The 57,671-nt window shown below is 44.2% G+C and carries 45 protein-coding genes (1 of these 45 running past the window's edge); 19 read left to right on the forward strand and 26 right to left on the reverse strand.

The features are described from left to right. The 5 genes from dnaA to QS795_RS00025 all read left to right on the forward strand — a co-directional run bounded on the left by dnaA (nucleotide 1) and on the right by QS795_RS00025 (nucleotide 9,276). Nucleotides 1–1,392 carry a chromosomal replication initiator protein DnaA gene (gene dnaA / locus QS795_RS00005; RefSeq protein WP_181477752.1) on the forward strand — a complete coding sequence of 464 codons (1,392 nt, stop codon included), beginning with the start codon at nucleotides 1–3 and terminating at the stop codon, nucleotides 1,390–1,392. Between the two features lie 5 nt (nucleotides 1,393–1,397). Continuing rightward, entirely contained in the window at nucleotides 1,398–2,498 is a 1,101-nt protein-coding gene (dnaN, locus tag QS795_RS00010) for a DNA polymerase III subunit beta (RefSeq protein ID WP_132496996.1), read from the forward strand. 9 nt (nucleotides 2,499–2,507) lie between these two features. Beyond that, nucleotides 2,508–3,602, forward strand: coding sequence for a DNA replication/repair protein RecF (recF, locus tag QS795_RS00015; protein WP_036950667.1), 1,095 nt, complete (start codon nucleotides 2,508–2,510; stop codon nucleotides 3,600–3,602). 18 nt (nucleotides 3,603–3,620) lie between these two features. Then, the gene (gyrB, locus tag QS795_RS00020; RefSeq protein ID WP_286271762.1) at nucleotides 3,621–6,035 is read left to right on the forward strand and encodes a DNA topoisomerase (ATP-hydrolyzing) subunit B; all 2,415 of its coding nucleotides are present in this window, start codon (nucleotides 3,621–3,623) and stop codon (nucleotides 6,033–6,035) included. Nucleotides 6,036–6,288: 253 nt separating this feature from the next. Further along, on the forward strand, nucleotides 6,289–9,276 hold the full coding sequence (locus QS795_RS00025; protein WP_286271761.1) for an autotransporter domain-containing protein: 2,988 nt from the start codon (nucleotides 6,289–6,291) through the stop codon (nucleotides 9,274–9,276). Nucleotides 9,277–9,410: 134 nt separating this feature from the next. Here QS795_RS00025 and asd read toward each other — a convergent pair whose 3' ends face one another. After that, the gene (asd, locus tag QS795_RS00030; RefSeq protein ID WP_286271758.1) at nucleotides 9,411–10,517 is read right to left on the reverse strand and encodes an aspartate-semialdehyde dehydrogenase; all 1,107 of its coding nucleotides are present in this window, start codon (nucleotides 10,515–10,517) and stop codon (nucleotides 9,411–9,413) included. Nucleotides 10,518–10,842: 325 nt separating this feature from the next. On the opposite strand from asd, the gene QS795_RS00035 reads away from it, so the two are divergent. Both QS795_RS00035 and yidZ read left to right on the forward strand, forming a co-directional pair. Beyond that, nucleotides 10,843–12,027, forward strand: coding sequence for an MdtL family multidrug efflux MFS transporter (locus QS795_RS00035; RefSeq protein WP_286271757.1), 1,185 nt, complete (start codon nucleotides 10,843–10,845; stop codon nucleotides 12,025–12,027). After that, nucleotides 12,020–12,985, forward strand: a complete 966-nt coding sequence (yidZ, locus tag QS795_RS00040) for an HTH-type transcriptional regulator YidZ (RefSeq protein WP_418055358.1) — start codon at nucleotides 12,020–12,022, stop codon at nucleotides 12,983–12,985. The genes QS795_RS00035 and yidZ overlap by 8 nt, the downstream gene beginning before the upstream one ends. A 106-nt stretch (nucleotides 12,986–13,091) precedes the next feature. Here the strand turns inward: yidZ and ykgO are convergent, their stop codons facing one another. After that, nucleotides 13,092–13,217: a type B 50S ribosomal protein L36 gene (gene ykgO / locus QS795_RS00045; protein WP_006660624.1), complete on the reverse strand. Its 126-nt coding sequence runs from the start codon at nucleotides 13,215–13,217 to the stop codon at nucleotides 13,092–13,094. Nucleotides 13,218–13,412: 195 nt separating this feature from the next. Between ykgO and nagK the strand changes: the two genes are divergently transcribed. From nagK to QS795_RS00070, 5 genes are all read left to right on the forward strand, one after another. Next, complete coding sequence (gene nagK / locus QS795_RS00050; protein WP_154603207.1) at nucleotides 13,413–14,324, forward strand: N-acetylglucosamine kinase; 912 nt, start codon at nucleotides 13,413–13,415, stop codon at nucleotides 14,322–14,324. Nucleotides 14,325–14,719: 395 nt separating this feature from the next. Then, nucleotides 14,720–15,358, forward strand: a complete 639-nt coding sequence (locus QS795_RS00055; RefSeq protein WP_154637885.1) for an OB-fold-containig protein — start codon at nucleotides 14,720–14,722, stop codon at nucleotides 15,356–15,358. Between the two features lie 74 nt (nucleotides 15,359–15,432). Then, nucleotides 15,433–17,634 (forward strand): flotillin family protein, encoded by a 2,202-nt coding sequence (locus QS795_RS00060; protein ID WP_154603209.1) that lies wholly within the window; start codon nucleotides 15,433–15,435, stop codon nucleotides 17,632–17,634. Nucleotides 17,635–17,753: 119 nt separating this feature from the next. Further along, nucleotides 17,754–22,691 (forward strand): DNA repair ATPase, encoded by a 4,938-nt coding sequence (locus QS795_RS00065; protein ID WP_286271750.1) that lies wholly within the window; start codon nucleotides 17,754–17,756, stop codon nucleotides 22,689–22,691. Further along, entirely contained in the window at nucleotides 22,691–23,269 is a 579-nt protein-coding gene (locus QS795_RS00070; protein ID WP_181477757.1) for a rhomboid family intramembrane serine protease, read from the forward strand. Before QS795_RS00065 ends, QS795_RS00070 begins: the two co-directional genes overlap by 1 nt. Here the strand turns inward: QS795_RS00070 and QS795_RS00075 are convergent. Further along, a complete protein-coding gene (locus QS795_RS00075; protein WP_318626696.1) occupies nucleotides 23,261–23,932 on the reverse strand; it encodes a helix-turn-helix transcriptional regulator in 672 nt (223 codons plus the stop codon). The two genes, QS795_RS00070 and QS795_RS00075, sit on opposite strands and share 9 nt — an antisense overlap. Before the next feature lie 74 nt (nucleotides 23,933–24,006). On the opposite strand from QS795_RS00075, the gene QS795_RS00080 reads away from it, so the two are divergent. Continuing rightward, nucleotides 24,007–25,437 carry an MFS transporter gene (locus QS795_RS00080; RefSeq protein ID WP_286271747.1) on the forward strand — a complete coding sequence of 477 codons (1,431 nt, stop codon included), beginning with the start codon at nucleotides 24,007–24,009 and terminating at the stop codon, nucleotides 25,435–25,437. A gap of 30 nt (nucleotides 25,438–25,467) precedes the next feature. On the opposite strand, the gene QS795_RS00085 is transcribed toward QS795_RS00080, so the two are convergent. Further along, on the reverse strand, nucleotides 25,468–26,967 hold the full coding sequence (locus QS795_RS00085; protein WP_286271745.1) for an MFS transporter: 1,500 nt from the start codon (nucleotides 26,965–26,967) through the stop codon (nucleotides 25,468–25,470). Between the two features lie 93 nt (nucleotides 26,968–27,060). On the opposite strand from QS795_RS00085, the gene QS795_RS00090 reads away from it, so the two are divergent. Together QS795_RS00090 and QS795_RS00095 are read left to right on the forward strand one after the other, a co-directional pair. Next, nucleotides 27,061–27,600 carry a TetR/AcrR family transcriptional regulator gene (locus tag QS795_RS00090; protein ID WP_286271742.1) on the forward strand — a complete coding sequence of 180 codons (540 nt, stop codon included), beginning with the start codon at nucleotides 27,061–27,063 and terminating at the stop codon, nucleotides 27,598–27,600. Nucleotides 27,601–27,669: 69 nt separating this feature from the next. Next, nucleotides 27,670–28,572, forward strand: a complete 903-nt coding sequence (locus QS795_RS00095; protein WP_286271741.1) for a hypothetical protein — start codon at nucleotides 27,670–27,672, stop codon at nucleotides 28,570–28,572. 61 nt (nucleotides 28,573–28,633) lie between these two features. Here QS795_RS00095 and QS795_RS00100 read toward each other — a convergent pair whose 3' ends face one another. Beyond that, entirely contained in the window at nucleotides 28,634–29,710 is a 1,077-nt protein-coding gene (locus tag QS795_RS00100; RefSeq protein WP_286271740.1) for a nitrilase-related carbon-nitrogen hydrolase, read from the reverse strand. A 559-nt stretch (nucleotides 29,711–30,269) separates the two neighbouring features. Here QS795_RS00100 and QS795_RS00105 point away from each other — a divergent pair. Beyond that, nucleotides 30,270–31,562: an MFS transporter gene (locus tag QS795_RS00105; protein WP_286271739.1), complete on the forward strand. Its 1,293-nt coding sequence runs from the start codon at nucleotides 30,270–30,272 to the stop codon at nucleotides 31,560–31,562. 53 nt (nucleotides 31,563–31,615) lie between these two features. Here QS795_RS00105 and QS795_RS00110 read toward each other — a convergent pair whose 3' ends face one another. From QS795_RS00110 to QS795_RS00120, 3 genes are all read right to left on the reverse strand, one after another. Next, complete coding sequence (locus QS795_RS00110) at nucleotides 31,616–32,260, reverse strand: 3-keto-L-gulonate-6-phosphate decarboxylase UlaD (protein WP_154603227.1); 645 nt, start codon at nucleotides 32,258–32,260, stop codon at nucleotides 31,616–31,618. Between the two features lie 50 nt (nucleotides 32,261–32,310). After that, a complete protein-coding gene (locus tag QS795_RS00115; protein ID WP_154628068.1) occupies nucleotides 32,311–32,778 on the reverse strand; it encodes a PTS sugar transporter subunit IIA in 468 nt (155 codons plus the stop codon). Nucleotides 32,779–32,844: 66 nt separating this feature from the next. Beyond that, the gene (locus QS795_RS00120) at nucleotides 32,845–34,617 is read right to left on the reverse strand and encodes a PTS ascorbate-specific subunit IIBC (RefSeq protein WP_154603229.1); all 1,773 of its coding nucleotides are present in this window, start codon (nucleotides 34,615–34,617) and stop codon (nucleotides 32,845–32,847) included. Nucleotides 34,618–35,044: 427 nt separating this feature from the next. Here QS795_RS00120 and ulaR point away from each other — a divergent pair, with 427 nt between their 5' ends. Further along, nucleotides 35,045–35,800 carry an HTH-type transcriptional regulator UlaR gene (gene ulaR, locus QS795_RS00125; protein WP_286271736.1) on the forward strand — a complete coding sequence of 252 codons (756 nt, stop codon included), beginning with the start codon at nucleotides 35,045–35,047 and terminating at the stop codon, nucleotides 35,798–35,800. Nucleotides 35,801–35,915: 115 nt separating this feature from the next. After that, the gene (gene ulaG, locus QS795_RS00130; RefSeq protein WP_286271735.1) at nucleotides 35,916–36,983 is read left to right on the forward strand and encodes an L-ascorbate 6-phosphate lactonase; all 1,068 of its coding nucleotides are present in this window, start codon (nucleotides 35,916–35,918) and stop codon (nucleotides 36,981–36,983) included. Between the two features lie 107 nt (nucleotides 36,984–37,090). Here ulaG and QS795_RS00135 read toward each other — a convergent pair whose 3' ends face one another. The 16 genes from QS795_RS00135 to asnC all read right to left on the reverse strand — a co-directional run bounded on the left by QS795_RS00135 (nucleotide 37,091) and on the right by asnC (nucleotide 53,609). Continuing rightward, the gene (locus tag QS795_RS00135; RefSeq protein WP_286271733.1) at nucleotides 37,091–38,386 is read right to left on the reverse strand and encodes an SLC13 family permease; all 1,296 of its coding nucleotides are present in this window, start codon (nucleotides 38,384–38,386) and stop codon (nucleotides 37,091–37,093) included. A gap of 231 nt (nucleotides 38,387–38,617) precedes the next feature. Beyond that, nucleotides 38,618–40,450 (reverse strand): glutamine--fructose-6-phosphate transaminase (isomerizing), encoded by a 1,833-nt coding sequence (glmS, locus tag QS795_RS00140; RefSeq protein ID WP_286271732.1) that lies wholly within the window; start codon nucleotides 40,448–40,450, stop codon nucleotides 38,618–38,620. 256 nt (nucleotides 40,451–40,706) lie between these two features. Then, nucleotides 40,707–42,077 (reverse strand): bifunctional UDP-N-acetylglucosamine diphosphorylase/glucosamine-1-phosphate N-acetyltransferase GlmU, encoded by a 1,371-nt coding sequence (gene glmU / locus QS795_RS00145; protein WP_036950618.1) that lies wholly within the window; start codon nucleotides 42,075–42,077, stop codon nucleotides 40,707–40,709. Nucleotides 42,078–42,200: 123 nt separating this feature from the next. Then, entirely contained in the window at nucleotides 42,201–42,626 is a 426-nt protein-coding gene (locus QS795_RS00150; protein WP_006660646.1) for a F0F1 ATP synthase subunit epsilon, read from the reverse strand. A gap of 21 nt (nucleotides 42,627–42,647) precedes the next feature. Next, nucleotides 42,648–44,030 (reverse strand): F0F1 ATP synthase subunit beta, encoded by a 1,383-nt coding sequence (gene atpD / locus QS795_RS00155; protein WP_006660647.1) that lies wholly within the window; start codon nucleotides 44,028–44,030, stop codon nucleotides 42,648–42,650. A 34-nt stretch (nucleotides 44,031–44,064) separates the two neighbouring features. Next, the gene (gene atpG / locus QS795_RS00160; protein WP_006660648.1) at nucleotides 44,065–44,928 is read right to left on the reverse strand and encodes a F0F1 ATP synthase subunit gamma; all 864 of its coding nucleotides are present in this window, start codon (nucleotides 44,926–44,928) and stop codon (nucleotides 44,065–44,067) included. 55 nt (nucleotides 44,929–44,983) lie between these two features. Then, nucleotides 44,984–46,525 carry a F0F1 ATP synthase subunit alpha gene (atpA, locus tag QS795_RS00165; RefSeq protein ID WP_132496978.1) on the reverse strand — a complete coding sequence of 514 codons (1,542 nt, stop codon included), beginning with the start codon at nucleotides 46,523–46,525 and terminating at the stop codon, nucleotides 44,984–44,986. Between the two features lie 14 nt (nucleotides 46,526–46,539). Continuing rightward, nucleotides 46,540–47,073: a F0F1 ATP synthase subunit delta gene (atpH, locus tag QS795_RS00170; RefSeq protein ID WP_036950613.1), complete on the reverse strand. Its 534-nt coding sequence runs from the start codon at nucleotides 47,071–47,073 to the stop codon at nucleotides 46,540–46,542. A 12-nt stretch (nucleotides 47,074–47,085) separates the two neighbouring features. Next, nucleotides 47,086–47,556 (reverse strand): F0F1 ATP synthase subunit B, encoded by a 471-nt coding sequence (atpF, locus tag QS795_RS00175; protein ID WP_181477768.1) that lies wholly within the window; start codon nucleotides 47,554–47,556, stop codon nucleotides 47,086–47,088. Nucleotides 47,557–47,613: 57 nt separating this feature from the next. Continuing rightward, the gene (atpE, locus tag QS795_RS00180) at nucleotides 47,614–47,853 is read right to left on the reverse strand and encodes a F0F1 ATP synthase subunit C (protein ID WP_004246596.1); all 240 of its coding nucleotides are present in this window, start codon (nucleotides 47,851–47,853) and stop codon (nucleotides 47,614–47,616) included. A gap of 47 nt (nucleotides 47,854–47,900) precedes the next feature. Then, nucleotides 47,901–48,719, reverse strand: coding sequence for a F0F1 ATP synthase subunit A (gene atpB, locus QS795_RS00185; protein ID WP_006660652.1), 819 nt, complete (start codon nucleotides 48,717–48,719; stop codon nucleotides 47,901–47,903). Between the two features lie 33 nt (nucleotides 48,720–48,752). After that, nucleotides 48,753–49,127, reverse strand: coding sequence for a F0F1 ATP synthase subunit I (atpI, locus tag QS795_RS00190; protein ID WP_181477769.1), 375 nt, complete (start codon nucleotides 49,125–49,127; stop codon nucleotides 48,753–48,755). A 590-nt stretch (nucleotides 49,128–49,717) separates the two neighbouring features. After that, the gene (rsmG, locus tag QS795_RS00195; RefSeq protein ID WP_181477770.1) at nucleotides 49,718–50,341 is read right to left on the reverse strand and encodes a 16S rRNA (guanine(527)-N(7))-methyltransferase RsmG; all 624 of its coding nucleotides are present in this window, start codon (nucleotides 50,339–50,341) and stop codon (nucleotides 49,718–49,720) included. A 1-nt stretch (nucleotide 50,342) separates the two neighbouring features. Further along, nucleotides 50,343–52,232 carry a tRNA uridine-5-carboxymethylaminomethyl(34) synthesis enzyme MnmG gene (gene mnmG, locus QS795_RS00200; protein ID WP_154637901.1) on the reverse strand — a complete coding sequence of 630 codons (1,890 nt, stop codon included), beginning with the start codon at nucleotides 52,230–52,232 and terminating at the stop codon, nucleotides 50,343–50,345. Between the two features lie 376 nt (nucleotides 52,233–52,608). Continuing rightward, nucleotides 52,609–53,055, reverse strand: coding sequence for an FMN-binding protein MioC (gene mioC, locus QS795_RS00205; protein WP_154637902.1), 447 nt, complete (start codon nucleotides 53,053–53,055; stop codon nucleotides 52,609–52,611). 92 nt (nucleotides 53,056–53,147) lie between these two features. After that, nucleotides 53,148–53,609 (reverse strand): transcriptional regulator AsnC, encoded by a 462-nt coding sequence (gene asnC, locus QS795_RS00210; protein WP_036950600.1) that lies wholly within the window; start codon nucleotides 53,607–53,609, stop codon nucleotides 53,148–53,150. 161 nt (nucleotides 53,610–53,770) lie between these two features. On the opposite strand from asnC, the gene asnA reads away from it, so the two are divergent. Then, nucleotides 53,771–54,763 carry an aspartate--ammonia ligase gene (gene asnA, locus QS795_RS00215; protein ID WP_154603240.1) on the forward strand — a complete coding sequence of 331 codons (993 nt, stop codon included), beginning with the start codon at nucleotides 53,771–53,773 and terminating at the stop codon, nucleotides 54,761–54,763. Here asnA and viaA read toward each other — a convergent pair whose 3' ends face one another. After that, nucleotides 54,764–56,221 carry an ATPase RavA stimulator ViaA gene (viaA, locus tag QS795_RS00220; protein WP_181477773.1) on the reverse strand — a complete coding sequence of 486 codons (1,458 nt, stop codon included), beginning with the start codon at nucleotides 56,219–56,221 and terminating at the stop codon, nucleotides 54,764–54,766. It lies immediately after the preceding gene. Continuing rightward, nucleotides 56,218–57,671, reverse strand: partial view of an ATPase RavA gene (ravA, locus tag QS795_RS00225; RefSeq protein ID WP_154603242.1) — the 3' portion only. 70 nt of this gene lie beyond the right edge of the window; 1,454 of the gene's 1,524 nt are visible here — the last part of the coding sequence; its start codon lies off the right edge, out of view; its stop codon occupies nucleotides 56,218–56,220. Before ravA ends, viaA begins: the two co-directional genes overlap by 4 nt.

Here is a 57,671-nt window from a genome sequence, read left to right on the forward strand (position 1 = left end):
GTGTCACTTTCGCTTTGGCAGCAATGTCTTGCCCGATTGCAGGATGAACTACCTGCCACAGAATTCAGTATGTGGATACGCCCTCTTCAAGCTGAATTAAACGATAATACACTGGCCCTGTATGCCCCGAATCGTTTCGTCCTTGATTGGGTGAGAGATAAGTACATCAATAATATCAATGAATTATTGAATGACTTTTGCGGTTCTGATGCCCCTGCTCTACACTTTGAAGTAGGCAACAAACCGATGACCATCGCGCCGGTGAGCCCTCAAGTACGCACTAATAATGAAATGCCTGCGTTCGCCGCACCATCTGCACCAGTAAAACCAAGTTGGGATAACTCAACTAAAGTTCAACCAGACGTGTCATACCGTTCGAATGTGAACCCAAAACACACGTTTGATAACTTCGTTGAAGGTAAATCAAACCAACTGGCTCGTGCGGCAGCGAGGCAAGTTGCTGAAAACCCTGGCGGCGCATATAACCCACTGTTCCTTTATGGTGGAACGGGTTTAGGTAAAACACACTTATTACACGCCGTGGGTAATAGCATTATGCAGCACAAGGCCAACGCCCGCGTGGTCTATATGCATTCTGAACGATTTGTACAAGATATGGTCAAAGCATTGCAGAATAACGCCATTGAAGAATTCAAACGTTATTACCGTTCTGTTGATGCCTTACTGATTGATGATATTCAATTTTTTGCCAACAAAGAGCGTTCACAAGAAGAATTTTTCCATACATTCAACGCCCTGCTTGAAGGCAATCAACAAATTATTTTAACCTCCGACCGTTATCCAAAAGAGATCAACGGCGTGGAAGATAGATTAAAGTCCCGTTTCGGCTGGGGTTTGACCGTTGCGATTGAACCACCCGAGTTAGAAACCCGTGTGGCTATTTTGATGAAAAAAGCCGATGAGAACGAAATCCAACTGCCCGGTGAAGTGGCATTTTTCATCGCAAAACGCTTACGTTCTAATGTGCGTGAGTTAGAAGGTGCATTAAACCGCGTTATTGCTAACGCGAATTTTACCGGTCGCGCTATCACTATCGATTTTGTTCGAGAAGCGTTACGTGACCTATTAGCACTGCAAGAAAAGCTGGTAACTATTGATAATATTCAGAAAACTGTTGCTGAGTACTATAAAATCAAAGTCGCTGATTTACTTTCTAAACGTCGTTCTCGTTCTGTCGCTCGTCCGCGTCAGATGGCAATGGCACTGGCGAAAGAGCTGACAAACCATAGTTTACCTGAAATCGGGGATGCTTTTGGCGGTCGTGACCACACCACTGTGTTGCACGCTTGTCGTAAAATTGAACAATTACGAGAAGAAAGCCATGACATCAAAGAAGATTTTTCAAATCTAATCAGAACATTATCATCTTAATTGCTATGAAATTTATTATAGAACGCGAGCAGTTATTAAAACCGTTACAACAGGTTAGTGGCCCTTTAGGTGGACGTCCAACGTTGCCTATTTTAGGAAACCTTTTACTTCACGTAAAAGAAGGTGCCCTGCAACTGACGGGAACCGACCTAGAAATGGAGATGATGGCCAATGTTCCGCTCACTCGTGAGCATGAAATTGGTGCCACCACGGTGCCTGCGCGCAAGTTTTTTGATATTTGGCGTGGTTTACCGGAAGGTTCTGAAATCCAAGTCGAGCTTAATGATGACCGACTGCTTGTCCGCTCTGGGCGCAGCCGTTTCTCATTATCTACTTTACCTGCTGCTGACTTCCCGAACTTAGATGACTGGCAAAGCGAAGTCGAATTTTCTCTGCCTCAATCCATACTGAAACGTTTAATTGAAGCGACCCAGTTTTCAATGGCACACCAAGACGTTCGTTATTACCTGAACGGCATGCTGTTTGAAACTGAAGGGCAAATGCTGAGAACTGTCTCCACAGATGGTCACCGCCTTGCAGTTTGCTCAATGGATATTGGTCAAGAATTGCCATCACATTCTGTGATCGTACCTCGCAAAGGTGTCATGGAATTGATGCGCCTACTCGATGGCGGCGACGCATTATTGCAGCTACAAATTGGTAGCAACAATATTCGCGCCCATGTTGGCGACTTTATCTTTACCTCTAAACTCGTTGACGGTCGTTTCCCTGACTACCGCCGCGTTCTGCCAAAGAATCCAGATAAAACCTTAGAAGCTCGCTGTGATTTGCTCAAACAAGCTTTCTCACGCGCAGCAATTTTATCTAACGAAAAATTCCGTGGCGTACGCTTATTCTTCAGTGAAAACCAATTACGCATTACGGCGAATAACCCTGAGCAAGAAGAAGCGGAAGAAATTGTTGATGTTAATTACCAAGGTGGTGAGATGGAAATTGGCTTTAACGTCAGTTACATCCTCGACGTCTTGAACGCGCTGAAAAGCGAAAATGTCACACTGTTTTTAACGGATGCCGTTTCTAGCGTACAAATTGAAGACTCAGCAAGCCGCTCTGCGGTATATGTTGTTATGCCAATGCGTTTGTAATCAGTCCGTATGATCCTTTCGCGTTTATTGATCCGCGATTTTCGTAACATAGAAGACGCCGATCTCTCCCTTGCAACTGGGTTCAATTTTTTAATTGGGCCTAATGGGAGTGGCAAAACCAGTGTACTGGAAGCAATTTATACACTTGGACATGGACGGGCCTTTCGCAGCATTCAGGCGAACAGAGTTATCCGTCATGACCAAGAACAATTTATTTTACATGGTAAACTAGGACACTCAGACACCGAACGTAAAACATTGTCGCTGGGTTTGAGTAAAAACCGCGAAGGCGACAGTAAAGTCCGAATTGATGGTACCGACGGGCATAAAATTGCAGAACTCGCAAAGTTATTGCCAATGCAGCTCATTACCCCTGAAGGGTTTACCTTGCTGAACGGCGGTCCAAAATATCGACGTGCGTTTATCGATTGGGGATGCTTTCATAATGAAGCCCTCTTTTTCTCGACGTGGTCGGACTTAAAACGTTTGTTAAAGCAGCGAAATGCGGCTTTACGACAAGTGACTCGTTATGAGCAAATTCGCCATTGGGATCAGCAACTCGCTCCAATTTCCGAACAAATTAGCCAGTGGCGCGGCGAGTATATTGCAGGTATCGCAGAAAATATTGAGCAAACCTGCAAACAATTTTTACCCGAATTTTCACTTTCAGTCTCTTTCCAACGTGGTTGGGACAAAGAAATTGATTATTCAGAACAGTTAGAGCGGCAGTTTGAGCGCGATAGAGCGCTAACCTACACCGCATCGGGGCCACATAAAGCTGACCTGCGAATTCGAGCCAACGGCATTCCCGTTGAAGATATGCTCTCTCGCGGCCAACTGAAATTATTAATGTGTGCACTCAGGTTAGCGCAGGGTGAATATTTCACCCAACAGAGCGGGCAACAATGCCTGTATCTACTGGATGATTTTGCTTCAGAACTTGATTCTGGTCGCCGGCAATTATTAGCGGCTCGACTCAAAGCTACGCAAGCACAAGTGTTTGTAAGTGCTATTACACCGGCGCAAGTCAATGATATGATTGATGCCAACAGTAAGATGTTTAGTGTAGAGCAAGGCAAAATAGAAGTTCAACCTCAGGAATAGAAAGAGCAGGAAACGTTGATGTCGAATACATATGACTCCTCAAGTATCAAGGTATTAAAAGGACTGGATGCGGTGCGTAAGCGCCCGGGCATGTATATCGGTGATACCGACGATGGAACAGGTCTTCATCACATGGTCTTCGAGGTTGTGGATAACGCTATCGATGAAGCCTTAGCAGGTTTCTGTGACGATATCGTCATCACTATCCATGCCGATAACTCCGTCTCTGTCCAAGATGATGGACGTGGTATCCCTACTGGCATCCACGAAGAAGAAGGTGTCTCCGCTGCAGAAGTTATCATGACCGTTCTGCACGCTGGCGGTAAATTTGACGACAACTCCTATAAAGTTTCCGGTGGTTTGCACGGTGTAGGTGTTTCGGTTGTTAACGCCTTATCTGAAAAACTTGAATTAGTGATCCGCCGTGACGGTAAAGTCCACGAACAAGTGTACAAACACGGTGAACCACAAGGTCCTCTGACTGTCGTTGGTGAAACTGACCAGACAGGGACTCGCGTACGTTTCTGGCCAAGCATGGATACCTTCAAAGGTGTCACTGAATTCGAATACGACATTCTGGCAAAACGCTTACGTGAACTTTCATTCTTAAACTCAGGGGTTTCCATCCGTTTAATTGATAAACGTGATGGCAAAGAAGACCATTTCCACTACGAAGGTGGGATCAAGGCCTTCGTTGAGTACCTGAGCCGCAACAAAACCCCAATTCACCCATCCGTATTCTATTTCTCCACTGAGAAAGACGGTATTGGTGTGGAAATATCCATGCAGTGGAACGATGGTTTCCAAGAGAATGTTTACTGCTTTACCAACAACATTCCTCAGCGCGATGGCGGTACCCACTTAGCGGGCTTCCGTGCTGCGATGACCCGTACCCTAAACAACTACATGGAAAAAGAAGGCTACCAGAAGAAAAGCAAAGTCAACGCAACAGGTGACGATGCGCGTGAAGGCTTAATTGCCGTTATTTCTGTGAAAGTGCCAGATCCAAAATTCTCTTCTCAGACCAAAGAAAAACTCGTTTCTTCAGAAGTGAAAACCGCTGTAGAAACCATGATGAACGAGAAGCTGGTTGAGTATTTATTAGAAAATCCAAACGACGCTAAAATCGTTGTGGGCAAAATCATTGATGCTGCGCGTGCCCGTGAAGCTGCACGTAAAGCACGTGAAATGACCCGCCGTAAAGGGGCATTAGATTTAGCAGGCTTGCCGGGTAAACTGGCGGACTGCCAAGAACGTGACCCTGCATTATCTGAATTATACTTAGTGGAAGGGGACTCTGCGGGCGGCTCTGCAAAACAAGGTCGTAACCGTAAGAACCAAGCAATTTTGCCACTGAAAGGTAAAATCCTGAACGTGGAAAAAGCGCGTTTCGATAAAATGCTCTCTTCTCAAGAAGTTGCGACACTGATCACCGCATTAGGCTGTGGTATTGGTCGTGATGAATATAACCCAGACAAACTGCGTTATCACAGCATCATCATCATGACGGATGCCGACGTCGATGGTTCGCACATTCGTACGTTACTGTTGACCTTCTTCTACCGTCAAATGCCAGAAATTGTTGAACGTGGTCATATCTTTATTGCTCAGCCGCCACTGTATAAAGTGAAACGCGGTAAACAAGAGCAATACATTAAGGACGACGAAGCGATGGATGACTATTTGATCTCTATCGCGCTGGATGGCGCTGAGCTGCACTTAAGTGCAGAAGCCCCAGCCATGAAAGGTGAACAACTGGAAAAACTGGTTGTTGAATACAATGCAGCGCACCGTATTATCCGCCGTCTTGAGCGCCTGTACCCACAAGCGCTGCTGAACAGCTTAGTGTATCAATCCACACTGACTGAAGAAGCACTGAAAGATAGTGCGCAAGTTGAAGAGTGGGCGAAAACCTTAGTGGCGCGTTTAGAAGAGAACGAGCAAGCGGGTAGCTCTTACAGCTATATCATTCACGAAAACCGCGAGCGTCAGCTATTCGAACCAACCATTCGTATCCGTACCCATGGTGTTGATAGCGACTACAACCTCGATTTCGACTTCGTTCATGGTAGCGAATACCGCCGTATCACCGAATTAGGTGACATCATCGGTGGATTAATCGAAGAAGGTGCTTATATTCAACGCGGTGAACGTCGCCAGAATATCGACAACTTCGAGCAAGCATTAGATTGGTTAAGCCGTGAATCTCGTCGTGGTTTATCCGTGCAGCGTTATAAAGGCCTTGGTGAAATGAACCCAGAACAACTTTGGGAAACCACCATGAACCCTGAAACTCGCCGTATGATGCGTGTGACGGTCAAAGATGCCATTGCAACTGACCAGCTGTTCACTACCCTGATGGGGGATGCGGTTGAGCCTCGCCGTGCCTTTATCGAAGAGAACGCCTTAAAAGCCGCGAACATCGATATTTAATCGATTTTCCAGCCAAGTCATTGAATAACCCTATACTCCGGTATAGGGTTATTTTTTTATTTAATTTTAATCTTAAGTATCTATTTATTATTAATTCCAATTTAAATTTAATTAAATAACTAAATGAATTTAATTAATAGAATGAAGAATAAAAATAAAGTTTGTCTCATTTTATTTTCTATTTATAGAAAATAAAAAATAGCGCATTAAGATGAAATAGATTTTATCCTCTCTAAAAATCTATAGGTCTATAATGAATAAAATAACTCCCGCGGTATCGCTCGGTCTATTTGCTCTATTTAACACCCAAATTACCTTTGCAAACTCAGATTATATTGATGCCAGTGAACTCATCATTAATCAGCGAAATCAGCGACTTGACGAACTAAGGAATCAGGTAATACCACCATACCCAGCCCCGCAATCTCAAGCAGCGCAATGGGATAAAAACGTTAGCCAGCAGGCAACTCAATTAACAGGAAAACGTAAAAAGAACGCAGAAAAAGACAAAAAAAGTACGCCAGAATATCTTTTTAATATTTACCGAGAATACGTATTTAATCAAAAAGGATTTAATTATAATGATTTTAAAGAAATTAAAGCCTATAAACGTTTAGATAATTTATTCCATTTAGCCACCTTTGCAAATGACCCAATTCAAAATCGAACTCGCTCAATGGATTTTATTCTCAAAGACTATTATTTACGTGGTCGCCCAAATCAAGTACTCGATGATAAAGGTGAATATCTCCCAAACTATGTCGATATTACAGGCTCCTCTTACCCAAGCGGACACACTTGGAATGGATTCAAACAAGCCGCTATCTTTGCCACGATTTATCCAGAAAAAGGCGCTCAATTCTTTGATAGAGCCATAGGCTATGGAGAAAGCCGCGTGATTGTCGGCGCACATTTCCCAACTGACACCATTGCCTCACGGGCAGCCAATTATTATCTTCTCGCCCATTTACTAAAAGAGGATAAAACCGCCAATATACTGATTAGCCAAGCCAAAGAAGTACGCCAAGAGCTAAACAATCAATGCACCATCAGTGATAAGAAATGTAAACCGCCAATAGGCTCTCTCCCCTCTTTTAATGAAAACCTAGGCTATTACGCTAAGCAAAGTGAACAGCCTTCTCCAGCACTTAGCGTTGACCAAATTCCCGCTGATGCTGCGTATTTGCTACGCTCTCGCTTTGCCTATCTTAACAAATCACAGTGGCAGCAGATTATTGCAGGCACCGCTTATCCTACAAACTCTTTAGCAGGCTGGGGCGTTAAGCCGGATCAACCGGAAAGCTATTGGGGACTGATTAACTTATCCAAAGCTTACAAAGGGCCTACGCATTTCGCTGAAGATTGGGTCGTCAATCAACGGGTAACTCAAAACGACGTAGCAAACGTCGGCATTACTGATATTTGGAGCAATGACATCGATGGCAAAGGGCGATTAATCAAACAAGGGGATGGCTCATTAACCTTAGCTGGAATTAACCGTTTTGCAGGGCTTGAAATACAGCAAGGTCGTGTGGTTTTAACGCAAGAAAACCACTTAACAGGCCCCGTCAATGTCAATGGTGGAAAGCTTGAGGTCAAACACATCCTACATGCGCCAGTTGACGTCACCAATGGCACATTACAGCTCAGTCACAGCATCAAAAATACGGTGACATTAAACCAAGGAGCCCGATTTATAGCTTCTGGCACGGTTGATGACTTAGTGGTTAACAGCGGCGCTATCTTAGCCCCTGGAGATAATACTAGAGACCCGACAAGGCATATCAGGGTGAATAACACCGCCATATTCCAGCCCGGCAGTGAATTCCATGTGAGTACTCAAAAAGATGTAATACAGGAATTTGACGCCCTACATGCTGGCGGTACAGTGACCATCAACGGGGGCAAGGTCAACGTGTTCTTCGCTGAAGAATCAGAACCATTCAATGAACGGATACCTAGTCAAGATGAAATTCAGGGTCGATTCCGCACTCAATATGAAATTATTCGCGCCCCCAATATTCAAGGGAAATTTGACAGTATCGAACCTAACTATCTATTTATTGGTACTACATTAAATTATGGTGCAGATCCTCGTTCACCCACGATGCAACGTGTCACACTCAACGTCGGTCGTAGTGGCCTGACTTTTGATGCCTTTGCAAAGACGCCAAACCAAACCGCCATTGCTCACGCCCTTGAAGATCTCCCATTGAATAACACCCTGTATAAACGTTTAATCCTCAGCCAAACCACCGCAGGGGTTAACGATCTTCTTCGAACCTTATCCCCACAAATTCATATTGATACCCTTGCTAGCCAGTTAAATAACCATCGCCAATATCACGGTACGCTGCTGCAACAAACACGCGCATCAGAAAATATCGTCAAAGAGCGTGGCGATAACCGCGGTAACGTCTGGGTAAACGTGCCTTATCATTGGGATAGAACCCAAAGCGACGGCAACGCATCCGGCTTTACCAATAGCAATTATGGGGTGTTCTTAGGAGCAGATAAGCATTTCTTTAATGATGACTTTATCTTTGGAATGAGCACTGGTTTTACCAAAAATTCCGTCTCAGGGGGCGTCGGTCATGGCCATAGTAACAACTATTATTTAGCCGCTTACGGTTCCCTGCAATTGGCACCAATCACCTTACGCGCAGGACTTGGGCACACATGGCACACCATCAAAACGGATAGAACAGTCACCTCATCCATCTATTCCGATCACAATACCGCTGATTATAAAGGCAAAACCAACCACCTGTTTATAGAGGCAGCTTATCCGTGGAAATCGGCATTCATCAATGCCGAGCCGTTTGCCAACTTTGCCTTTACCAATGCAGAAAGCCATGGATTTAGAGAAAAAGGAGAAAAAGCCTCGTTCGTTACAGGTCGCCAATCCCTTGATGCCACCACCACAACGCTGGGATTACGTTTAGATAACCAGTGGAAAGTGGGTAAATCATCCTCAATCGATGTACATGGGGAACTCGGCTGGCAACATCAATATGACAAGCGGGAGCGTGAAATGGCATTTAGATTCGCCCAGCGCGACCTACTTGCGTCACCGCTTAACTATCATGGTGTGAATGCACCGCAAGATGGGATGGCACTCAAGCTAGGATCGAATATTCAGATTACCGACAATACCAAGCTATCCGTGGATTACAGCCAATTTACGGCCAAGGGATATTTAGAAAATAATCTTGATGCCAAATTGTTAGTATCGTTTTAATTCGTTAGTCTCGTTGTAATTCATCAACACCATAATTATCAACACAGTAAGCATCAATACAATAAAGCAAAATGGCACCGGAGCGTTTAATCACTCCGGTGCCATTCCTATTTAGATTCGTTAAGAAAAGCGAACTACAGCAGAATTCTCAACATGCGGCGCAGAGGCTCCGCAGCACCCCATAGCAACTGGTCACCCACAGTAAATGCGGACAGATACTCAGGGCCCATATTCAATTTACGCAGACGCCCTACTGGCGTGCTCAGAGTGCCTGTCACTGCCGCAGGAGTCAATTCACGCATCGTGATTTCACGATCATTTGGCACCACTTTCACCCACTCATTATGGGAAGCCAGCAGTTGCTCCACTTCATTCAGTGGCACATCTTTTTTCAGTTTCAGCGTGAACGCTTGGCTATGGCAGCGTAATGCGCCCACACGAACACATAAGCCATCAACCGGAATAATATTGCTGCCGGTTGCCAGAATTTTGTTGGTTTCCGCCTGCCCTTTCCACTCTTCGCGGCTTTGGCCATTTTCTAACGCTTTATCAATCCACGGGATCAAACTACCCGCTAATGGAACGCCAAACGCGTCCGTTGGCATGGAACCACTGCGCGTAAAGTCAGTCACTTTTTTCTCGATTTCTAAGATAGCCGATGCCGGATTTTGCAGCTCTTTCGCCACTTGCGCATGTAAAGAACCCATTTGTGACAGCAGTTCACGCATATTACGCGCACCCGCACCGGATGCCGCTTGATACGTTGCGACGGAAGCCCACTCAACCAAGTTATTTGCAAACAGGCCGCCCAGTGACATCAGCATTAAACTCACCGTACAGTTACCGCCGACGAAGGTCTTAATGCCTTTATTTAAGCCGTCTTGGATATACTGGTGGTTCACTGGATCTAAAATAATAATCGCATCGTCTTTCATACGCAGTGCAGACGCGGCATCAATCCAGTAGCCTTTCCAGCCTGCTTCACGTAATTTTGGATACACTTCATTAGTATAATCGCCACCTTGGCAGCTAATAATAATATCCAGTGCGCTCAGTGCATCGATATCAAATGCATCTTGCAACGTGCTGCGATGACCACCAAAAACAGGCGCTTCAGCCCCGTGTTGGGAGGTGGTAAAAAAGACCGGGTGAATAACGTTAAAATCCCCTTCTTCTACCATTCTTTGCATCAATACGGAACCGACCATTCCACGCCAGCCAATAAACCCTACATTTTTCATTCTCTTCACCCTGTCTGTTTACATACATCACCCAAAAAATTTCTGCCTTCGACTTTCACTTTACCAATCGAAGCGGGAAATTTTTCGGAAAGATGAAATTCAGAAACCATCAATCAACCGTATTAAACGTGACAAAATATGAACCAGTGTGCAAGTGAATTTCATCACTAATAGCAAGAAGATTAGTAATAACGCTAATAATTAGTAAAAACTTATTGATTGATAATTTCCATTTTGGAAAATACTATTTTCCAATTAATCCATACATTCCATCACTCAACCCAATTAAGATTAGCGGGTTAATCCTCACAAAGTAGCGTATCTCATGACCAAATATGTCCTTTTTAGTTTCTGGATCGTCCTTATCTATCCTTTGGGCGTCGACCTCCATTTAACCGGTATTCCTTATATTGCCGCCGATTTAAATGCCAATGAAAGCCAGCTCCATGTGGCATTTTCTATCTATTTAGCGGGTATGGCATCCACCATGTTAATTGCCGGATGGTGCGCCGATCATATTGGTCGAAAACCAGTCGTTTTAGTTGGTACGATGGTATTTGCCATCGCCTCTGTTATCGCCGGAAATGCCACATCCATCGATACCTTCTTAATAGCACGATTCTTCCAAGGGATTGGTGCAGGCTTTTGTTATGTCGTGACCTTCGCTATTTTGCGTGATGTATTGACGCCGCAGCGACGCACCAAAGTGCTCGCCGCAATGAATGGCGTAACCTGTATTGCGCCCGTGTTAGCGCCTGTCATTGGATTTGCCATTTTACTGATCTACCACTGGTCTGTGATGTTCTACTTTATGGCCGGTTATGCGGTGATCAGTATGCTATTTTGCTTAATCTCAATTAAAGAGACAAAGCCCTCTTCAGCATCACCAACAGAGCAATCGAATACCCAACCAGCCACAGAAGAAAAGTTATTTAGCACCTTCTTTGTCACGCGCTTGATTATTTCCTGCTTCGGCATGGGTGTGATCCTGACTTACGTTAACGTCGCCCCAATTATCTTGATGGAAAACCTCGGTTTCACAACCGGTCAATACTCAACCGCCATGACCTTGTTGGCGATGGTGAGTATGGGAACCTCATTCTTGATGCCAAAACTGATTTCGACATTTAATAGCCGAACCTTACTGAATACCGCGTTAAGTCTATTTTTGGTCAGTGGCGTCCTGCTTTCTATCTATCTGCTGGCACTCCCACATTTGGCGCTGCTGTACATCGTTTTCGCCTTCTGCGGTGTTGGTTTCTCAATGCAGTTCGGCATCATCATGAGCCAAGCGCTATCGCCATTTGCCAAAAAAGCGGGTATTGCCAGTTCTGTATTGGCCATCTCACAATTAAGCTGCGCCTCGGCGTATATTTGGGTGATGGGTGTGATGGGCGTTCCATCAATCAGTATGTTGTTAATTATCTTGCTTGCGGCGGGAATGATTGGCATGGTGTTGCTAAGAGTGCCCACCACGCAAGTCAACCAACAGGTCGCTACATGTGAATAAGCAACTGCATCGATTAGACTTAAATTTACTGGTTATTCTGCAGTATTTGATGGAAGAACGCAGTGTTAGCCTTGCAGCTAAACGCTTGGCAATCACCCCATCTTCGGTCAGTAAATCCTTGGCAAAATTACGCCAATGGTTTGATGACCCCCTATTTATCCGCAGCCCGCAAGGGCTGCTTCCTACCCCACTCATGCTACGCATTGAAAAATCACTGCCTGAGTTTTTAAATCTCTCACACTATATTGCTGAAATTCGTGATACCGAGAAACCCAGCGGGATGACTTTCCGCTTAATGATGGAAGCCCCGTTAAACTTAATCATGCTTCACGATTTATCCCTGAATATCCTCAATCAATACCCAAAATCCGAGGTCATTGTACGAGATTGGGATTATAACTCGCTGGCCGCACTGATTGCGGGGGATGCAGATATCGGGTTAGTCGGTCGTGAAAGTTTTCATTTATCCAGAGAGTCGATAAGCCAACTCCCCGATATTCTAAATTTTGAAGTGTTATTCACCGATAAACCGCTGGCGTTTATCCGCAGTGACCACCCGATTTTGCAAGAAGAATGGACACTAGCGAATTACTTAAAGTACCCGCATATCAGTACTGAATTTGGCAACCGTATTCCGTGGGCGCTCGATGATTTACTGGAAACCATGGGATTACATCGCCAAATCCATTTATCCTTTTCGACCTTTGAACAATCCCTCTTAATGGCGTCTCGCCCCGACCATAACCTGCTCACAAGCTCCCCCGGCTATTGCCAACACTATGTTAATGATTTCAATCTTGATTTAGTCTGCCTTCCTCTTCCTGTTGATGACATTCTCTACCAGCAGCTCGAAATTCCTTTTTTAATGCTGTGGCACAAGCGCAATTCCTATAACTCAAAAACTCTGTGGCTCAGAGAACAGATCAAAAACAGTACGCTTGAATTTGTGAAACCCTGACTTTGTGAAACTTTAAGTTTATAAAACCCTAAAAAAACGCCCTAGCAAGGAGTATGAATTACTAGGGCGAAAGCAAGGATGCGAAGAAACAGAGACTAACGGAATACTAACCTTGTACAGCTTTGAAACGAGGATTGGTTTTACAAATCACGTAGATACGACCACGACGGCGCACAACTTGGCAATCAGGGTGGCGCTGCTTAGCGGTTTTTAATGAACTGAGAACTTTCACGGTAACTCCTAATAACAGTTTAGTGTGAATAAAAAGCAATGTAATGTTATAATATAACAATAAAGGAATTCCAATTATCCCGCAATCATTTTCTGGGAAACTTTTGTATAATTAAGCTATTACTGACTTCCCGTCATTACTTATCAAATAGATACATTTCTATTTAATGAAATAGACCAATTTGAGGAAGATGAAATGTATTACGGCTTTGACATGGGCGGCACCAAAATTGAGCTAGCAGTGTTTGACCAAGCGCTCAATCAAGTGTGGCAAAAACGTGTTCCAACCCCCAAAGATGACTATCTCGCATTGCTCAATGCTTTTCGTGATTTAACAGCTGAAGCGGATGCGCAGTTTAACTGCCAAGGTAAAATTGGTATTGGTGTTCCGGGGATCGTCAATCACTCAGAAGGCGTGGTATTTACGACCAATGTCCCAAGCGCACAATACAAGCCTTTCATTCATGACCTAACCAAGCTGTTAAATCGTCCAGTTAAAGTTGAAAACGATGCCAACTGCTTTGCCCTATCAGAAGCGTGGGATCCTGAATTCAAGCGTTACCCTAGCGTTCTAGGCTTGATTCTGGGCACTGGCGTTGGCGGCGGTTTCGTCATCAACGGTAAGGTTTTATCGGGAAAAAATGGCATTGCAGGGGAAATCGGACACATGAATATGAGTGTTCGTGCTGCAAAATACCTCGGGGAAACCGTCCCTGAAATTGTCTGTGGTTGTGGTCAAACCGCCTGTTTTGAAACCTACCTGTCAGGCCCCGGCTTCGAACGCATCTATGCTGCATTTGCCGGTGAGAAGCGCTCTGCCATCGAGATTATTGAACGTTATCACAACGGTGACATCGCTGCGAAACAGCATGTTGAACGCTATATGATGGTGCTGGCGATGTTTATGGGGCAAGTTATCACCGTCTTTGATCCTGACTTAGTGGTGATTGGTGGCGGTCTGTCGCAATTTGATGAGATTTATCGCCTATTACCGGAAATAGTACCTCAATATCTTTATGGCATTGCGAAAATGCCAGCTATCGAAAAAGCCCGTTACGGAGCCTCTGGCGGCGCCCGTGGCGCTGCATTTTTGAATCTCGTCGACTAATTTTCCGCACATTATTATTTCCGCATATTGTTCCACAATCGCATCTCTACTCTTTCGACTTATCGAGAGTAGAGATGACCAATACCTCAAAATTACCAAAATATAATTGAGAATGGTTATCATCTTTGTTAGATTTAATTAAATTGACTAATAATCAATAAGTTGAACCTATTTTTCTTTTTCAGATTAACTACAGAAAATTAACCATAGAAATCAGCGAGATAATCTAGAAACTAGACTTGTCCTATATTGTTCATTTGAAAAGCGCTTATGATAGATTCAGTTCTGCTCATTTTTTGATAGGTGAGTAATAAAAACACAATTAAAGGTCATATTCGCAGCCGACAGATACCCGCTAAAGTCACATTCAGCCACTTAACTAAAGAGAAAAATAAATGAATTTGTTTTTAGAAAATTGCTTGGCTTTTCCGACCATTATCTTTAGCGGTTTACTGATTATTGTTCTTTTTTACTGGCTCTGTGCCGCTTTTGGCCTGTTAGATATTGATTTATTTAATATCGATACCGAATTGGATGCTGATGGCCTCGATCTTACTGGCTTTGCTGGCTGGCTAACAAAACTCGGTTTAGCTGGTATCCCCGTCACCATTATCTTGACATTATTTACCCTCTTCGGCTGGTTGATTAGCTACTTTGCTGCGCATTTATTCCTACGTTTCATTGATATGACCTTGCTGCGTTACGCCGTCGGCGTCACATCACTGGTGATCACCGCCTTTATATCCCTGCACTTAACCGCCATTTGCTTAAAACCAATCCGTAGCCGATTGGTTAACTTTAATAAACCCAAAACGGTTCATCAGCTAATGGGAAAATTGGCAACAGTGCGCTCAGGGACAGTCACTGAACAAAATGGGGAAGCCACCTTAGAAGATGGTGGTGCAGGGCTGATTTTGCAGGTTAGAGCACCTAGCGCTGAAAATATTAAACGCGGAGATCGCGTCGTTATCATCAGTTATGACCCTCAATCCCACAGCTACCAAGTTGTCACTGAAAACGAATTCAGGCAGTAAACACAAAAAATAAACTACCTACTTTGCTAATTAATAAAGAATGACGATATCGTCAGAACCCATGGAGAAGAAATATGGATTTGGCTGAATACATGCCTTTTTTAACGGTTGTTGGGGGAGTGATCATCATCATTCTTGGGTTCTTTGGTTTATTTAAAGCCTTCTACATCAAAGTCCCTCAAGGTACCGCTCTGATTGTCAACGACATGTCCTCACAACCCAAAGTGCATTTTACGGGTGCATTAGTGTATCCCGTTATCTACAAAAAAGAGTTTATGCGCATTTCGCTACTGACTCTGGAAGTGGATCGCCGTGGTAAAGATGGCTTAATTTGCCAAGATAACTTACGTGCCGATATTACCGTTGCCTTCTATCTACGTGTGAATGAAACCACCGAAGACGTATTAAAAGTAGCTAAAGCTATCGGTGTTGAGCGCGCATCTGACCATCAAGCCGTCAGTGCTCTATTCAGTGCTAAATTCTCAGAAGCCCTGAAAACCGTAGGTAAGCAATTAGAATTAGCCAAACTGTTCGAAGACCGCCAAAGCTTCCGTGATCGTATTGTGGACGTGATTGGTAAAGATCTTAACGGTTATGCGCTAGAAGACGTGGCAATCGACTATTTAGAACAAACGCCGAAATCTGCCCTCGACCCGAATAATATTTTCGACTCCGAAGGTATTCGCAAAATCACCGAAATTACCGCTATCCACAATATCGAAACTAACCAAAAAGAGCGCGACCAAGAGTTAGCTATCAAAAAGAAAAATGTGGAAACTCGTGAAGCGAGTCTGGCATTAGAGCGCCAACAAGCCGATGCGGAAGCCCGTCAAAAACGCGAAATTGATAATATTCGTGCGCGTGAACAAGCCGAAACGCTACGCGTTCAAGAAGAAGAGCGCCTCAAATCCGAACAAGCTCGCATTCAAACTCAGCAAGAAATTGAGATCCGCGAAGAAAACCGCATGCGTGAAGTGGAAGTGGCTCAACAGAACCGCACCCGCGCCGTGGCTATCGAAGAAGAGCGTGTCAACCGTGCTCGCGAACTCGAAATTGTCGCCCGTGAACGTGAAGTTGAACTCCAACGAATTGAAAAAGAAAAAGCATTAGAAGAAGAACGTAAGAATATTTCTAACGTGATCCGCGAACGCGTCGCCGTTGAAAAAACCGTTGCTCAAGAAGAAGAACGCATCAAGGAAGTGCGCGAAATTTCAGAAGCTGAGCGTATGAAGCAAGTCACCGTGATCAACGCCCAAGCAGAAGCAGAAGAAGCGTTAGTTCGTCAGGTGAAAAAAGCCGAAGCCGATGAAGCCAGTGCCAAACACCGAGCAGAAGAAATCAGCACCATGGCACAAGCCGAATTGGAAGCGTCCGCCAAACAGGCTGAAGCCAAAAAACGCTTAGCGGAAGGGATTGAAGCAGAACATGCCGCACTTGGTTTAGCAGAAGCCCGCGTTCGCCAAGCGACCGCTGAAGCTGAAGAGAAAGAAGGTCTGGTTCAAGCCAATATCACCGCAGAAAAACTGTTAGCCGAAGCCCGTGGTCTGAAAGAAAAAGGCTTAACCGAAGCGCAAGTGATGGAAGCTAAAGCCAATGCCGAACGTGAACAAGGTTTCGCCGAAGCGAAAATTCTGGAAGAAAAATTGGCAGCGCAGGCGCGTGGTGAAGAGCAACAAGCCAATGCGAAAGAAAAACTGGGCTTGGCGGATGCCAAAGTCTTGGAAGAAAAACTGGCAGCCCAAGCTCGCGGTGAAGGCCAATTAGGCGCAGCGCAAGCTGAAGTTATCCGCCAGCGTCTGAAAGCGGAAGCTGACGGTCTGACTGATAAATTCCAATCAATGGATCACCTCAGTGACACAGCGCGTTCACACGAAGAATTCCGTATGCGCCTTGAGAAAGAGTTCGAGCAATCTATGGCATCCATTGAAGCGAACAAAGAAATTGCTCGCGAACAAGCGGATGTACTGGCTGCAGCGCTCAGCAAAACCAACATCGAAATTGTGGGCGGCGATGGCGACTTCTTTAACACCTTCTCTAAAGCACTTAGCTTAGGTAAAGCCGTTGATGGGTTTATGGATAAAAGCAGCTTTGCCAAAGATAACCTTGAAAAGTTAGTCAATCGCGTCACAGAAGAGAAGAAAATTGATATCGCATCCTTACTGCAACACCCTGAAGTCAAAGAGTTAATCAATGGCTTTATGGCAGCAAAAGGCGCGCCACAAACAGCGAAAAACATCGTGAGCAAACCCGTGTCTTACGATGATAACCAAAGCTAATTCATCAATATTCAGGCTTTTCAGGTAAGTTTTATACCTCATCCCGCCAAGTTGCAACACATAGGCAACTTGGCGTTTATGAGCGTATCTCTTTTTAAGACCAAGGAAATTCGTTAAACATGTCAGAAACCCAAGATGTGAATCGCGAACAGGAAATTCTCGACAGTGCCGTCGCAGAAGGTGGCGCGTACGAAATATTACGCAAGCGCCTAACCGAACAAGGGCAGCAACTTCACCAAAAAGCAGCTCAACTCAACGACAGCCGGTTGACTGAATTTGGTCAAAGCCAGATGGACATCATCGGGCGTATCCGTATTCGTACCGAAAATAATTGCCAAGCAAGGGATATTGTCCGCGTCGGTGATTGGCTGCTATTTGGCTATAACGTTTTTCTGGGTCTGAAAAAAGAAACTCACATTGAAGATGTTTTTTCACTATATCAACTAACTGAAAATGAAGGTGATTTTGATGTAATCTCTGTCCCTTACGAAGAGACATTCCTCAATGACACCCGCTTTGTTCAAGATTTTACTGAGCTGTATACCTATTACAAAAACACGCAATTACTGCAATTGGTCGAGCGTGATGGCAAGCTGTTAGCCAGCTTTCAAATTGGTGATCGGTTAACCGATGTGCGTGTTTTCCGCTGGTCAATTTCCAGCGATAAATCCCGTATCGAATACATCGATAACCGTGGCGAACGCGATATTGCCCTGCCGCCAACCAATGATTTCGAATGGGTGCGCACCACGCGGGAAAACACCGTTAATGGTCGCTATCCTCACATTAATATACTCGATACCGTCTTTGTGGAAACCATCGGCGGCGACCTAACCATCAAATGTGAAAATAATACCGAAGATGGGTTAGGCATCTACCGCGAAGCGGTACTCGATAAAAACCAATCCCTCGATGATGCGCAGATTGAATATGCGCAGACGGGCAGCCTGATTTTACTCAAAATCTTGCCATACCGCGAAGAAAGCTGGCGCTATCTGGTTTACAACATTCTCAACCAAACCGTTCAACGCATTGATGCCATTGGACAAGCATGCGTGCAGTTGCCGGAAGATCACGGCATTATCTTCCCAGGGGGTTACTACCTGCAAAATGGGGAGTATAAAACCTTCGAGCAACCAATGGATGGCATGCGTTTTCGCCGCCTGCGTCGTTCGCCTAACGGGGAGGATGTGCTGTATGTATTTTATTCCCCAAACCAAGGTCGTATCGCCCTTTTCAATTACAACCTGATTGAACGTAAACTCGCTGTACCATTAATCGGCCACGGTTATGCCATGCTCGAAGATGGCAAAATGGTGCTGTTCGAAGGGGAAGGCGATGAAGCCACCCGCGTACACCCAATGCAGGTGTGGCAAACCCCATTCTATTCTGATGAATTTGCTGATAAGCAACCGCCACGGGGTGGGTTTCTTGGGCGTATCGGTAATGCCGATTTAGTCCGTGGGATCTCCGAAATTCTCCATGTCGCCAAAGAGATTGAAGGCAACCAAGTTTCCGTTTCTCGATATGAACAACTTAGCCAGCAACCGAAAAACTTGCTGGATATTTTCTATTGGTTTAACGACGACCAATGCTTAGGCATTGGCAAACTCTTAAAAGAGATTGCCCAAACCAGTGAGCTGGTGCTCGACGAATACGAAAAAGTCGAAAGCATCCGCCAACAATCCGTCAAATCCATGAATGAGGCGGTCACTCGCCAACGCTCCTTACTGTCCCTCACATTGCCGGAGGGATGGACGGATATTCAACAATTTGTGGATGGGCTAAACGCCTTAAACGCCCAACAAGGGCACCTGATTTCATTGCGAGAATTCCGCTATATGGATCTCACTAAACTCAGTGAGATGGAAAATGAAATCACCGAGGCACAGCAGCGCGTCTCCCAAGGTACTGCGCAGTTTCTTGCCAGCGACAAAGCTCTGCAACCATTTAAAACTCAGCTCGCAACCTTTGAAGAGTTAATTGAAAAGGCACAAACCAGCGCGCAGTTAGATGTCCCAATGAATGACATGGAAAAAATGTCAGCAGATTTGGATATGCTCTCTAACTTAATGGCTTCCTTGAGTTTTGATGATGTCACTTTACAGACCCATATCATCGATGCCATTTCGCACATTTATGCCCAATTAAACCAATCTCGCGCCCGTTTACAGCAAAAACGCAAATCCCAAACCAGTGTTGAGAGCGTGGCGCAATTTGGGGCGCAGTTCCGCCTATTTAGCCAAGGGATCACTAACGCACTATCCCTCGCGACTGACCCGGAACGTTGTGATGATCAGTTATCCCGATTACTGGTTCAATTAGAAGAGCTAGAAAGTCAGTTTAGCCATCATGATGAATTTCTTGACGATATTCTGGCAAAACGTGAAGAATTACTGGAAACGTTTGAGTCCCATAAACAAGTCTTGATTGATGACCGCCAGCGCCGTTCGCAGAATTTATTAACCGCCGCCGACCGCTTGTTAGAAAGCCTTCAGCGCCGCACTGTACGCCTGCAAAACCAAGATGAGCTGAATGCGTTTTTTGCTACCGACCCACTCGCGCAAAAAACCCGTGAAATCATCGAAAAACTTCGGGAAATCAACGATAACGTTAAAGCCGACGATATCGACGCCAGACTCAAAGCCTCTCGCGACCAAGCCATTCGTATTCTGCGAGATAAAACCGACATCTTTGAAGATGGTGGAAACATTATTAAGCTGGGTCGTCACCGTTTCAGTGTGAACACCCAAGAGCTTGACCTGACTATCTTGCCAAAAGATAACCAGCTGTGGGTGTACCTCACCGGAACGGATTTCCAAGAACCGATTGATAATGCTGAACTTGCTGAATTACAGCCTTATTGGACCGCTAATCTTGAGTCCGAATCTGATACCGTTTATCGTGCTGAATACCTTGCGTATTCCATCATTTATGCCGCGGCAAAACGCCAAGATGGCTTGGATTACGACACCTTAAAAAGTGCTCTGTCTGCCCCTGAAAAAATCGATAAACTGGTGCGTGATTTTTCGGCGCCACGCTACAAAGAAGGCTACGAAAAAGGGATCCACGACCACGACGCTATCGCGATATTGAAAAAACTGATCCCGATTGGTGAAAGCGCGGATTTACTGCGTTTCAACCCAACGGCTCGCGCTATCGCGACGATTTTCTGGCATCACATTCAAAACAACGAATACCCTGCCCAATGGCCAGAACGTGCCAGAACCGCGATGAATATCCGCCAGCTATTCAATAACGATGATGCCCTTTTAGACCTTCAAGCGGAGATCGAAGCCGATATCAGCTTATTCCTGCAAGATAACCCAATTAATTGCCAAGCTCATGAGCAAGCTCAAGCCGCGGAATACCTCAGTTTTGCATTAGCAAGAACGCCGATTGAATTGGTGTACAGCAAATATGCACGGGACTTAGTGGCAGCACTACAAACGCGCTTAGAAGACGCCCATATGTGGCTGGATTTCAATCATTCACAGCAAAACCTTGGCACTCGCTATGCTCAGCGCTGGGCGCTGTTGCAAAATTGGCTGCAAGGGCTGTGTTCTATTGATGAATTTACACACTTACGCCCGTACATTCCGGGCGCCATCGCCATTATTATCTTAGATAAAATAGCATCCGCACGTTATAGCGAAGCCGATTTATACTTTAAGGTTACTGGATTACTGGGGGATCACCCCACAATCCACAACCAAACTCTCTCGTTAAGTTTGGATGACTTTTTCAGTCGAATGCGCGAACAGCGCAAGCAATTTATTCCGGCTTTCCGTCAATACCAAGCGCTACGTCAACGCATTGTGAGTGAAGAGCGCAGCCGCCTAAAACTCCATGAGTTCAAAGCTAAGCCACTGAGTTCATTTGTGCGTAACAAGCTGATTAATGATGTTTATTTACCGATTATCGGTGACAACATGGCGAAGCAAATTGGTGCTCTAGGCGAAAACAAACGTACCGATTTAATGGGCTTGTTACTGATGATCTCCCCCCCAGGTTACGGTAAAACCACCCTGATGGAGTACGCGGCTGACCGTCTTGGTCTAATCTTTATGAAGATTAATGGTCCTGCACTTGGGCATGATGTGTTGTCCCTCGACCCAGAGCAAGCCCCGAATGCTACCGCCAGACAAGAGCTGGAAAAACTCAACCTCGCCCTCGAAATGGGCAACAACGTGATGCTGTATGTGGATGATATTCAACATACTCACCCAGAGTTTTTACAGAAATTTATCTCCCTGTGTGATGGAACCCGTCGCATCGAAGGGGTATGGAAAGATAAAACCAAAACCTACGATATGCGCGGTAAAAAATTCTGCGTGGTAATGGCGGGTAACCCATATACCGAATCTGGCGAAGTGTTCCGTATCCCTGATATGCTCGCCAACCGTGCGGATATTTATAACCTGGGTGAAGTACTCGGTGGGATGGATGAAGCCTTTGCGTTGAGCTATATAGAAAATAGCCTGACCTCAAACCCAGTATTGGCACCGTTGGCGCTGCGCGATTTAAACGATTTGTACTTGCTAGTGGATAAAGCCATGGGCAAATCAGTCTCCACTAACGCACTCAGCTACCCGTACTCTGATGCAGAAGTCAATGAAATTACTGCAGTTATTTCCCGATTACTCAACCTGCGTGATGTGGTACTGAAGGTAAACCAGCAGTATATTGCCAGTGCCGCACAGTCAGACAAATACCGAACTGAGCCGGCATTCCGTCTGCAAGGCAGTTACCGAAATATGAACAAACTCAGCGAGAAAGTCTCTTCCGTTATGAATGATGATGAATTGGAGAGATTGCTGGATGACCATTATCTTGGGGAAGCGCAATTATTAACGACAGGTGCTGAAGAGAACTTATTGAAGCTGGCAGAATTACGCGGAAGGCTGAATGAGAAAGATGCCGCTCGCTGGCAGCAAATCAAGAAAGACTTCTTGCGTAACAAAGCATTAGGTGGTGATAATGCCGATGTGGGCGACCGCGTTGTGACTCAGCTCGCTCAACTGGTTGAAAGCGTACAATCTCTCGGACATCGATAATGCAAACTTGGCTAAGCCCGCGAATTAAATTACTGATTACCCTTGCGGGTTTGCTGATCACGATCCAAATCGCCAATAGTTTAAGTGGCTACGCGCTTGTTGGGTTCGGTATCCAACCCAGAACGCTGCACGGGCTGGTGGGGATTATCTTCGCCCCACTGCTCCACGGGGATTGGGCGCATCTTCTGAGTAATCTGCCGCCATTACTGGTGTTAAGCGCCCTACTGCTACATGATTCCATTCGAAAGTACGCTTACGCCAGCGCATTTATTATTGTGGTTGGCGGCTTGATTGTCTGGCTAGTGGGCAGAAATGCACTGCACATTGGCGCTAGCGGCTGGATTTTTGGGCTTTGGGGTTTATTGATTGCCCAAGGTTTTTTCCGCCGCAAACTATTAGATATCATTATCGCCCTGTTGGTACTGTTCTATTTTGGCGCGATGGCAAGCGGGTTATTGCCTGTTCATCAACAAATATCGACAGAATCCCATATTGCCGGTGCCATCGCCGGAATTGCTTATGCGTGGTTTGCCAATAAAAAACTAAGAACAACACCAACAACGACACGTTCAAAGTAACTCGCTACACACTGTAACCCTATACACACAACGCCCTGCGCCATCAAGTAGGTATTGTTCCCGTTCAACATTCACTTGGCTCCCTAATACTTCGCGAAATAGCGCCAATTCCGAACGGCAAAAGTTTTGGCACGCGGTTGCCGCAGCGCAGATAGGGCAATGATTTTCGATAAATAACCAGCTATCGCCTTCCTGTTCCACCTTTGCCATATAGCCCTCTTCGCTACGAACCTCGGCAAGTGCAGCTAAACATTTTTCCAATGGCAACCCTTGGCAACGCCCCAAATATTTACTGCGGCTTTCCGCCTCTCGCTGTTCAATCAGTTTTTCTAGCCCCGCATCACCAAAAATGGTTTTCACTGAATCAATGAGCTGCAAGGCCAGCTGGGCATGGGTATCGGGAAAACGTTGATGCCCCAGTTCTGTTAAGATCCAGTTTTGCCGAGGACGTCCAGCACCTGACTGAGCGGTACATTGGACACCTTCCACCAGCCCCAGAGACGTTAATTTATGGATATGCTGGCGGGCTGCTTCCCCCGTTAAACCCAGGTCATGAGCAATCACAGCCGTGGCAACGGGTCCTTTGGTTTTGATGCAAAACAGCACCTTATCCACTGCTTGAGTGAGATTTAGATTATCAAAGTATTTACTTGCTTTATTCATAGTGTGATTTTATTATCCAAGCCAATACTTGGATAATACCCTTTTCTTTACTCTTTCGTCCAGCAGGTCTGCGTATGAGCAACAAAACTGTCTCCGAACCCAATGAAACAGGCACAGAACATCAAGGAAAATGGGCCGATTTACTCAGCGGCACCAATGCGTTATTGACGATAGCCCTCACTGGTGGTGTCGCACTCCATGCTATCAATATTTATATTGTCACTACGATTTTACCGAGTGTCGTCAATGATATTGGCGGCCTTGAATATTATGCGTGGAATACCACGCTGTTTGTGGCAACCTCCATTATTGGCTCTGCATTATCCAGTAAAGTACTGGATAGCCTAGGGCCTAAACTTGCCTATCTTAGCGCCCTCACACTATTTTCCTTGGGCGCCATTTGGTGTGCATCCTCACCGTCCATGCTCACCTTATTGGGTGGACGTGCCTTGCAAGGGCTTGGCGGCGGAATGTTATTCGCGCTTAGTTATGCGCTGATCCGCATTGTCTTCACGCCAAACCTGTGGTCTCGCGCCATGGGGGTGATATCCGGTATGTGGGGGATCGCCACTTTGTGTGGTCCTGCTATTGGCGGTATTTTTGCTCAAGGGGGTCATTGGCGCTGGGCTTTTTGGGCTTTATTGCCCGTGGCGGTTGTTCTGGCAATGATTGTTATCAACCAATTGCCAGGGAAAAAATCTCAGCAAGCCCAAACAACAAAAATTCCAGTTCTGGCGATTTCACTGCTGGTTATCTCCGTACTTGCTATCTCAATCGGTAGCTTATCAGAAAGCTTGCTCAGTAATCTTGTCGGGTTACTCATTGGTATTGCCTTGCTCATCACCATTGCGTTTATTGATGGCAAGAACGGGAAGCGTTTACTCCCTACAGGGGCTTACTCCCTGAAAACTCAACTTGGGGTTATTTTCCTGACAATGTGTCTGCTAGTGGGGGGAATGACCACCGAAATTTATGTCCCTTACTTCCTACAAACCATTCACCAGTTTTCACCGTTGATGGCGGGTTATTTAACTGCCGTGATGGCGGCGGGGTGGACGGTGGGTGCCTTACTCAGTGCTAATAAAACGGGTCCCATCGTTTTACGTATCCTTAAAGCTGGTCCCGTTATCATCTTGGTATCGCTGATAATTCTCGCGGTTCTAACGCCTAATCTGGATTTGGTTAACTCCGTTCCATTATTTATTCTTTACCTACTCGCTATGATGGGCGTTGGATTAGGGATTGGCGTCTGCTGGCCTCATTTAGTTCTGCGAGTATTTAATGCGGCGCCTAAAGGAGAGGAAAACTTAGCATCCTCTTCAGTGATTACGATCCAATTGTATGCAACCGCGTTATCTGCGGCATTAGTCGGCGTGGTAGTGAACAATAGTGGGTTGATTAATCCTGGTGGGTTAGTCGGCGCTCAACAAGCCTCTGTATGGCTATTTGCCTTGTTTGCCATTAGCCCACTCTTGGCTGCGATTTTAATTCGCAAAGTTAAGTAATAAAAAAGGAGCCATTGGCTCCCTTTTTATTTAGTAAGCGGTATTGACATTTTTACTGCGAAAGAAAAAAGGTAACACAACAATACTCACCACCAGCACGATTATCGTCGCCATCATGACAGACATAAATGCGCTATCAAATGCCATACTCGCCTGATTCACTAAGAGGCTTGCACTATCTTGCGGTAACCCTTCAGCCACAATTAACGCTTCATCAAGGCTATCATAGACTTTGTCTGCTACCGTTAAACCTGCCGGTAATACCAGCTTGGCGGTATAAACCGCACTCATCAAGCCACCCATAAATGTTACACCGAGCACACTACCTAGCTCATAAGCCACTTCTTCAATGGATGCTGCCATTCCCGCTTTGTCATCTGGCGCATTTAACATGATGGTGGTTGATGCCGTGGTAAAAATAGCACCTAATCCGAACCCAACACAGAATAAGAATGACAGTAATACCAAGCCGGTTGAGGTTTTGAATACCCACGCAACCCCAATGACGCCCACTAATGTGCAAATAAATCCTAAAATCATCATTAGTTTAGCGCCGACTTTATGCAAATACATACCCGCTAACGGAGCCGCTAACACAGACGCAATCGGGATCGGAATAATGTATAACGCCGCCTCGAATGGGGTATAACCTAATACCAACTGCAAGCGCTGACTTAATAGTAGCTCGACACCAACGATAATCACGATGGATAAAATCGCCATCAGAATACCCGCAAAAAACCGTGGGTCGCCAAGTAATTTGAAGTCAATCATTGGCGACTCTGATGCTAACTGTCGGCGACTAAAAATAACCAGAAAGCCAATGCCGATCGCCCCAGCAATGAGTAATGTGAACCAATCAATATTGGCTTTTCCAAGCTCTTTCAAGGCGTAGATTGAACCAATTAGCCCCACCAAGACAAACAAAGAGCCTAAATAATCAATCGGTTGCTGCGAATTTCTCGTACTTTTTGGGATTAAAGAAAGCGCAAATGGGATCACCAACAGCACCACCGGCACGTTGATTAAAAAAACAGAACCCCACCAAAAATGATTGAGTAACACGCCGCCGACTAATGGCCCAATTGCCGCACCACCCGATGCCACTGCTGACCAAATACCAATCGCTAGCGCCCGTTCTTTCGGATCTAAAAAGACTTGGCGAACAATGGCTAATGTCGCTGGCATACTAATCGCAGCACCAACCGCTAAGAAACCACGAGATAAAATTAAGCTCAATGCACTCGGTGAAAATGCTGCGCACAGAGAGGCCAATGCGAATAAGGGCAACCCGAGTATAAACATCCGCTTATGACCCACTTTATCACTTAACATTCCCGCAGCAGGCAATAGCCCCGCCACTACTAGCGGGTAAGCATTCATGATCCATAATTTTTCAGATGCTGTTGCACCTAGATCATGGGTGAGCTTAGGCAGTGCGGTGTATAGCACGGTGACATCAATGACGATGAGAAATAAAACACTCGATACTAAGAGTAGAATAATCCAACGTTTATAATCTGCTATCATAAAATCTTCTCAACTTGTTTAATTGATCACCTTGATGGATGATCGTGCTATAATATAATTCCATACGTACGTATGGAAAAGAGGTTTTTTTAAATGGGACGTCAACGAACAATCGATCGCGAAAAAGTGCTAGAAGCCGCAGAAGAGATTGTCATTAATCAAGGTGCTACCGCACTGACGATTGATGCAGTCGCCAAATCAATGGGGATTTCTAAAGGGGGAGTCCAATACTGCTTTGGTAACAAAGAAGCCTTAATTGATGCCATGTTTGAGCGCTGGAGCCACTCTTACGATGAGATTTTCAGTCAAGCGATAGCTCAAGATAACAGTCCTGAAGGTCGAGTGATTGCCCACATAAAAGCCACAGCGGACCACGATAAAACCAGTATCGCCAAAGGTGCCGCATTAATGGCTTCTATGCTTCAAACACCTGAATATTTAGAAAGCACCCGTAAATGGTACCGAGAACGCATTGCTAATTTAGATTTATCAACCGAAAGCGGCAAACGCGCTAGATTGCTATTTTTAGCCACTGAAGGCACTTTTATTTTGCGCCATTTTGGTTTGATGGATATTGATGATGCTGAATGGCAATCAATATTCAGCGATATCGAAAATACCTTTAAAGTTTAGGTGAAAATCCATTTTTGATATATCTAACACTCTCTTTTTTATATTTTTATCTAAAAAGGAGAGTATTCAATGAAGAAAATAAGTCATGAGTGTACAGGTAAAATACCTCAGCCACATATTGAACAAAACCAATCCGCTTTGGCGAAACCTAAAAACAAAAAAAACGTGTTTATAGAGAGAGTAAACGGGTTGTTTAATACCTGCTTGTTTAACACATTGTTAAAACGCCCCAATAAAACAAAAAATACAGAAATCATCCCTTCCCATAAAAGTGTCGTAAAGCTGACAATACCTGAGAATCCTTCTCCGCAAAAAATAGAAAAAAATACGAATTTAGCGCCAAACAAAGTACACATTGAACCGATCGTACATATTGAGCCTATAATCGCAAAAACAGTACCAAGCGAAATAGACCAATTCACAGAAAGTTTGCAGCATCTCAATATCATCTTTAAAGATAATTCGTTCGGTGCTAATCATCGGCCTACCTGTTTAGTCAAAAATAGTCCAAAACATCGCACAATCACCCTAGATAATCGTCATTATCTTGGTAAGGGGGAATATGGAACCGCCTATCGCATTGGTGACTTTGCGATTAAAATTCCTCATCGCAATTTAGATTTTAAATACAATAAATATGCGAAATACGATCGTTGTGCCAGAGTATTAAATGAGGTAAATAAAGATATTAACTTTGCACGCTCTACTACACTAGCAAACGGCAATGCCATTTTAGTCACTAAGTTTATTGATGGAAAATCGATAAAAGGTAAGGAAGCTTCTGCTTTTGTTGAAGCCCGGGGACGCACTCTTTTTGACCATGGCTCAGAAGGAAACGTAAGAAAAGACAGGCAGAATAACCTGTTTTTAATTGATGCTGATTTTGCTGCGCAACCTAAAGAGCTAAATCGTACCCTGTCTGTCGGTACCACTGAAATCTATAAGCGTTATGAAAATAACGATACCCGTTAGCTTAGAATTAAAAAAACCAACAACGTAATACACGCTGTTGTTTTTTGATTAATCGCGGCCGTTATTGCTCATCATACACACTCGGTACAAACACATTTCGTTCGATCATTTTCTCGATTTGCTTATTTAAGATGGTTTCTCGGTAGTGCTTATGATTGCCTTGAGGCTCATGTAAGTAGGTATTTTTCGGGTAAATTGGTGTTTCATAAATAAGTTGAGCACATTCAGTTCGAATATCTTTCAGCCAGTTACTCACCGAAGCATTGGCGCGGTGATGGCGCATCGCTTCGATATCAATCACCCCATAAACATAGGTAGAACCGTTAGTATCCTCTTGTTTACCCACAATTTTACCCTTGTAGTCCACAATCAGTGAACGACCGCCACCACAGTCAATTGGCGCTTGCGTGGTTGGGAACATATACATTGAGCCAATATTCGGCGCCACAACATAGAAATTATTTTCCAACGCTCGGGCGCGGTTAGAAATTTCAAACAGGTCATTTTCAGTAAATGGCGTCGGTAATGAGGCGCGATACACCACTTCTGCCCCATTTAATGCCAGACCACGACCGTTTTCAGGGAAGTTTCCTTCCATGGCCATCATTACCCCTAATCGACCAATTTCAGTATCAACCACTGGCCAAAAAGATTGTAATGAGCGCCCATATTTTTTTATCCACTCATCGTACAGATCATGAGGCGATGCCGAACGTTCACACGGCAGCAAAGAGGACATTTTATGGTGTTTCAGGATAATGTTGCCTTTGGGATCAATAACAAACCCAACGTTAAACATAATTCCCGGCCAATCAGGATCACGGGTTTTCGCTTGCGCCATGATGTACACATTTTGAGACTTAGCTAACTCTCCCAGCCTGTCAGTCTCTGGGCCAGGGATATCAATGGCGCCATCTTTTAAAAATTCAGCAATCGGTAAATCTAGGGCTTCATCGTTGAAACCTTGCAAAGCCCCTTCAGGAAGAACGAGTAAACGAACAGGGAGATCCAATGAAGATAGCCACAGCGCACCGTGAGATAGCTCCTCAAGATGGTCGATATTTTTCATAATATCGCTACGCGTTTTTATTCCCCACGTTGTTGGCACTAAACCCACTACACCATATGGCTTTATCATAATAATTCTCCGATTCTATTTTCGATTTACCTGCATTTGGCATTGTTCAAAAATCAAACTCATCGAATATTATTCACATGTTAAATTTATGTCAAATAAATATTAAATTGCACTTTTTGGATATTCACACTTAATCTGTTCAATATTTGACGCTAATATTTAAAATAAAAAATCAGGCTATAAACATATTAACAATCTAGTGATTGTCTTATTAATTATAAATATAACCTCGCGTTACTTTATTTTAAACACTATAAATATCAGTCAAGTAAAAGATTATTGCTATTTTTAATTTCCTCATAAAATTAATATAGGAAAACATTTTCATTCTTAAAAACAGAAACAAAAACCGCGAGTAAACTTAAGTTTTATTAATATTTAGCCCAGAAACAAAAACTGCAATAAATATCCTATTCCTGCATTTATTGTACATTTTATTAACATTTCTATTGTGATTTAACTTAAAAAAGTAAAGTGTAATGTCGGCTTTTCAGATTTAAAAAATATACGTACTTGCCATTAAAAAAATATCGGTCGAATAACGATTAGAGAGTGATTTATGACAATACAAACATCTGAAATTACATCTGTCTCCTCAAAGCGCACGACCTTCAAAGTCATGCTGGTTTGCTGGCTAAGCATTTTATTTGAAGGTTATGACGTGGGGGTGATGGGTGCTGTTTTACCGACACTCTCTGAATATAAAGAGTGGAATTTAACCCCTATTGAATTAGGCGCCTTGAGCAGTTACACCCTCGTGGGAATGTTCTTTGGTGCTTTTATTATTGGAACATTAAGCGAGTTATATGGTCGACGACGCATGCTATTAATCTGCGTTACGCTATTTTCGTCCACCATGTTAGCCACTGCTTTAGCGCCAACACCTTGGTTTTTTGGATTAATGCGTTTTATCGGCGGAATCGGACTTGGGGGCGTGATCCCTGTCGCAGCCGCGCTCACCATTGAATATTCACCAACCGAAAAACGGTCGTTTAACTATGCCATTATGTACTCAGGCTACTCTCTGGGTATCTTATGTGCCGCGTTAGTGGCGATTGCGATTCTTAGCCAATTTGGTTGGCGTGGTGTAATGATGGTCGGGTCATTGCCTTTATTATTAATTTGGCCAATGTCCCGCCTGTTACCAGAGTCGATTGAATACCTTAACAACCGAGGGCAACACGAAAAAGCGAGAAAACTGGCGGAGAAACTTGAAGTCACCTATCACGAACCCGTGAAGCTAGAAAAGCAGGCTTCTCGTAGCCTAAAAGAAGTCGTCGCGATTATCTTTTCCAAAGATTACCTGCGAGCAACTTGCTGTTTTTGGGTCGCGCTGTTCTGTGGAGGCTTCATCGTTTACGGCTTAAATACGTGGCTGCCATCCATCATGCGTAAAGAAGGTTATGATCTTGGCTCCAGCTTAACGTTCTTAGTGGTGTTCAGTTTATCTTCTGCGCTAGGCGGGTTATTCCTTGGGAAAGTCGCCGATAAATGCGGCGCTCGCGGCACAGTTGCATTCTTCTTTATGCTCGGTGCAATGGGCATTGGGTTGATGGTCTTCAAGCAAAATATCTATATGAATTATTTGCTTGTTGGTCTCGCGGGGATTGGCTGTATTTCTGCACCATTAATTTTGACCGGCTATGTCGCCCATTTCTATCCATCCAGTGTGCGAGCTTCTGCAACAGGTTGGACAATGAGTATCTCCCGTGTCGGAGCCATGTCCGGCCCTATGTTCGGGGCTTATATTGCCAGCCTTGGAGTCGCCAGCAGTTGGAACTTTGCCGCGTTCTCTGCGGTGACGGTAATAGGCGGTATTGCCGTAATGCTACTGCCAAGTAAACGCTTATAAACCCAAAAACAAAATCCCCTCGGTAATTTCGAGGGGATTTTTATCAATACCAATTACCAGAAACGAGCAATTTGTTCACGCAGAGCTTCTGCGGTGGCTTTTCCTTTTTCCCCAACCAATGCACGCCCAGCAATAAAGGCTTTAGCTTTGATATCTTCAAAAAGGTGAATATCTTCTGGCACAATCCCGCCAGTTATCGACAGTTCGAGTCCTAAATCAGAAAGTTGGCGCATTTTAGTGAGATCTTCAGGTCCCCAGCCCACGCCAGCGAGCTCAGCATCACGAGAACGGTGGTAAATCGCCTGTTTGATCCCTAAGTCTACCCAGCGCTTCGCATCGTCTAATGTCCAGTTACCATACAGTTCAATTTGGATTTCACGACCAAATTCATCCGCTACTTTTTTACATGCCGTGATAGTGGCAATATGCGCCGCTGCCGAAACCGTGATCCAATCCGCGCCTGCTTCGAACGCCATTTTCGATAAAATCGCACCGCCGTCCGTGGTTTTCATATCGCAAACAATAATGTGTGATGGATGATTTTTACGTAGGGTTGAAACCGCATTCATGCCTTCCGCAAAAGCCAAAATAGTACCAATTTCAATCACATCAACAAAAGACTCCACATTGTCAGCAACCGCCAGCGCATCTTTCAGATTGGTTTGGTCTAATGCAATTTGAATTAAAGGTTTAGTCATTTGATTATCCTAGTGTTTTAGATTAAATCGGGTATCTGATGAATAACGGCCTAAGCCAATGCAGCATCAATCACCTGATAGACCTCATCTGCACTGGTGCAGCGGCGAATTTTATCGAGATCAATCCCCGTTTCGCTCTCTTCATCATCCAGTACTTGAGTCACTTCCATTAAGCCTTCCATATGTTCATCAGAAGAACTTCCCGCAAGCGTAATAAGGACATCCACAGGCTCACTTTCCCCATCAAATACAATCGGTTCTTTTAATGTCACCAAGGCAAATGCGGTTTTTAAAACACCATTTTCTGGGCGGGCATGAGGTAAGGCTAAATTAGGTGCAATACAGATATAAGGGCCTAACTCTTTGACGCTGCTAATAATGGCTTCATGGTAATCCGGCAAAATCGCCCCAGATGCGATGAGCATATCGGTGCCAATCTTAATTGCATCCTGCCAATTATCCGCTGAGGCATGTAATTTAATGGAATTGTTATCCATTAGAGATTGTTTGAAACCCATGGCATTGCTCTCCTATCGTCATGGACATACATCACTGAATCCCCATGACAAATTTAGTTATTGGATTTATTTCGATTCACTAAAGTTATTATGAATAATCGCCAGTAATTCATCGCCAAATGAGTTGGGATTTAACATATTCTGCACACCCAGTACGAATTTACCTTCCCCCGCATCCATTTCAGAAGAGAGATGCTTGGAAGAGACAATAATGTCTGTATTCGCCAATTTTGATTTGTAATCAGAGACGGCGCAGGAATCCATCACATGAGGAATGCCTTTACCTTCAAGGTACTTAGCAATTTTCATTTTCATCATCATCGATGAACCTTGCCCATTACCACATACCGCGAGAATACTGACGGGTCTAGCTCCCGTTGAAATAGGCTGTTCTGTCGCTTCAACTGACGTATTTTCAACACTCAGCTCCACTTGTGGCTCTGCTGCCGCAGCGGCTTGTGCATCTTCTTCCGCACGCAATCTTTTCGACGCAAAGTACATGTAAACAAACGACAGTCCAATCAAGACAAAGAAGAAATATTTGGAGAAGGAAAGCCCCTGCATTACTGGTGGGAAAACTAACGCCCAGTCGGCCATGCCCATCCAACCGCTAAAATCCGTTCCTTGCTGGCTAAATAATGAAATTGCCCATGCAGACCCAACAACTTCAATAATTCCCATCACGAAACAGATTTTCATGACCGCTTTCCAGCCACCGAAATGGTTGGCAAATACCCCAATTGTCGCATTGGAGAAGAACATCGGGATAAAACCGGGAATAATCATGATCGGGGAACTTAATCCCAACATAATCAATACCGCAGTAAACTGTCCCAACGCCCCCCACATAAAGCCGAATACCATGGCATTAGGAGAGAAAGCGTAAATTGCGGCACAGTCAATGGCGAGTACCGCGTTAGGAATAACGCGCTCGGAAATCCCTTTAAACGCTTCAGAAAGCTCGGCAACAAACATCCGCACGCCAGTAACAATAATCTGGATGGCGACCGCGAATTTCAAACCCGTTTCGAGAATATAGATGGTCCAATGGGTTTTCCCTGCCATTTCTTGTAAGTTAGTTAACCCAAAGGAAAGAAGAATAATGCCGAAGAAAACGGTCATCACAATCGCGGTGGCAGCGATGCTATCATGGAAAATATGCAGCCATTTCGGTAGTTTAAGATTATCAACGCTATCGTTTTTATCACCGAGTTTATGGGCAATTTTAGTGGCAACCCATGATGCGACTTGCTGCTGGTGACCGATTGAAAACCCAGCACCCCCAGTAACTGATTCCGTTGGCTTAAACATTATATTGGATGAAATACCCCAATACAGCGCCATGAGAACGGCTGAGTAGATAATGGTTTCCCACATGCTGGTGCCCAGCACAAAATAGAATACGGCGATCAATCCCGCTTGCTGGAACATGATATGCCCCGTCAGCATTATGGTGCGGATCCCCGTAATACGGCGGAAAAGTACCAAAAGAATATTAATCGCCAATGCAATCAGAACCGTATATCCAACCCATGAATAGTTATCCCCCATGGTTTCCATGGTGGCCATCATTGAGGTGTATGGGTCGATAACTGAACCGGTAAGGTGATGATACTCTGACATTTTTGCAATGACAGGTTTGAAGCTGGAGACTAATGTATCGGCTCCCACTTGCACTAACATAAAGCCGACAATTGTTTTTATGGTTCCCTTCAGGATGGTTGTGCCATCTCTCTTTAGAAGCCAGTAGCCAATCAATGTCACTAATCCCAGTAATAACGGGGCTTTGGTCATCACTTGGCTGTAAAAAATATAGAATGAGTCATACAGAAAATCCATATTTTTACCCCTAAATCAAATTTAGTGTGAATTATTATCTTATTTAAAATTACATTACCCTGATCACAGACAAGCATTCTCACGCTATAATCAAACAGTTCATCAATTTAATCACTCAAACACATTTTGTAATCATAAGTAATCACCATTTGCTCATTTATGATTATTTAAAGTGACACTTTTTGACCAGTAAAAAACCCTACATTTGTTGAGCCGATCACAACAAATATAGTAAAAATCAATATTTACATATAGTTAAAGAATTAAATTGGCATGGGTAATTTTTGAATTTAGTGAGTTGACAATTTTCACCATGATCATATAGAATCAAATTCAATCATTTTGAATCAAAAGTTGTCATGATACTGTGATTATAATAATCATCACTAAAGACGAAAAATGATTATACAGAAATAAGGCGCTACACATGAATGAGACACAAAGACATCATGAAATTTTGTCTTTATTGAAAGAAAATCAAATCATTAACGTATCTTTTATCACAAAACATTTTGATATCTCACCGGCAACTGCTCGCCGGGATATCGCCAAGCTAGATGAGCAAGGCAAACTCAAAAAAATACGTAATGGTGCAGAGCGCATTGAAGAAAAAAGACTTAGATGGTCACCGCTGAATATCAACAGCACCGATCATTATGAGGAAAAATCACAAATCGCCATGAAAGCGGCAGAACTTTGCCAACCGGGAGATAGCGCTGTTATCAACTGTGGATCTACCGCATTTTTGCTAGGACAGCAACTGTGTGGAAAAGGGGTTCAGATAGTAACAAACTATTTCCCTCTCGCCAGCTACTTGATTGAAGAAGAGCATGAAGATGTGATTCTGATTGGCGGACAATATAACCGAACACAGGGGATTTTCCTCAATCCAGCATTAAGCACATTGATGGGATATGCCGGAAACTGGATGTTTACTTCAGGGAAAGGTTTAACCGAAACAGGGCTGTACAAAACAGATATGCTGACTGCGGTCGCGGAGCAACAGATGCTCGATCGTATTGATAAATTGGTTGTCGTTGTGGATAGCTCAAAAGTTGGAAGTCGAACAGGCATGTTATTTTGCCCTGCCGAAAAAATTGACTATCTCATCACTGGTAAGAACGCCGACCCGAAAATTATCAAAGCCATCGAAGCCCAAGGCACGCAAGTCATCCTTGTATAATTAGATTAACTATCTAATTCAACGAATTAACAAATTTATTCTGTATTTCGCCTTATTTTCATGAATAAGGCGCTAATCCCTTACATTTGAAATTCTGGATAGGAAAGGTGTTGCTATGAGTAAAGTAAATGAAATTACCCGTGAATCTTGGATTTTAAGCACATTCCCAGAGTGGGGAACCTGGCTCAATGAAGAGATCGAAAAAACCGTCGTAGAACCCAACACATTTTCTATGTGGTGGCTGGGCTGTACAGGTATTTGGTTGAAAAGCGAAGGTAACACCAACATTTCCATCGACTTTTGGTGTGGCACGGGTAAAAAGACCCAGAAAAACCCACTGATGAATCAGCAGCATCAAATGATGCGTATGGGCGGTGTTGAAGCCCTGCAACCCAACTTACGTACCGCGATTTTTCCCCTCGACCCCTTTGCGATTAAAGATGTCGATGCCATTTTGGCATCCCATGACCACGCTGACCATATTGACGTCAACGTTGCGGCGGCAGTATTACAAAACTGCGGAGACCACGTTAAATTTATTGGCCCGCAAGCCTGTGTCAACCTATGGACAGGTTGGGGTGTACCGGAAGAACGCTGCATTGTGGCCAAAGTTGGCGATGTGATTGAAGTCGGCGATATGAAAATCCGCGTGTTGGATTCCTTCGACCGTACCGCGCTAGTGACCTTACCAAAAGGCGTCTCTTCCTATGACAAAGCCATTTTGGACGGTATGGATGAGCGTGCAGTAAACTATTTGATTGAAACCACAGGCGGCTCTTTGTATCACTCTGGGGATTCTCACTATTCCAACTATTATGCGGCGCACGGCAACCGCTACAATATCGATGTTGCCCTGCTTTCTTTCGGTGAAAACCCGCGCGGAGTCACCGACAAAATGACCTCTTCCGATATTTTGCGTGCCGCAGAATCACTAGATTGCACGACGGTTATTCCATTCCACCACGATATTTGGGCTAACTTCCAAAATGACCCTCGTGAAATTGAAGTGCTATGGAATATGAAAAAAGAGCGTCTGCAATATAAATTTGCCCCATTCTTCTGGCAAGTTGGCGGGAAATATACCTACCCAACCGATAAAGGGCGCATGCATTATCAGCATTTCAGAGGCTTCCAAGATATCTTTAAAAACGAACCTGAATTGCCGTATAAAGCCTTCTTGTAAGGTTGATATCGATTAAAAAAACAAAATCCGGTCAGGCGCATTTCCTGACCGGATTTTTATTATCTTTATAAAAACCGCTAACTTTATATTAATCACCAAAATCGCGATTAAGGGATCACGCCCAGCAATTTAAACCAGAAATAATCCAGCGGTACCAAGAGGAAAAAGGTCAAAATAAACAAGATAAGACATAACCTTACCCCATCCATTAACGGCACTTTGCCCATTCCCATCGCGACAACAATCGGAGATGCTTGATAAGGCAATAAAGGTGTCGAATAACCGATAACTTGTACCATTAGAACTGCAATCAGCGGTAAGCCCGTGGCATTAGAGAGCGATTCCGCTAACGGGGTATACAGTGCTGGAACACCGTTTGCCGTCACCACAAAGTTTAAGCCGCTGGTCAGTCCCACTAAGCTACCAAAATCCATAAATGGGCTATTTGGGTCAAGTGGCAGCATCTTTTGTAAGTAAGTACCAACCACCATCCCTACGTTGGAATAACTCACCAATGTTGCTAGGCTCAAAATCCCTGCGACATAAATACAAGTGCGGATATTCACAGCTTTAACAAACTCGTCATTGGTGACAAAACCGACTTTAGGTAGCAAGCAGAAACATGCCGCGACTAATCCCACCCATGCCGGTGAAATACCGTGTGTGGTATCCGTGATCCAGAAAAGCAACGTGACAGCCAGCACAACACCGAGCTTTTTCTCATCGCGGCTCATTGGCGGTAAGGTTTTTTGTTCAGCCACCTGCTGCAATTTGGCAGGAAATAGAAAATAGATACACAGCACCACCATTGCACCTTTAATTAGCCCTAAGATTGGCATGTGCAGGAACAGATAATTCAAATAGGAAAGTTTAAGGTGGTAGGTGGTTTCTATCGCCCCCGCCATGACGAGGTTGGGAACGTTTGCAGGCAGCACGGTTGCAGAAAGTTGGAAGGTACCAAAACCGACCGCCAGCGCTAACCCGATACGCCCTCGACTGCCACTTACCAACCCGACTTTATCCGCTATTGCCATCACAATCGGCATCAGTAATGCAATTCGCCCCATATTCGACGGCATAATAAATGCCAACCCATACGCGAGGATCACCACGCCAATGATCAATGAGAGCCAGGATTTGGTAAAACGTCCTGAGATATGCTGCGCAATACGTTCCGCCAGCCCCACTTTATTGATGGCAAACCCAAGAATAAAGCCGCTTAAAACGAGCCAAAATGCTTCTGAGGTGAATCCTGAGAAAATCACATTGGTTGGCGCTAAATGTAAACATGCCGCTGCTGCTAAAAACAGTAATGCTACTAAATATTCTGGTAGTTTTCCTGTCGCCCAAAACCCTATTGTGATTGCGATGACAACCGCACTCAACCATTCAATCTCTGCCATCCACGTAACCTTCTGCTGATTTTTATTGTTGTTTATTATTGCTCAATACTGCATCAAGAAAATTAAGTATACGTGAAATTGATAGCGAATAGATGCATACACAAGCAACTAATTAGCATCGAGTTGTTATAGTTCAGCAGGGAAATTTAAATGGTGTGTAAGAATAGAGAAGTAATAAAAAGCCGGTGTACTTTTACAGGGCACCGGCTGGATTTTTAAATCAGAGCGAGATTACTCAACAGTCACTGATTTTGCCAAGTTACGTGGCTGATCGACGTCTGTGCCTTTGATTAACGCAACATGGTAAGACAGTAATTGCAGTGGCACCGTATAGAAAATTGGTGCAATTAACTCTTCTACATGCGGCAGGGGAACAATTTTCATGTTTTCACTTGCCACAAAACCAGCATCTTGGTCAGCGAACACATACAGCAGACCACCACGTGCGCGAACTTCTTCAATGTTAGATTTCAGTTTTTCTAACAGTTCGTTGTTCGGAGCAACGATGATAACCGGCATATCTGCATCAATTAATGCTAATGGGCCATGTTTTAATTCGCCCGCGGCATATGCTTCAGCGTGGATATACGAAATCTCTTTCAGTTTCAGAGCGCCTTCAACAGCGATAGGGAACTGATCGCCACGACCTAAGAACAGCGCATGGTTTTTGTCTGAGAAATCTTCCGCTAACGCTTCAATCACTTTGTCTTGAGACAGCATGCTTTCAATACGCGCTGGCAATGCGTGAAGTGCATGAGCAATACGCTCTTCCAGTTCTGGGTTAGCCCCTTTCAAGCGTCCCATATACGCCACCAGCATCAACAATACCGTTAATTGGGTTGTGAATGCTTTGGTGGAAGCGACGCCAATTTCCGCGCCCGCTTTGGTCATCAGCGAAAACTCAGATTCGCGAACTAATGACGATGCACCAACATTACAAATCGCCAGAGACGTTAAGTAGCCTAACTCTTTAGACAAGCGCAGAGCCGCTAAAGTATCTGCCGTTTCCCCTGATTGGGAAATGGTGATCATCAAGCTGCCTTTACGGTGTGCTGGTTTGCGGTAGCGGTATTCAGACGCAATTTCCACGTCACAAGGGATACCCGCCAGTGATTCAAACCAATAACGCGCAACCATCCCGGCGTTGTAGGAAGTCCCACAAGCAACGATTTGGATATGGTCGACTTTAGACAGAATTTCGCTGGCTTTCGGGCCTAATTCACTCAGGTCGATACCATTATCTTGGTTAAAACGCCCTTCAAGGGTGTTTTTAATCGCCATCGGCTGTTCATAGATCTCTTTTTGCATGTAATGGCGGTATGCGCCTTTATCACCTGCATCGTATTGAACATTCGATTCGATTTGCTCACGTTCAACTGGTGCGCCTTGTTTATCAAAAATACGCACAGTGCGACGAGTGACTTCCGCAATATCCCCTTCTTCTAGGTAGATAAAACGACGAGTCACAGGCAATAATGCCAGTTGGTCAGAAGCTAAGAAGTTTTCGCCAACACCCAAACCGATAACCAACGGGCTACCAGAGCGTGCTGCGACTAATAATTCTGGGTTGCGGCTATCCATAATCACGGTGCCATAAGCGCCACGTAATTGCGGGATCACGCGCTGAACCACTTCCAGTAATGTGCCGCCTTGCTGCTGTTCATGATGAACAAGGTGCGCAATTACTTCCGTGTCAGTGTCTGAACTAAAAATATAGCCAAGTTTTTTCAGCTCTTCTTTCAGTTCTAAATAGTTCTCGATAATTCCGTTATGAACAACGGCAATATAACCCGAGGTATGAGGGTGAGCGTTACGCTCGCTTGGAATACCATGAGTCGCCCAACGAGTATGCGCGATACCCGTTCCACCAGAAACTGGGTTCTTTTCTGCTTCTTCCGCCAGCATTTGTACTTTACCGACTTCACGTAAGCGTTGCAGATGACCTTCATGCTCAACCACCGCCATACCCGCAGAGTCATAACCACGGTATTCTAAACGGCGAAGACCTTCTAACAGAATTTCCGCGATATCACGTTGTGCGACAGCACCAACAATTCCACACATATTAAGTTATTCCTAAATAAAGGGGTTATTCCCCTCTTATTGTCGCAACCTGATTATTGTTCAGCTTTCGCTGTTCCCCAGCCTTGTAGAAACGGGGAATTTATTGTTTTGTTTGCTACTTTGTAGCGATTTTTATATTAAAAAATACTGACCGACATTGCTTAGACTGCTAATTCTTAGATAGCTAATTCGTTCATAGCTAATCATAGGAGAGACTTGAATATCTCTCCTCTATATTTACTTATGTTTTATTTACTTATTTTTTCTTTACTGGGCGCTGCCAGTTTTTAATGTGTGTCTGTTTCACGCGGCTCACCACCAGCTCACCTTCGTTAATATCACGAGTGACCGTGGTACCAGCACCAATGGTTGCGCCATTAGCCACACACACAGGAGCAACTAACTGAGTGTCAGAGCCAACAAACACATCATCACCAATAACCGTTTTAAATTTATTCACACCATCATAATTACAGGTGATCGTGCCCGCACCAATATTCACATTACTACCAATCTGAGCATCACCCAGATAGCTTAAGTGGCCTGCTTTAGAGCCTAAGCCCAACGTGGCATTTTTCATTTCAACAAAGTTACCCACATGGGATTTCGCTGCTAATTTAGCACCAGGGCGTAAACGAGCGAAAGGTCCAACAGTACATTCCGTGGATAATTCAGAATTTTCAATCACTGAGTATGGGCTGATAACTGAGTTATCGCCAATCACACAGTTTTTCAGTACGCAGCCAGTTTGGATCTGAACGTTATTACCCAGCGTCACGTTACCTTCGATGATCACGTTAGTGTCGATGACTACATCACGACCGTGAGTTAAGGTTCCGCGAATATCAAAACGCGCAGGGTCGATAAGCATCACACCCGCTAACAGTAATTTTTCAGCTTGTTCTTTTTGGTAGATGCGCTCTAACGCCGCTAATTGCAGACGGTTATTAACCCCTTCCATTTCACTGAGGTGGCTTGGGTGAACGGTCGCAATTTTGTTGCCTTCTTTATGAGCAAGGGCAATGATGTCGGTGATGTAGTATTCACCTTGGGCATTGTTATTGTTCAGTTGGCTCAGCCAGCGATTAAAGTCTTTGCCGCTTGCGACCATAATACCGGTGTTGATTTCTTGGATTTTACGCTGCTCTTCGCTGGCATCTTTCTGTTCGATGATACCAACGACTTCGCCGTTTTCACGGATAATGCGACCATAACCGGCTGGGTTATCGAGGATAACTGTCAGTAAGCCAATGCCGCCTTCTGGCTTAGCTTCTACCAGTCGTTGTAATGTGTCTTTCGCAATCAGAGGTACATCGCCATACAGCATGACAATGTCTTCGTCATCTTGGAAGTGGGGAGCGGCTTGCTGCATTGCGTGACCGGTACCCAGTTGCTCCGCTTGCAGAACCCAATTGAGGTTTTGTTCACCCAGTTTTTCTTTCAGTAAATCACCGCCATGTCCGTATACCAGATGAATATCCGACGCACCGATTGATTTCGCAGTATCAATCACATGCTGAACCATTGGTTTACCTGCGAGTAAATGCAGAACTTTAGGTAAGTCTGAATACATCCGTGTGCCTTTACCGGCAGCTAAAATCACGACACTTTTTCTTTGCACAGTCATATTTTCCTGAAACTCCAACTTTGGGGTGAAAGTAAACCTATTTCCTGCATAAATTACTACATATTTCGCACAAATAAAAAAGCCAGTTAGTCAAACTAACTGGCTTTTTCTATATTGCTATCATTACATAAGCTTTTTAGTTAACTCGATAACTCGAAGTTTCGCTATTGCTTTTGCAAGTTCTGCTGATGCCTGAGCATAATCAACATCGCCGTGTGCTTTGCGGACATGTTCTTCCGCTTTGCGTTTAGCTTCCACTGCACGAGCTTCGTCTAAATCTTTACCACGGATCGCTGTATCAGCGAGTACGATAACACCAGTTGGTTGAACTTCTAAGATACCGCCGGAGAGGTAAATTAGTTCTTCTTCGCCAAACTGCTTCGTAATGCGTACCATGCCCGGTTTTATGGCAGTCAGCAGCGGGGTATGCTGCGGATAAATCCCCAACTCACCTTCACTACCTGTCACCTGAATTTTTTGTACTAAGCCTTCAAACATCTGTTTTTCCGCGCTTACTACTTTCAGGTAGTATGTCATTGCAGCTACCATATCAACCTCTCGTCAGATGGATTAAAGCTTTTTCGCTTTTTCCACAGCTTCTTCAATGGTACCAACCATGTAGAACGCTTGTTCTGGCAGGTGGTCGTAATCACCGTTCAGGATGCCGCTGAAGCCACGGATAGTGTCTTTCAGAGAAACGAACTTACCTGGTGAACCGGTAAAGACTTCTGCAACGAAGAATGGTTGAGACAGGAAGCGCTGGATCTTACGAGCACGAGCAACAACCAGTTTGTCTTCTTCAGACAGTTCATCCATACCCAGGATTGCAATAATATCTTTCAGTTCTTGGTAACGTTGCAGAATAGACTGAACGCCACGAGCAACATCATAGTGCTCTTGACCAACTACCAGTGGGTCTAATTGACGGCTGGTAGAATCCAGAGGGTCAACCGCAGGGTAGATACCCAGAGATGCGATTTGACGGCTCAGAACTACAGTTGCGTCTAAGTGAGCAAAGGTGGTTGCTGGTGATGGGTCAGTCAAGTCATCCGCTGGTACGTATACCGCTTGAACGGAAGTGATAGAACCAGTTTGAGTTGAGGTAATACGTTCTTGCAGAACACCCATCTCTTCCGCCAGCGTTGGTTGGTAACCTACCGCTGATGGCATACGACCTAACAGTGCTGATACTTCAGTACCTGCCAGTGTATAACGATAAATGTTGTCAACGAACAGCAGTACGTCACGACCTTCATCACGGAATTTCTCAGCCATAGTCAGACCAGTCAGCGCAACACGCAGACGGTTTCCTGGTGGCTCGTTCATCTGGCCATAAACCAGTGATACTTTATCCAGAACGTTTGAGTCGGTCATTTCATGATAGAAGTCGTTACCTTCACGGGTACGCTCACCAACACCGGCAAACACTGAGTAACCTGAGTGCTCAATCGCGATGTTACGGATCAGTTCCATCATGTTTACTGTTTTACCAACACCCGCACCACCGAACAGACCTACTTTACCACCTTTCGCGAATGGACAGATTAAGTCCATTACTTTGATACCGGTTTCCAGCAGTTCAGTTGAGTTAGCTAACTCTTCGTAGCTTGGTGCAGCACGGTGAATAGACCAGCGCTCTTCTTCGCCGATATCACCTTTCATGTCGATTGGTTCACCCAGAACGTTCATGATACGTCCCAGAGTTGCTTTACCGACTGGTACTTCGATTGGGTGCTCTAGGTTTACAACTTCTAAACCACGGCTCAGACCGTCTGATGTACCCATTGCGATACAACGGACAACACCACCACCTAACTGTTGTTGAACTTCCAACACCAGTTTTTCTTTACCGTTAATAACCTCAAGAGCATCGTACACTTTTGGTACGTTATCTTGAGGGAACTCGACGTCCACAACGGCGCCGATTACCTGGATAATCTTTCCAGTAGCCATCTTGAATCCTCTACGTAATTCGTAAACCTAGCTGTTAAACCGCGGCAGCACCAGAAACGATCTCGGTCAGTTCCTGAGTAATGCTGGCCTGACGAGCTTTGTTGTAAACCAACTGCAACTCTTTGATCAGGTTTCCACCGTTATCTGTAGCGGCTTTCATCGCTACCATTCGAGCGGCCTGCTCACTAGCTAGGTTTTCAACGACGCCCTGATAAACCTGCGACTCGATATAACGACGCAGCAGGGTATCCAGCAACGCCTTAGGATCGGGTTCATATAAATAATCCCAAGATTTCTTCTTCAGTGTTTCGTCATCGCTTGCAGGCAATGGCAGTAATTGAAGAATTGTTGGCTCTTGAGACATTGTATTGACGAACTTGTTGTTCACCACATACAGTTTATCTAAACGCCCTTCATCATAGGCTTGTAGCATAGAGTTAACTGGGCCAATCAGGTCAGAAAGGGTCGGGTTATCCCCCATTCCGGTTACTTGTGAAACGACATTGCCGCCTACAGAACCGAAGAATGCTACCGCTTTAGAACCGATTAAAGCCAAATCAACCTGAACGTTTTTCTCAGACCACGTTTTCATGTCTGCCAGTAGTTTTTTGAACAGGTTAACGTTCAAACCACCACACAGACCACGGTCTGTTGAAACAACCAAATACCCGACGCGCTTAACTTCGCGCTCTTCGAGATATGGGTGTTTATATTCCAGATTACCTAATGCAAGGTGACCAATCACACTGCGCATGGTTTCTGCATAAGGACGGCTGGCCGCCATGCGTTCCTGCGTTTTACGCATTTTGGACGCCGCGACCATTTCCATCGCTTTAGTGATCTTCTGCGTGTTTTGCACGCTTCCAATCTTGGAACGTATCTCTTTTGCGCCGGCCATTTCTGCTTCTCCTTATTAACCAGACGGCCCATAAAAATTCACGGGCCGAATAGTATTACCAGGACTGGGTGGCTTTGAATGATTCGAGCAGTTTATTCAACTTAGCTTCGATATCATCGTTATATTTGCCCGCCAGACCAATTTCGTTCATAAGGTCAGCATGCTCGCGCTGTGCAAATGAAACTAATGCAGCTTCGAATGCACCAATTTTTGCTAACTCAACATCGTCCAGATATCCACGTTCTGCAGCGAACAGAGACAGTGCCTGCTCTGCTACTGACATTGGTGCATACTGTTTCTGTTTCAGCAGTTCAGTTACTTTCTGACCGTGGCTCAACTGTTTACGAGTTGCGTCATCGAGGTCGGAAGCAAACTGAGCAAACGCTGCCAGTTCACGGTATTGAGCTAGTGCTGTACGGATACCACCAGACAGTTTCTTAATGATTTTAGTCTGAGCAGCACCACCAACACGAGATACTGAAATACCTGGGTTAACTGCTGGACGAATACCAGAGTTAAACAGGTTAGATTCCAGGAAGATCTGACCATCAGTAATCGAAATTACGTTTGTTGGTACGAATGCAGAAACGTCACCCGCTTGAGTTTCAATGATTGGCAGAGCAGTCAATGAACCAGTTTGGCCTTTCACTTCACCTTTAGTGAATGCTTCTACGTAATCAGCGTTAACACGAGCAGCACGCTCAAGTAAACGGGAGTGCAGATAGAAAACATCACCTGGGTATGCTTCACGTCCTGGTGGACGACGCAGCAACAGTGAAATTTGACGGTATGCGACAGCCTGTTTAGACAGGTCATCATAAACGATCAGAGCATCTTCACCGCGGTCACGGAAATATTCACCCATCGCGCAACCAGAGTATGGTGCTAAGTATTGCAGTGCAGCTGATTCAGATGCAGTTGCAACAACAACGATAGTGTTTTCCAGAGCGCCGTGTTCTTCCAGTTTACGTACTACGTTAGAGATAGTTGATGCTTTCTGTCCGATAGCAACGTAAACACATTTGATGCCAGAATCACGCTGGTTGATGATCGCATCGATCGCCAGAGCTGTTTTACCAGTTTGACGGTCACCGATGACAAGCTCACGCTGGCCACGGCCGATTGGAATCATCGCATCGACTGATTTATAACCAGTCTGTACAGGTTGATCAACGGATTGACGGTCGATAACACCCGGAGCAATAACTTCTACAGGAGAGAAGCCATCGTGCTCAACAGGACCTTTACCATCAATTGGTTGACCCAGTGTATTCACTACACGTCCTAACAGGCCACGGCCTACTGGAACTTCAAGAATACGACCAGTACATTTAACTTTCATGCCTTCTGCTAAGTCAGCATAAGGACCCATAACAACCGCACCAACAGAGTCACGCTCTAAGTTCAGTGCAATTGCGTAACGGTTGCCAGGCAGAGCGATCATTTCACCCTGCATGACTTCGGCTAAACCGTGAATACGAATGATACCGTCGTTAACGGAAACAATCGTACCTTCATTGTGAGCTTCACTCACAACATCGAACTGAGCAATACGCTGTTTGATCAGTTCGCTGATTTCGGTGGAATTCAGTTGCATATGCTCCAGTCCCCTTAAGACTGCAAGACGTCAGTTAAACGCTCTAAGCGACCGCGGACACTACCGTCAATGACGAGGTCTCCCGCACGAATGATCACTCCAGCAATAACAGACTTGTCAATTTTGCAATTCAGCTTAACTTTGCGTGACAGACGTTTTTCCATCGCGGCAGAAATTTTAGCTGACTGCTGTTCACTCAGTTCGTTCGCAGAAAGAACATCAACTTCAACAGTTGATTCCAGCGTATCGCGCAATTGGATAAATTGAGCTAATACTTCTGGCATCGTTGTTAAACGACCGTTTTCCGCCATAACACGAATCAGATTTTGAACATGCTCGTCAATTTCATCTCCACAAACAGAGATAAACGTTTTAGCTAATGTTTCTGGTGCAATAGAACCAGAAAGCAGCTCACCAACCTGTTCATTGCGCGTCACCTCAGAGGTGAAGGCCAGCATTTCCTGCCATTTAGCAACAGCTTGGTTTTCCACAGCAAAGTCAAAAGCTGCTTTGGCGTAGGGGCGAGCTACAGTAGCGATTTCAGACATGCCCCTCCCTCCTTACAGTTCAGCGACTAGTTTATCAACGATGTCGCTGTTAGCAGCTTCATCCACGGAACGTTCGATGATCTTCTCGGCACCTGCGATAGCAAGCATCGCAACCTGTTTACGTAACTCTTCACGTGCACGTTTACGCTCAGCATCAATTTCAGCTTGCGCTTGTGCTACGATTTTTGCACGTTCTGTTTCTGCTTCAGCTTTAGCTTCATCAATCATTTGAGTGCGTTGTTTATTCGCTTGTTCAATGATGATTTGAGCTTCAGCTTTCGCTTTTTTCAGTCGGTCGGTTGCGTCGGTTTGCGCCAGTTCCAGGTTCTTTTTAGCACGTTCTGCGGAAGATAAACCGTCAGCAATTTCTTTTTGACGTTTTTCTATGGCCGCCATAATCGGTGGCCATACATACTTCATACAGAACAAAACAAACAGGACAAACGCGATAGCCTGGCCGAGGATTGTTGCATTTAGATTCACAGACAATACCTCTTATTTATTAGTTAGTTAATGTTCTTAATGTGTGCCGAACGTTAATTAGGCAACAGCGAACATTACATATAAGCCCAGACCAACAGCAATCATCGGAATAGCATCGACCAGACCCATTACGATAAAGAACTGTGTACGCAGCAGAGGAATTAAATCTGGCTGACGAGCAGCGCCTTCTAAAAATTTACCACCTAGGATGCCGATACCGATCGCAGCACCGATCGCCGCTAAACCCATCATAATAGCGGCAGCCATGTACAGCAGATCCATACTCAGGTTTTCCATGACAGTCTCCAGTTTGTTTCAGTTAATACAATTATTGATTAATAAAATTAGTGCTCTTCAGAAGCCATCGACAGATAGACAACAGTCAGAACCATAAAAATAAAGGCTTGTAGCGTAATAATCAGTATGTGGAAGATAGCCCAAGGCAGGCTTAACAACCACTGTGACCACCACGGAAGCAGAGCCGCGATAAGAATAAAGATCAATTCACCTGCATACATGTTACCAAACAGTCGCAGACCGAGTGATACAGGTTTTGACAGCAGGCTAACCCCTTCAAGAATCAAGTTTACAGGGATAAATACCGGATGGTTGAAAGGCTGCATAGTGAGCTCTTTCGTGAATCCGCCAATTCCTTTCATCTTGATGCTGTAAAAGATTATTAGGATAAACACACCAATTGCCATCGACATCGTGATACTCACATCTGCGGTTGGAACAATACGCAGAGCAGGTAAACCTAAGTAGTGCTCACCGATGTATGGGATGAAATCAATTGGAAGTAGATCCAGAAGGTTCATTAAAAATACCCAGACGAACACCGTTAATGCCAGAGGGGCAATAACTTTGCTCTTCCCGTGATACATATCACGGACTGAGTTATCAACGAAACCAATGATCAGTTCTATTGCAGTCTGTAACTTACCGGGTACGCCACTAGTCGCATTGGCAGCAACTTTTCTAAATAGCCACAGGAATAAAGCCCCGAGAACTACTGAGAAAAAAAGCGAGTCAATGTTTAACGCCCAAAACGTTGGACTAGCGTGGGGATCGACCAACTCAAAGGTACGTAGATCCAACTGAAGGTTTCTCAGATGGTGACCTATGTACTCATTTGTAGTCATCACTTCTCCTGATGCAGACATGATGCCTCTTACCCTTTTGTAGTTTAAAAATACTTACCGTTTTACAACGGCTGGTGCAACAATCTGAACAATCAGCACCGCTAAATAGGTCAAACCCAGTGGTGTTATTGACGCTTTAAACACACCAAAAGCAACAACTAAGACAGTAATAGTTGTCACAACCTTTAACCCTGCTCCTAATGCAAAGAACCAGGCAATGCGGACAGGTTCATCCTCTTCTTTTGCTTTTTCAAGGCGTGATAGCAGCATAAATACGATATTAGGTAACCAGCATGCTAACCCACCAGCAAGAGCAGAGGCCCCCCATTCTATACTATTTGCACAGAAAGCCCCACTGAGGATTACAAAAGTTATTAACTGAATAGACAGTTGCTTAGAAGCATTACTGCCATAAAGGGAAACAGACATAACTTTGTGTACTCCCAGCTCTCTCAGCCTAAGAAACGCTAAGGGTTGTAATAAAACTGCCTTTGCTTAAATGTGTCAAGAGACAAAAACGTGCAAATTATACGGGCAGGCGAAATGAATTCAATCAGTAAGTAGCGAAAAGGTGAATAAATATTTAATTTTTTCGAGATAGCGCAGAATTAAGACAGGTGGGATTAATAATTCATTAACGATTCGTCGCCTAAAAATAACTTTATGTGATTAAGATCACAACAAATCTTAATCTCTTGATTAATAACCACACTCTTTATCTGGTTAGAACCCTGTTTTTAAGCCATAAATCAAATAATTAAATTTGTTATTTTTTAGACAAAAAAATGAAAAGATAATTTGGATATTTCATTATTAATGCTAAAACGATTTAGTAAGAATATTAGATTAGGAATATTATTACCATTAATGTGATTATTTTTGATATATATTCGTTAATATTCTGTAAATAACAAGTGAATTTAAATTATCTTTATTTTAATTATATATAAAAATAGCCGTAACATTGTAAATGTACGGCTACCGCTCTAAAAGATAAAATAATTTTACTAAAAACTACGTTATTTTTTGAATAATTTAACCAAGTGACGCTGTTCGTCTAATTCGGGAATTTTTAGCTCTGTAATGGACTCAATTTCAAAGCCTTCTGGCAACTGTGTGAGTTCTTCATCACGAACTACACCTTTTAATGCATAAAAGCGCCCTTCCCTTGCAGGAAGATGGTGGCACCAACTCAGCATATCGTTGAGTGATGCAAAAGCTCGACTAATTACGCCATCAAATCCATCTTCAACTGGATACTCTTCTACTCGAGATTGAACAGGCTCAATGTTAGTTAGCCCTAACTCATGCTGAACCTGTTTCAGAAAGCGTATACGCTTCCCTAAGCTATCCAATAAAACAAAGTGAGCATCAGGTCGAATGATCGCTAAAGGAACGCCAGGAAGCCCTGGGCCCGTTCCTACGTCGATGAATTTGTCACCCTTGAGGTGATCGTTCACCACGATGCTGTCCATGATGTGGCGAACTAACATTTGTTCAGGCTCACGTACCGACGTTAAATTGTACGCTTTGTTCCACTTGTGCAATAAACCGACATAATCGACTAACTGCTGTTTTTGCTTGTCAGTCAGTTGGATGTCAGCTTTTGCCAATAGCTTTGTCAGTTTGCTGAGTAAATCCATATTATGCACTCCGACGCAACATGCCTTGTTTTTTGAGCCACACTAACAGAATTGAAATTGCTGCTGGTGTGATCCCTGAAATACGAGATGCTTGACCAATTGACGTTGGTTTGTGGTCATTCAGTTTCGCCATGACTTCGTTGGATAAGCCTTTCACTTGCTTATAGTCTAGATCAACAGGGAGTAATGTATTTTCATTACGCAGTTGACGTTCGATCTCTTCTTGCTGGCGAGCAATGTAACCTTCGTATTTCACTTGAATTTCAACTTGATCTGCCGCTTGAGGATCTTCAACACCCGGAGCAAACAGATTTAACGAGGTTAGCATTTGATACGTCATTTCAGGACGACGTAGTAAATCTTCACCATTCGCTTCTTTCGATAATGGAACGGTTAAAATTTGGTCGATTTCTTCATGATTATCAGATTTAGGGTGAACCCAGATATCTTTTAAGCGTTGGCGCTCTTTTTCAATCATTTCGACTTTGCGGTTGAAGTGCTCCCAACGAACATCATCCACGAGACCTAATTCACGCCCTTTTTCGGTTAAACGTAAATCTGCGTTATCTTCGCGTAGCATTAAACGGTATTCCGCACGGGAAGTGAACATACGGTACGGTTCTTTGGTACCTAATGTGCACAGGTCGTCAACTAAAACGCCTACATAGGCTTGGTCACGACGTGGGAACCAACCTTCAAGGTCAAATGCATGTTGTGCAGCGTTAAGACCCGCTAATAAACCTTGAGCTGCAGCTTCTTCATAACCTGTTGTACCGTTGATTTGACCTGCAAAGAACAAGCCTTCGATAAATTTGCTTTCGAGAGTTTGTTTTAGATCACGCGGGTCAAAGAAATCGTACTCAATGGCATAACCAGGACGGACGATCCTTGCATTTTCCATTCCCTTCATGGAATGAACAATTTTCATTTGAACATCAAATGGCAAGCTGGTGGAGATCCCGTTTGGATAAATTTCGTTGCTGGTTAAACCTTCTGGCTCTAAGAAGATCTGGTGAGCGTTTTTATCTGCAAAACGCATCACTTTGTCTTCAATTGAAGGACAGTAACGAGGGCCGATCCCTTCGATGATCCCTGCATACATTGGGCTGCGATCTAAGTTATTACGGATCACATCATGGGTTTGCTCATTGGTATAGGTGATGTAGCAAGGCACTTGTTGTGGATGCTGCTCTTGCGAACCTAAAAATGAGAATACTGGCATTGGATCATCACCTAGCTGTTGAGCTAACTGACTGAAATCAATAGTTCTTGCATCAATACGTGGTGGTGTACCCGTTTTTAAGCGGTTTACACGTAATGGCAATTCTCTTAAACGTTGAGATAACGTAATTGCGGGTGGATCACCAGCACGACCGCCACTGTAGTTTTCTAAACCGATATGAATTTTTCCATCAAGGAAAGTACCTACGGTTAATACCACCGCTTTGGCTTTAAATTTTAAGCCCATGCGGGTAACAGCACCGGTAACTCGGTTATTTTCAACAATCAGATCTTCAACAGGCTGTTGGAAGATCATTAAGTTTGGCTGATTCTCTAATGCAGTTCTAACAGCTTGGCGATAGAGCACGCGGTCTGCTTGTGCGCGAGTTGCACGAACCGCTGGGCCTTTACTTGCATTAAGTGTTCTAAATTGAATACCCGCTTTGTCAGTTGCGGTAGCCATTAAACCACCGAGGGCATCAATTTCTCTTACCAGATGTCCCTTACCGATCCCACCGATGGCTGGGTTGCAAGACATCTGGCCCAATGTATCAATATTGTGAGTCAGTAATAGGGTTTGACGCCCCATACGTGCAGCTGCCATTGCTGCCTCAGTACCGGCATGACCACCACCAATTACGATGACGTCAAATTGCTCTGGATAAAACATGTGTGAACCTTAACGTTAGAAAATGCGGATTCTGCATTTGAGGAGTGAATTCTACTCAAGTTTGATGGAGAGACCAAGCCCTGGCCTCTCGCCTATATAATATAAAGATCTTTTTTATTTAAAGATCTCTTTATTAGATCTTTTATTAGGATCGACGGTTTCTGTGGATAAGTGAATTTTCACTTTAAAGATCATCAAAGTGTAAAGGATCATATACTGTGAATGATCCGTGATCCTTTTGCGTATAAGCTGGGATCAAAATAGGGACTTATGCACAGGCCTTAGACGACCTAAAACTTATAATCTGGATAACTACCGGTTAATACCATGATCTTACCGGAGTTATCCACAGTTGTTTGCGGTTAATTTGAACAGATCAGAGTTCGTTTGCCCAAATTTTAACCCATTCTCCTGCGGGATCTTCAGGAATTTCGTGTTGCTGAACATCAATTTCGAAGCAATCACCGATCCTTTTTGCCCCATGATCCTGTAATAAGGTATCTAGGGTATGGATCGCACCACAAAAAGTGTCATATTCCGAACTGCCAATCCCCACTGCGCCATACTTGATCTTGCTCAGGTCTGGTGACTGAGTTTGAATTGCTTCCGCTAAAGGTTGGATATTTTCGGGAAGATCCCCTGCTCCATGTGTTGAGCTCACCACCAGCCATAACCCTTCAAGTGGTAAGTCATCCAGTTCAGGACCGTGCTGTATATCCGTTTCATAGCCGAGTTCTTCTAAAATCTCTGCCATATGCTCCGCAACATATTCGGCGCTGCCCATGGTACTGCCACTAATTAAGGTTACTTTTGTTACGCTCATGGTTACTCTCTTTCACATTAACAGGGCGCTATTGTACGCTGTGAATGAGCTGGGATCTACCTGTGGATAATGTGGTTATATCATTTTTTTTTCTACGGGGTGATCGTTCGCATGATCGGGTTCTGTAAGGAGATCAGCGTTTCGGTTGATTGTATTTCATCGATAGTCTGAATTTTGTTGATAAGTACGTCTTGAAGGGAATCTATCGAGCGGCACATGACCTTAATAAAGATACTGTATTGACCCGTCGTATAGTAAACCTCTACGACTTCCTCTAAAGCATCCAGCTTTTTGAGGGCAGTATGATAATCCTTGGCACTTTTTAAAATGATCCCTATAAAGCAGCAGACATCAAAACCCAACTGTTTTGCGCTGATATCGATACGAGTTCCTTTTATGATCCCAGCCTGCTTCATTTTTTCCACGCGTACATGAATGGTTCCAGGACTTACCGAGAATTTTTTGGCGAGTTCAGCATAAGGTGTACGTGCATTGACCATTAATTCGTGAAGTATGTCACGATCGAGATTATCGATTTGATAATTTTCCGGCATTATTTAGCCCTCATTTTGATGATTATTCATTTTTATACCCATTTTTTTAATCAAAATAAACAGTAAAGGCTTTTTTTAATGATGGATATTGAATTTATACCTCGTTTTGTTGCTTAATCTACACATCGGCTAATTGCAGCTAACAAATTATGGGTAAAATTATGGACAAGTCATTCATCGAACATCAGCAACAAATCAGCTTTGTTAAATCCTATTTCTCACGTTTACTTGAAAAAGAGCTTGGCTTAATTGAAGTTCAAGGTCCTATCCTGAGCCGTTTAGGTGATGGTACACAAGACAACTTATCAGGCTGCGAAAAAGCCGTTCAGGTAAAAGTGAAATCAATTCCTGGTGCAACGTTTGAAGTGGTTCACTCCTTGGCTAAATGGAAACGCAAAACCTTAGGTCGTTTTGGTTTCAGCGAAGGTCAAGGCTTGTACACACACATGAAAGCGTTGCGTCCGGACGAGGATCGCTTAACCCCAATCCACTCCGTCTATGTTGACCAGTGGGATTGGGAAAAAGTGATGGCAGATGAGGATCGTACGCTTCCTTATCTGAAGCAGACAGTGGGTAAAATCTATAAGGCAATAAAAGAAACAGAAGCTGCCGTAAGTAAAGAATTTGGACTGGCACCGTTCCTGCCAGACCAAATTCACTTTATCCACAGCGAAGAGCTGCTAAAACGTTACCCTGACTTAGACGCAAAAGGTCGTGAACGTGCGATTGCGAAAGAACTGGGTGCGGTATTCTTAATCGGTATCGGTGGAAAACTGTCAAGCGGCGAATCCCACGATGTGCGTGCACCAGACTACGATGACTGGACAACCGAAAACGAAGATGGCTTCAAAGGCTTAAACGGTGACATCATTGTTTGGAACCCAGTATTGCAAGACGCATTTGAGATCTCTTCAATGGGGATCCGTGTAAGCCCTGAGTGCTTAACTCGCCAACTCGGATTAACGGGTGATGAAAAACGTATGGAGCTGGAATGGCACCAAGCGTTAGTTAAAGGTGAAATGCCACAATCTATCGGTGGCGGTATTGGCCAATCTCGCTTAGTGATGTTACTGCTGCAACGTCAACATATCGGTCAGGTTCAGTGTGGTGTTTGGTCACCAGAAATGGCTGAAACTGTTGAAGATATGCTGTAATTAGCGATTAAAACGGCGCAGTAGTCGGCTTTTTAGCCCTGTATCAAAGCGCCAGATATGATCAAATATCTTCATGATACCGGGCTTCCCATAATTTGAGACTGATACCGCATGGAAGCGGTATTTACCAACCTTCTGAAGGGATTTAATCTTCTGAATTAACTCATCCGGTAAGCGTTGAGCCACAAAGTCTGAAATGACAACCGCATCGGCATCACTCCACTGTTTTGACTCTAATTTTACCGTTGTTTCTCGTAAACATGCCGCCAAGTCTGTTCCACCACGGAATGTTTGATGCAAGAAGCGCATGCATTGTTCTAATCCATCCGCAGAGAGAAGATCATAATGAACAATTTCAGTGGAAAACAGCATCACGTGGCAAGCTCGGTTATCCGCCAGCGCGATTTTCATTAAGGCCAGACAGAACGCTTTTGCACAGCGTTCATTGATTCCACCCATAGAACCTGAAGTATCGATACATACGACAAATGGTCCTCTGGGCTGGTCTTCATGTTGATGATGGGTGACTGGGCGTAAAACTTTGCGTTCTTGCCAGCTTTCTCCTTGTAAGCGATAAGTAATAAGCTGCTTTTCTAATAACTTGCGGTAGAACTCAAATTCAATATCTTCGAGCCCTAACATCGCAAGCTCAGCCGGTAATAACCGCAGAATATCGTCACTCTGGTTTAAGCCATTCACTTGTTCTGGGACGGTTTCGGGAACTTTTTCCATCACCGTCATTGGCTCAAGGATCACATTATCATCAAGAATAGACTTAGCAGATTGGCTACGTCCGAGTAACTGAGCAATTTTTTCCAGCTCGGGTTGCTGGCGCAAAAAATCACTGTAGCGAGCGATTAATTGATCATTATAAGACGCTGGGTTACTAAACCCTTTACTCAGATCCCATAATCGCCCTGATGAACGTTCATTTTCCCCTAGAATATCCTCAAGATTGCCGCTCAGTGCTAAACGGCGTTGTAATTCCGCCAGCAGTTGCTCTTTTTCTTGCTCTAAGAGTTCTTTATGTAAAGTGGTCACCTGCAAAATCAAACTAATACGCCAACGCTGAACAATCAAAGATTGCCGCGCACTGCGATTTTCAATTTTTCCCTTTTGCAGCTGTAGGGCTTCACGGTAAAACGGGGAATCTAACTGCTCGAGCCGTGCTATCACATCGGGTAATTGCGTGAAAAACGTATCAGTGGGGATGCCCAATGACTTCTGATATAGCCCAAACTCTTCAGAAAGTTGCTGAGGAACTAACGCATCTTGCAGCTTCTGTTTAAGGTCTTTTTTCCAGCTGGAGAGATCTTTTAATAGCGCCTTTTTCAATCGAGGATGCTTTTCAAAGAAAACCGCCAGCTGTGGGGTGGCGAGAAGAGAAATAATAATCTCTTCAATCAGCTGGCTTTCATTCACTGAAAGCAATAATTCGAGGGACGCTAGGCTCATCATAATGAGTTAGCCACCTTTCCCATAATTTGCTGGCGGAGCTGGGTCAGTTTATCGCTCAGTTTAATAAAGCTCTCTTCAACATCCGCGAGCCAATGTGCCTCGATAAACAGGTTAGGTTGCTGCTTCTCAAATTGGTATTTCGCCCCTTGGATCTCGTTTTGGATGGCATCAAGCTTATCTAGCCATTCTTTATTATTGGTTGTCGGCGCCGCTGTAGGGTTTTTATCTTGTAAATATAAAGTTGATGCTTGATGGCTAACATCTAACAGCTGAATTTGGTTTAAATTATTCACTTCAGCCGCCAGCTCTTGTGCGAAACCAATCCCATTAAGATGGGCTGATAAGGTGGTGCCTTTATTGAGGAAATTCACCAGTGATTTTTTCTCGGTGGTAATAAAGGTCACTTTCATATTATGTAGCTGCAATGGACGATGCAAAAATAGGGTTACACGCCCTTCACTTATATTATCAGGCAAGACATAAGAGGCTTTTCGCGCAAACATTGCGTTATTTTTTAAAACTTTAAACGCATCTTGGTTATTTTGATCTTGGGTGGATGACATCCACTGTTGGTAAACTTGTTCTATTTCTCGCGTAAATTTACGCTGTTGCCAGCCATCTTCCTGCACTAATGACTTGAGCAATTGCGGCAGTAAGTTCATTGACTGCATATCATGCCATAGGCAATCTTTGAGCAGCACAATATCCAACGGCGAAACGGAGTTTCGACCATTAAAGAAGGCACTAGCCTGTAATAAATAAACGGCTTTTTTCCAGCGTCTATCAGAGACATACAGATTCTTCTCTGTGGCGTCAATCTGTTGGCGTAATTGGTAAATCAATTCAAAACAGTGATCGGGCAGCGAAACCTTGGGAATTTCTTTTTGCCATTCTCGATACTCTTCTTCACTGATTTTTAGGTGATCAGGAACCAAATTCTCTTCTTGTTGAGATTTGCCAGTCAGCAACGCGCGGAAATTTTGTTTCTCTTGGACTTTATCCAGCCAAATTCGCAGCAACATCCTATCAAACAGCGCTTCAAGGCTATTATCCGCATCGGGTAGCTCGTTGGATGCAGTGACTAGCAAACGCATGGGGATGTTTTTTTCTTCATCCCCATTACGGAATTTGCGCTCATTAATGGCGGTCAGTAAGGTATTTAAAATGGCAGGGCCTGCTTTCCAAATCTCATCCAAAAACACCACTTCCGCATCGGGCAGGTATCCTTTGGTTAAACGCTCATAACGCCCTTCATCTTTTAAGGCTTGAATGGAAAGTGGACCAAAAATCTCTTCAGGGGTAGAAAAACGCGTCATTAAATATTCAAACGCATTTGCTTGGCGGAAGGCATATTTCATGCGGCGGGCAATTAAGCTTTTCGCTATCCCAGGAGGTCCCAGCAAGAACACACTTTCCCCACTGAGCGTGGCGAGCAAACACAAACGAATAG

The organism is Providencia zhijiangensis (genome assembly GCF_030315915.2).
GTDB classification, from domain to species: Bacteria; Pseudomonadota; Gammaproteobacteria; order Enterobacterales; family Enterobacteriaceae; genus Providencia; species Providencia zhijiangensis.

Coding starts and splice junctions, on each gene's coding strand:
- QS795_RS00120 (WP_154603229.1), bottom strand. CDS start 34,617: ATGGATTTTCTGTATGACTCATTCTATATTTTTTACAGCCAAGTGATG.
- ulaG (WP_286271735.1), top strand. CDS start 35,916: ATGAGTAAAGTAAATGAAATTACCCGTGAATCTTGGATTTTAAGCACA.
- dnaN (WP_132496996.1), top strand. CDS start 1,398: ATGAAATTTATTATAGAACGCGAGCAGTTATTAAAACCGTTACAACAG.
- mnmG (WP_154637901.1), bottom strand. CDS start 52,232: ATGTTTTATCCAGAGCAATTTGACGTCATCGTAATTGGTGGTGGTCAT.
- QS795_RS00060 (WP_154603209.1), top strand. CDS start 15,433: ATGGATTTGGCTGAATACATGCCTTTTTTAACGGTTGTTGGGGGAGTG.
- atpG (WP_006660648.1), bottom strand. CDS start 44,928: ATGGCCGGCGCAAAAGAGATACGTTCCAAGATTGGAAGCGTGCAAAAC.
- QS795_RS00055 (WP_154637885.1), top strand. CDS start 14,720: ATGAATTTGTTTTTAGAAAATTGCTTGGCTTTTCCGACCATTATCTTT.
- gyrB (WP_286271762.1), top strand. CDS start 3,621: ATGTCGAATACATATGACTCCTCAAGTATCAAGGTATTAAAAGGACTG.
- QS795_RS00090 (WP_286271742.1), top strand. CDS start 27,061: ATGGGACGTCAACGAACAATCGATCGCGAAAAAGTGCTAGAAGCCGCA.
- nagK (WP_154603207.1), top strand. CDS start 13,413: ATGTATTACGGCTTTGACATGGGCGGCACCAAAATTGAGCTAGCAGTG.
- atpH (WP_036950613.1), bottom strand. CDS start 47,073: ATGTCTGAAATCGCTACTGTAGCTCGCCCCTACGCCAAAGCAGCTTTT.
- asnC (WP_036950600.1), bottom strand. CDS start 53,609: ATGCCGGAAAATTATCAAATCGATAATCTCGATCGTGACATACTTCAC.
- recF (WP_036950667.1), top strand. CDS start 2,508: ATGATCCTTTCGCGTTTATTGATCCGCGATTTTCGTAACATAGAAGAC.
- asd (WP_286271758.1), bottom strand. CDS start 10,517: ATGAAAAATGTAGGGTTTATTGGCTGGCGTGGAATGGTCGGTTCCGTA.
- atpB (WP_006660652.1), bottom strand. CDS start 48,719: ATGTCTGCATCAGGAGAAGTGATGACTACAAATGAGTACATAGGTCAC.
- glmU (WP_036950618.1), bottom strand. CDS start 42,077: ATGACTGTGCAAAGAAAAAGTGTCGTGATTTTAGCTGCCGGTAAAGGC.
- QS795_RS00100 (WP_286271740.1), bottom strand. CDS start 29,710: ATGATAAAGCCATATGGTGTAGTGGGTTTAGTGCCAACAACGTGGGGA.
- atpA (WP_132496978.1), bottom strand. CDS start 46,525: ATGCAACTGAATTCCACCGAAATCAGCGAACTGATCAAACAGCGTATT.
- atpE (WP_004246596.1), bottom strand. CDS start 47,853: ATGGAAAACCTGAGTATGGATCTGCTGTACATGGCTGCCGCTATTATG.
- ulaR (WP_286271736.1), top strand. CDS start 35,045: ATGAATGAGACACAAAGACATCATGAAATTTTGTCTTTATTGAAAGAA.
- QS795_RS00025 (WP_286271761.1), top strand. CDS start 6,289: ATGAATAAAATAACTCCCGCGGTATCGCTCGGTCTATTTGCTCTATTT.
- QS795_RS00070 (WP_181477757.1), top strand. CDS start 22,691: ATGCAAACTTGGCTAAGCCCGCGAATTAAATTACTGATTACCCTTGCG.
- QS795_RS00135 (WP_286271733.1), bottom strand. CDS start 38,386: ATGGCAGAGATTGAATGGTTGAGTGCGGTTGTCATCGCAATCACAATA.
- QS795_RS00150 (WP_006660646.1), bottom strand. CDS start 42,626: ATGGTAGCTGCAATGACATACTACCTGAAAGTAGTAAGCGCGGAAAAA.
- QS795_RS00110 (WP_154603227.1), bottom strand. CDS start 32,260: ATGACTAAACCTTTAATTCAAATTGCATTAGACCAAACCAATCTGAAA.
- QS795_RS00065 (WP_286271750.1), top strand. CDS start 17,754: ATGTCAGAAACCCAAGATGTGAATCGCGAACAGGAAATTCTCGACAGT.
- QS795_RS00085 (WP_286271745.1), bottom strand. CDS start 26,967: ATGATAGCAGATTATAAACGTTGGATTATTCTACTCTTAGTATCGAGT.
- viaA (WP_181477773.1), bottom strand. CDS start 56,221: ATGATGAGCCTAGCGTCCCTCGAATTATTGCTTTCAGTGAATGAAAGC.
- QS795_RS00075 (WP_318626696.1), bottom strand. CDS start 23,932: ATGAATAAAGCAAGTAAATACTTTGATAATCTAAATCTCACTCAAGCA.
- glmS (WP_286271732.1), bottom strand. CDS start 40,450: ATGTGTGGAATTGTTGGTGCTGTCGCACAACGTGATATCGCGGAAATT.
- QS795_RS00035 (WP_286271757.1), top strand. CDS start 10,843: ATGACCAAATATGTCCTTTTTAGTTTCTGGATCGTCCTTATCTATCCT.
- asnA (WP_154603240.1), top strand. CDS start 53,771: ATGGACAAGTCATTCATCGAACATCAGCAACAAATCAGCTTTGTTAAA.
- QS795_RS00095 (WP_286271741.1), top strand. CDS start 27,670: ATGAAGAAAATAAGTCATGAGTGTACAGGTAAAATACCTCAGCCACAT.
- QS795_RS00080 (WP_286271747.1), top strand. CDS start 24,007: ATGAGCAACAAAACTGTCTCCGAACCCAATGAAACAGGCACAGAACAT.
- QS795_RS00105 (WP_286271739.1), top strand. CDS start 30,270: ATGACAATACAAACATCTGAAATTACATCTGTCTCCTCAAAGCGCACG.
- mioC (WP_154637902.1), bottom strand. CDS start 53,055: ATGAGCGTAACAAAAGTAACCTTAATTAGTGGCAGTACCATGGGCAGC.
- atpI (WP_181477769.1), bottom strand. CDS start 49,127: ATGTCTGTTTCCCTTTATGGCAGTAATGCTTCTAAGCAACTGTCTATT.
- QS795_RS00115 (WP_154628068.1), bottom strand. CDS start 32,778: ATGGGTTTCAAACAATCTCTAATGGATAACAATTCCATTAAATTACAT.
- rsmG (WP_181477770.1), bottom strand. CDS start 50,341: ATGGATTTACTCAGCAAACTGACAAAGCTATTGGCAAAAGCTGACATC.
- atpD (WP_006660647.1), bottom strand. CDS start 44,030: ATGGCTACTGGAAAGATTATCCAGGTAATCGGCGCCGTTGTGGACGTC.